We start from the raw sequence: 56019 nt of genomic DNA on the forward strand, positions 1-56019 counted from the left end.
CAAGCGCCTGATCGACCGCTACAACCAGAAACGCAACGACGCGGTCGAATCCATCGACGAAGCGCTGCTGGCCGGCCTGCGCCACGTCGTCTGCGTACCCGATGCGCGGCTCTCCAGCGAAACGGCCGGCGCCATGATCGACCGCCTGTCGATCCTCGCGCTGAAGATCCACCACATGCGCGCGCAGACGCAGCGCGTCGATGCGGACGACGCCCACATCCGCGCGTGCACCGCCAAGCTCGACCGCCTGCTCGCGCAGCGCCAGGACCTGATGGCCTGCCTCGACCTGCTGCTCACGGAAGCGCGGGCCGGACGGGCCTATTTCAAGCTGTATCGTCAATTCAAGATGTACAACGATCCCGCGCTGAACCCGTACCTCAACGGCCAGGTGCAGGGGGATGGAAGGGCGGCGCCGTGAACGAGACGATCGACGTCGTGATCCCGACCCGCAACCGCCCCGCGGCGCTCGCGGTCACGTTGACGGCGCTCGGTGCGCAGACCTGGCCGGCCTTGCGCATCGTGCTTGCCGACCAGTCAGATGGCGACGGCGTCTGCACGCATGGCGAAGTGCAGGCGGTATTGCGCTACCTGCGCGTTACCGGGCGCAGTGTCGACACGTTCCGGCGCCCGCGCCGCCGCGGCATGGCCGAACAGCGCGCCTTCCTGCTGGCCCAGGTGCGCTCGCCGTGCTGCCTGTTCGTCGACGACGACGTGATCCTCGAACCGGACCTCGTCGCCCGTCTGCACGCCGTCCTGCGGGAAGAGGAATGCGGCCTCGTCGGCAGTGCGCTGCATGGATTGAGCTACCTGGGCCAGTTGCGGCCGATGCAGGAAGCGATCGAATTCTGGGACGGTCCCGTGATGCCGGAAACCGTGCGGCCCGGCAGCCCGGCGTGGGCGCGTCATCACCTGCACAGCGCGGCGAACCTCTTTCACGTGCAGACCCGCCTGGCGGACGAGACCGGAGCGACGCGACGCTACAAGATCGCCTGGGTCGGCGGCTGCGTGATGTTCGATACGGCCAAGCTGCGCGCGGTGGGCGGCTTCGACTTCTGGCGCGACCTGCCGGCCCAGCATTGCGGAGAAGATGTACTGGCCCAGCAGCGTGTGATGGCGCTGTACGGCGGCTGCGCGATATTTCCGTCTGGCGCGTATCACATGGAACTGCCGACGACCATCACGGCACGGGCCATCGATGCGCCGTATGTGTTGCCGCTCAGTGAGCCACACGATGAGCCACACGATGAGCCACACGATGAGCCACACGATGAGCCACACGATGAGCCGCACGACGAGCCGCACGATGCGACCGGCGAGTGACCGTCTCGATGACATGCGTGTAGACGACATGCGTGTAGACGACATGCGTATAGACGACATGCGTGTAGACGACATGCGTGTCCACGATGTGCGTGTCCACGATGTGCGTGTCCACGACATGCGTGTCCACGATGTGCGCAAGATCGTCGTGCTGCGGCCGGGCGCAGTGGGCGACTTCGTGTTCGCGCTGCCGGCCCTGCACGCGTTAAAGCAGGCGTATCCCGGGGCCGAACTGGTCCTGGCGGGAAAAGCCTGGCATCGTGCGTTCCTGCACGGGAGGCCGGGGCCGGTCGACCGGGTTGTCGAGGTGCCGCCCGTGCAAGGCGTCGGCGCACACGAGACTTCGAAAGACGAGGTCGAGCGCTTCGTCGACGCGCTGCGCGCCGAGCGTTTCGATCTCGCACTGCAGATGCATGGCGGAGGGCGTCATTCGAATCCATTCCTGTTGCGCTTCGGTGCACGGCTGACGGCGGGGGCCTGCGCGCCGGGTGTGCCCTTGCTCGATCGCTGGGTGCCGTTTCGCCAGCCCAGCCCGCGCAGGCTGGCCTTGCTCGAGATCGCGGGCCTGGCCGGCGCGGAGATCCAGTGGCCGCTTGACGCGCAACCGGAACTCGCGCTCACGGAAGCCGACCGGCACGAGGCCGCGGCGATCATGCCCGGGCTGGCCGGTAAGCGGCTCATCGTGCTGCAGCCGGGGTCGACCGATCCGCGGCGCTGCTGGCCGGCGCCATCGTTCGCGGCGCTGGGCGACCGGCTCGCGCAGGACGGGGCCTGTGTCGCCGTCAACGGTTCGCCGGACGAAGTGGATCTTGTGCACGAGGTCGTGGCGCGCATGCACGCGCCGGCCGTCGCACTCGCAGGCCGGCTGAGCCTGGGCGGGCTGTGCGGCCTGCTGGCGCGCGCCGCGCTGCTCGTGTCGAACGACACCGGCCCGCTGCACCTGGGCCTGGCGCTCCGTGTGCCGAGTGTCGGCATCTTCTGGCTGACGAATTTGATCGACGGAATGCCGTTGCGGCCCTCGACCCTGCATGCGGCCATGTCGGTGCGGACACGCTGCCCTGTTTGCGATCAGGACAATCTGCGAGCGCGCTGTCCGCACGATGTGAGCTTCGTCGCCGATGTCGGCATCGACGAGGTGGAGGCGCTGGCCCATGCGGCATTGGCTCATCAATAGTCACCAGTAAGGCCACATGCCGACACTGCGCTGGCGGCTCGGCGCCGTGCCGGCCAGCAATGCGCGTGCATGTTGCAGCACCACCTGGGCGCGCTCCGCACCGGGATCCCAGATGCAGCGGTGCGTGTGGCGGTCGAGCGGCGCCCAGCGGGCAATGTCGGCCTTGCTGAACACGACGACGCTTTTGAGCCTGAGGCCGGCCGCGATGTGGGACACGCCCGTGTCGTTGCAGAGCAAGAGCCTGGCATCACGCATCAGGACGGACATCGCACCGATCGAGATGGGCGCGGCGGCGTCGAGCGGCGGGTGGTGCATGCGGGACGCCACGTCGGCCGTCAGGTCCGCTTCCTCGGCCGATCCCGTCAACACCACCTTGAGGCCGAACTCGGCGGCGAGGCGGTCGCCGACCTCCGCAAACAAGGCCGCCGGCCAGCATTTGTCCCGCTTGCGCGCGCCCGGGTGGATGCACACGTAGGCGCCGGGCGTGAGTGCGGTGCCGAGGCCGCTTGCGCGCCACTCGTCTTCGTCGTCGTGCGACAGCGGAAATTCCAGGTGGACGCCGGTCGATGGTGCGCCCAGCTGCTCCATCAGCGACAGGAGGCGCTCCGGCTCCGCCCCGATTTCCGGATAGGGAAACAGGACGGTGCGGTCGCGGACGACGGGCGCGCCACGGCAGAACCCGGCCATCGCCTGCGCGCCGAAGCCGCTGACGATGTCGTTGCTCACGTCGCCACTGCCGTGCAACTGGAGCGCCAGCGCGAACTGGCGGGTGCAGAGACTGTTGTAGAAACGCGCGAGCGCCTCCTGCCGTACCGGTTGCTCGGGCAGCAAAGGGTGGCCGGGAAAGGCGATGAATTCATCGACGTACGCACTGAACCGGTCTGCGAATTGCTGCGCCCACGGCAAACCCACCAGCGCGATGTGGGCACGGGGCACGGCGGCGCGCAGCGCGCGCAGCGCGGGCACCGCGCACAGCATGTCACCCAGGTGAAGGGCGCGGAATACGATGACCGAAGGCGGATCGAGGCGCTGCAGCAGTGGTCGACGGTACATTGTTGCTCCTTTGTCGCCTGAGTTGCCGCGCTACCTTTGCAACAGGCCATCAAGGACATTGCGCGTGACGCGCTCCAATTGGCGATCCCGGCCGGCGTCGAGGACTTGCGCCCAGTCGGTGGTTCCGGCAGAAAACACGGTGCCGTTGCGTGTGAACAGGCCCATGGCGGCCGTGTGGATGCCTTCGCCGGCCGCGTGGCGTGCACGTGCCGGCAATTCCTGCCAGTCGGGGCCCAGGCGCGCCGCCGCCAGCAATGCATAGCCGTCCGGCGTACCGTCCCCGTCCGCCCAGACGGACAGCAATGCGCCATGGTCGGCATCGAAGACGTCGAGCGGAACGCCGTCGCATTCATAGCCCGCCAGCGGCGGCCAGCTATGCCGTCCGAGCGCGTCGCCGCGCGCCAGGCCGGTCTCCGTGAAGATCCAGTGATCGGGCTGCTGGACACGATAGCCGCCGGACCTGCGCGGACCATCCCACGAGCCGCCGCCATGCCGGTAGCTGGCGCCGCTCAAGCTGTCTTCGGGACGCGCCGCGCCGCGGGGTGACCACCACTGGTCGCGGGCGCCATGCGGGCCGCCCTGGTGGCAGACGATGGCCGTCCCGTCAGCGACGACGTGGATGCGCCACCAGCACACATTGCCGGCGAAGAAAGCGAGATTGCCGCCGCGGGCGACGAAGTCCTCGACGGCATCGCGTGTCGTCGTGCTCCAGTATTCGTCATGGCCGGCCGCGACCAGGAGGCGGTAGCCCGCGAGCAGCGCCGGGTCGGCGTGGATGTCGAGGTCCGTGCAGAAGTCGGCGCGGTAGCCATTGCGTGCCAGCCAGCGGATGAAGCGCGCGTCCCAGTGGGCGAAGGTCTGGCGGGGCGATGCGGTGTCGTAATGGTCGGCGGCGCACCATACGGGCCCGCCGATGCCGCCGCCGGGACGGCGCAGCGAGACGCGCGCGCCCGGCGGCTCGATCGAACGCGGCGGGTGGACGTAGAAGCAGCCGCCGCCGCTGGCGTTATAGGCGTGGTACGTGGCCAGCGGCAGTTTGTAGAGCAGACCGCCGGGCATGCCGCGTTCTCCAGGCCGTGCCAGCACGACGAACAGGGCGGCCCCGTGGCCGCGGGCGAGGTCGAACGTGGTCTTGCGTCCTTCTTCTTCGAGGTCGGCGATGACCACGGCCGAGGGCCAGTCCGGGGGGATCGGAAAGGGATAGGCCGGCCAGTTCCAGTCCGCGTCCGGCGCGGCATCGGCCGCCCATGCGCCGGGCAGCCAGTCGCTGCGCAGCATCTCGACCGGTCCGTCGCTCCAGCGGTAGAACGTGACGCGGAAACGGCGGCTGTCGGTCGACACGTGCAGCTGCAGCGTGGCGCCGGGCAGCACGCTGGCCCGTCCTGGATACGCACGGATCATGCGGGCAGCTCCGGTTCGATCCGTTTGGTCACGAGAAAGGGCGGTATCGCGAGGGCGTGCAGCGGCATGCGGCGGAACGAGGCAAGCGCTTCCTCCGGCGTTTCCACGATCGGTTCGTCCTTGCCGTTGAACGACGTGTTCAGCAGGACCGGCACGCCCGTGCGCGCATCGAAGCCCGTCAGCAGGCGGCGCAGCAGCGGGTCATCGTCCGGGCCGACGGTCTGCAGGCGCGCGCTGCCGTCCACGTGGGTGATGGCCGGTACCTGTGCGATCCTGTCCGGCCGGACCGGTGCGGCGAACTGCATGAAGGGCGAGGGACGCGGCAGGTCGAAGTATTCCCCGGCCCGTTCGGCGAGCACGACGGGTGCCAGCGGACGGAACCACTCGCGCTGCTTGACGCGCGCATTGATCCAGTCTCGGACTTCGGCCTGGCGCGGATCGGCCAGGATGCTGCGGTGGCCCAGGGCGCGCGGTCCGAATTCGCTGCCTTCCTGGTACAGGGCGAGGACGCGGCCCCGGCACAGCAGGTCGAGCATGTGGCTGCACATGGCGTCGGTGTCCGCGAGGTGGACGATGTGCAGATCGTCCCGGTCTGCCAGGGCGGCTTCGATGTCGTGGTGCCGCGGCAGGGGCCCGAGGTAGTCGTGGGTCCAGCGGTAGGCGCAGCCGGCGCCGGCCAGTTCCGCGAGGCCGTACAGCGCACAGCCCAGCGCGGTGCCCGCATCGCCCGGCGCGGGCGGAATGAAGACCTGCTTGAACGGCGTTTCGCGCAGCAGGCGTTCGTTGGCCGAACAGTTCAGCGCCGTGCCGCCGGCGAAGCACAGGTTGTCCAGCCCGGTCTCCGCATGCAGCCAGCGGGCCACGGCCACGATGGCATCCTCGAACGCACGCTGGCCCGCCGCCGCCAGGTTGGCGCAGTCGGCGAAGGCGACGCCCGGCTGGCCGTAGCGGAATCGTTCGTGGTCGCGCAGGATGTCGCGCCAGGCCGGCGGCAACGTCACCTGCCCGCCTTCGACGGCCAGTGGCGGCAGGCCCAGTGCATGCGGCCGGCCGTGCGGGGCGAGCCCCATCACCTTGCCTTCGTTGCCTTCGCCGGGGAAGATGGCTTGCGTCAGCAGGAAATAAAACATGCCGAGTCCGACGAGGCGCATGTGGTCCCGGTCCCACAGGTGCTTGCCGATGCAGTGCACGCGTTCGCGGTCGGCGCGGTAGAACGAGGCGACTTCGCGCCAGTCGCCCGGCACGTACGCCGCGCCGCTCCAGTGGTCGGTCAGGTCCGCGACGGGGCTGCCCTGGCCGTCGATGACCATGGCGGCGGCCTCGCGGAACGGCGACGGGTGGAACACGCTGTACAGGTGCGCCAGGTGGTGCGAGATGCGCACATGCCGGCAGTCGGGGGCAAGGCGCAGCGTCGCGCCCAGTTCCGCGTCGTACCGGGCCTGGTGGCGCGCTTCGTCGTCGCACGAGAAGCATTCGACCACGATGTCGATGGGCCGCTCCGGCCATGGCAGGCGCGGTCCGTAACGGTCGCGCACGTCGCCCGGCCGGCCCCAATGGTGCTTGTGCCGCGTGAGCCGCTCCTTCTGGATCGCCCACACCAGCCGCGAGCCCTGCATCAGGCAGGCACTGGCGTCCTGGGTCCGGTTAATACCGAGCACGACGGGAACATCGGTCATCGTTACCTCCGCGTTGGGTTGCGCTGCGGTCCTGCTGAGGCTTGGAGCACGATGAGCTGGATTAGTTCATCCATTCGCGCGGTCGTTGGATGTCGATGGCGGCCTGAACGGTACGGCGAAAGACGGTATCATCGACGGCAGTGCCCTTGATGACGGATTCCTCATGCTCCAGACGCCCGCCTCGTTCACGCCCCTGATGGCTCCGCAGCAGGATGCCGCACCGCTGTCCTTCGTCTTCCATGGCGGGCGGCTGCTCGTGCGCGAGGCCGACCTCGGCCTGCCCGACGAGGCCGCGCTACGCAGCCTCGCGCTCGACCCGCCGCGCCTGCAGCCGGTGGGCCTGCTGGATGACCGTTATTGCCAGACCGCCTGGGTCGACGACGAAGCACTGGCACCGCCCGGCTACGCCTGGCGCGGGCTGCGTTCGCTGTTCGGCGAGTTCGACGAAGGCCACCTCGGCGTGGCCGCGCGCGCCTGCCAGATCGCCGAATGGGCACGCACGCACCGCTTCTGCGGCGCCTGCGGCAGCGGCACCGTGCTGGCGGCGGGCGAGCGCTGCTTCAAGTGCGTGAACTGCGGCCATATGGCCTATCCGCGCATTTCGCCGGCGATGATGGTCCTGATCCGCAATGGTGACAAGGTGCTGCTGGCGCTGCACACGCAGTCCGCCGTCAAACGCTTCGTGCCGCTGGCCGGCTTCCTGGAAGCGGGCGAGACGATCGAGGAAGCCGTGCACCGCGAAGTGTTCGAGGAAGTGGGCCTGCGCGTGCACAACCTGCGCTATTTCGGCAGCCAGTCGTGGCCGTTCCCGCACTCGCTGATGATCGCGTTCACGGCCGATTACCTGGACGGCGAGATCCGTACCGATCCCAACGAGATCAGCGAGGCGCGCTGGTTCGGACCGGGCGACGAGTGGCCGGAGCGCGTGCCGCACGTGTCGATCTCGAGCGTGCTGGTCGACAGCCACCGTCCGCCCGGCCGCTGACGGCCGGCCCGCTTACGGTACGGGCGTAGCTGCGACCTTGCCCTCCACGCGCAGCGCCAGCGGCGTCTCTTCCGGCCGCGCGCCCGTGCTGCGCATGCGGACGACGCGCTGCATCAGGTCGAACCAGAAGGGGGCGCCGAACAGCGCGGTCGACGCCGTGACGATCCAGCCGGCGACCTGCAGCGCGAAATCGGCATTGGCTACCGGAGGGAACCGCGTCCAGCCGATCGGCAGCGCCATCATGGCGTCGAACACGGCCGGGTCGAGCGCGCCGGGCGCGTCATGGAGATGGGCCGCAAGGGCCGGCTGCTGCCACAACGTGCGGAACAGGTGGATGCTGTCGATGTTGAACAGGATCGCCAGCAGCAGCGCCAGCAGCAGGGAAATCAGCATCTGGCGCCGTTTATAGGCGCCGGACATGCGCGCCATCGCGTTGTCGAACCAGCCGGCCAGCATGTCCTGGAATTGCTGCAGGTCGCGCGCCCGCCCGTACAGCCCGCGCATCACCTGCCGGACCTGCGCATCGGGAATCGTCTCGATGGCGTTGCCGAGCTGGGCGAAGTCGCCCGGCACTTTCCACAGGCTGTCCACCAGCGCAATCGCAAAATGCGCCGGTTCGATGTACGATGGCCGCGTACGCATGTCCCGTTCGCTCGGCTGCGTGCCGTCCGCATGCGGGTTGACGAGCGGATGCTGGTAGACGGCACGCGCCAGCCCGTCGAAGCGGGAGTCGTTGAGCATGCTCTTGACGCCCGCCAGCAGGGTGTTGGCACGCAGCCGGAACGCCGCGGCCAGCGCTTCCTGCAAGGTGCTGACGATCAGGGCGACCGTGCCGTAACAAAATGTCAGGCCGATCGCGACTTCCAGGACGGTGCTCCCAAGCATGGCTGTTCTCCGCGCAGTGACAAGGACGTCGACTACGCTAGCGCATCCGCCACAGTCCGGCTTTCGGTTTGCGCAAGGAAGCCGCCGTCATCTGTGGATCCGCTTCATTTTCTATATACTCTCGGCAATCGAAAATTTTAGGGTTAACCATGTCTGACAAAGAAGTCTTCACCGAGAACGACTGGCGCCGCCTGCTGGTAAGCCTTGGCGAAGATCCCAACCGCTCCGGCCTGCACGAGACGCCCGCGCGTGTCGCCAAGGCCTGGAAACACTGGACTTCCGGCTACGACCAGGATCCGGTCGAGATCCTCAAGGCGTTCGAAGACGGCGCCGAGGAATACAACGAATTGATCGTCGTGCGCGGCATTCCGGTCTACAGCCATTGCGAACACCACCTGGCGCCGTTCTTCGGCAAGGCGACGGTGGGCTATCTGCCGAACGGCAAGATCGTCGGGCTGTCGAAGCTGACGCGCCTCGTCGACGTGTTCTCCAAGCGCCTGCAGGTGCAGGAACGCTTGACGGTCCAGATCGCCAACACGCTGATGGAAGTGCTGGAACCGAAGGCCGTGGGCGTGGTCATCAAGTGCCGCCACATGTGCATGGAAAGCCGCGGCATCCGCACGCCGGGCGAGGAAACCATCACGTCGACCCTCCTGGGCGAACTGCAGCCGAACCTGGCGCTGCGCACCGAGTTCCTGGCGCTGGCCCGCGACTGACGGCCTGCCCGACCCCGCACGCATGGCGCCGCAAAAAAAAGGCGCCATGATTCCGAACACGCTGCTAGACTGTATTTACTGGGCGCCGTGTTCGAATCCGTCGCGACAATGCGCTACGCCCCGTCGATGACCGGGAACCTGTTCCGGATCATGTGTCTCCAAGTGAATTTGAGGCGATCGACATGGCCAGGCAAACCTTTCCAAGCGATGTACCGCGTGAACAGTTCGAGACCGTGCGTGAAATGCTGGAAGCGGCCCGCCGCAAGACCCGGCCGCGCAAGCACGATCTGTACGATGTGTTCTGCGCCGTCCTGTACTTCCTCCACACCGGCAGCGCCTGGCGCAGCATGCCGCCCGAGTTTCCGCCCTGGCGCACCGTGCACGAATATTTCACGCAATGGACGATGCTGCGTGACGGCGACCGCACCCTGCTCGAGCAGGCGCTCGACCGGCTGGGGCGCACGGCCGAAATCGCGCGGCTGCGCCAGCTGACCGGGCAGCACTGATCCGGGCTGGGGGCGGATGACCGGCTGGTCGCCGGCGGGTGTGAGCGCTATCCAGCGAGGCGGGACTAGCGCGTGGCCGCCACCGAGCCTTCCGCCGGCTCGAACACGAGCTTCTTTTTCGCATCCATGTGGAACACGCCGATCGGCTGGGCCTGCACATTGTCCGACGGTTCCGGCAACTGGCTGCAGGTACGGGTTTCCAGTTGCCACATCGCGTCGCCCGCGCGCAGCAAAAAGGTCTCGTCGCCCGTGGAGAACAGCTCGACGTTCAGGTCGGCCAGTGGCGTCTTGCCGAGGTCGAACTGGCGCTGACAGTCCGGCAGGCGCGATGCGATCACCCGCAGGCCCACCTGTTTGCTCCAGAAATAATCCTGTGTGACAACCACGGTCAGGGCGTGGTCGTTGCTGTCGATCGTGTAGCTGGCCGATTCGTTGACGCAGCCGGCCAGCAGCAAGAGCGGTGTCAACAGGAGCAAGGTGGAGCGCATGGTCATTTCCGGGTTGCTGATGCTTCTGTGCATCACTGCGCGAGTATAGAGCGCTTCAAACACTTGCCGCAACGGCACGCTTCTCGCGCGCTCCGCGATTTTTTGATTTCGGAGATGATGAATCAGGCAATCCATCTTCGAAAGCGAGCAAAGTCATGCCAGACGATGACCAGAGTCTATCGGAGCAGCGTGCGCAGGGCGCGACGTTGGTCCATGCGCCGCCGCAACCGCTCACCTTGCGGATCAATGGCGCCGAGCACAACCTGACGATCGAGCCCCGCGTGACCCTGCTGGACGCACTGCGCGACGTGCTGGGCCTGACCGGCACCAAGAAGGGCTGCGACCGCGGCCAGTGCGGGGCCTGCACGGTCCTCGTGGACGGCCAGCGCATCAACGCCTGCCTCACGCTGGCGATGATGCATGACGGCCGCGAGATCACGACCGTGGAGGGGCTCGCCCAGAGCGGGCAGCCGCATCCGATGCAGCAGGCGTTCATGGATTGCGACGGCTTCCAGTGCGGCTATTGCACGCCGGGACAGGTGTGTTCGGCGGTGGCGCTGCTGGATGAAGTGAAGGCAAGGCAGGCCAGCATGCTGACCGAAGGCGACCAGCTGGCGCCGGGGGCGCTGTCCGAAGACGAGATCCGCGAGCGCATGAGCGGCAACCTGTGCCGCTGCGGCGCCTATCCCAACATCGTCAAGGCCATCCACAGCGTGGTCTTGCGCCAGGCGTAGGGGGACGTGCATGCAATCGATCTTCTACGACCGTGCCAGGGATGTGAATCACGCGCTCGAGCTCGCGCGCCAGCCGGGTGCGAAATACATCGGCGGCGGCACCAACCTGCTCGACCTGTACAAGAGCGGCATCGAGAAACCCGTCCGCCTGATCGACGTGAGCCGGCTGGCGCTGGCCGGCATCGACGAGCTGCCGGGCGGCGGCCTGCGCATCGGTGCCATGGCCAGCAACACGGCGGCCGCGAACCATCCGCTCGTGCGCCAGCGCTACCGCCTGCTGTCGGAGGCGCTGCTGAACGGCGCGTCGCCCCAACTGCGCAACATGGCGACCGTGGGCGGCAACCTGCTGCAGCGCACGCGCTGTTATTACTTCACCGATCCCGCTTTCTCCCACTGTAACAAGCGCGATCCCGGCTCGGGCTGCGACGCCATCGACGGCCACAACCGCATCCACGCGATCCTGGGCGCGAGCCCGCACTGCATCGCGACCAATCCGTCCGACATGAGCGTTGCCCTTGTCGCGCTCGACGCGGTCATCCACCTGCAGGGGCCGGACGGCGCGCGGCAGGTGCCCGTCGCCGAGTTCCACCGGCTGCCGGAAGACCGCCCGCAGGACGACACGGTGATCCGCCCTGGCGAACTGATCACGGCGGTGGAATTGCCGCCGACGCCGTTTTCCCGGCATGCGCACTACCTGAAGGTACGCGACCGGGCCAGCTATGCGTTCGCGCTCGTGTCGGTGGCGGCGGCCGTCGACGTGGACGGCGACATCATTCGCGACCTGCGCATCGTGCTGGGCGGCGTGGCCCATAAACCCTGGCGGGCGCTGGGTGCGGAACAGAGATTGCGCGGCCAGTCGCTGGGCGCGCTCACGGACGACGTGCTGGGCAAGGTCGGGGCGGACGCCGTCGCCGGCGCGCAACCGCATGCGCACAACGCGTTCAAGGTCGAACTGGCGCGGCGCGCGGTCGCGCGGGCGCTGCGGATCGCGACGGGCAGTCAGGCCACGGGCGAGATGGGAGGCATGGCATGACGATCACGGGCGCACCCATCAATCGCGTCGACGCGTGGGCCAAAGTCAGCGGCGCGGCGCGCTATTCGGCCGAGCATCCGGTCGACAACGTGGCCCATGCGGTCCTCGTCACGAGCACGATTCCCAGCGGACGCGTGCTCTCCATCGACGACAGCGTGGCCCGCGAGGTGCCGGGCGTGCTGCTCGTGCTGACCCCGGCGAACGCCATGCGGCTTCCTCCCAACATGAAGGACGGCAAGCTCCAGCCGCCGATCGGGCGCAGGCTGACCCTGCTGCAGGAAGACGACGTCTACTACAACAACCAGCCGATCGCCGTCGTCGTGGCCGACACGTTCGAGCGCGCACGCGAGGCGGGCGCCCGGCTGCGCATCGAGTACGAACGCAAGCCGGCCGTGCTCGACTTCGAGCAGGCCAAGGCGTCCGTGCATCCGCCGGAAAAAGTGTTGACGGAAGAGACCGACACGAAGCGCGGCGATTTGCAGGCGGGGCTGCTGGCCGGCAGCGCGCGGATAGCCGTCACCTACACGACGCCCATCGAAAACCACAATCCGCTCGAAACGCATGCGACGATCGCGCAGTGGGACGGCGACCGCCTCACCTTGTACGACTCGACGCAATACATGAAGGGCGTGCAGCGCATCGTCGCCAGCATCTTCGACATCCCGCCGGAGAACGTCACGGCGATCTGTCCGTACGTGGGCGGCGGCTTCGGCTCGAAGGGTTCCGTGTGGTCGCACGTGGTGCTCGCCGCGATGGCCGCGAAGCAGTTGGGGCGTCCCGTGAAACTGTCGCTGGACCGCAACCAGATGTTCGGCCCGGTCGGCACCCGCCCGAACACCGAGCAGCGCATGCGCATGGCGGCGCTGTCGGACGGCCGCATGACGGCATCCAGCCACGATACGATCGCCTACACGTCGATGATCGAGGACTGGATCGAGCCGTGCGGCCTCGTCACGCGCATGATGTACGAAAGCCCGAACCAGGAAACGTCGCACCGGCTGGCACGGATGAATCTCGGCACGCCCACGTTCATGCGCGCGCCAGGGGAAGCGACGGGCTCGTACGCCCAGGATTGCGCGATCGACGAGCTGGCTTACGAGCTGCACATGGACCCGCTCGACCTGCGCCTGAAAAACTACACGGAGCGCGATCCCGGCAAGGACTTGCCGTTTTCCAGTAAATCGCTGCGCCAATGCTACGAGATCGGCGCGGAGCGCTTCGGCTGGCGCGACCGCAACCCGCAGCCGCGCTCGATGCGGCAGGGGAACAAGCTCGTCGGATGGGGCATGGCGACGGCGAGTTATCCGACGAACCGTTCGGCGGCGGAATGCTCCGCGACCTTGACGCCGGACGGCACCGCGCTGTTCCGCTCCGGTACGCAGGACCTCGGCACCGGCACCTACACCGTGATGACGCAGGTAGCGGCGGATGCGCTCGGCGTGCCCGTCGACCGCGTGCGCTTCGAGCTGGGCAATTCGCAGATGCCCGAAGCGCCCGTCTCGGGCGGATCGACGACGGTCGCCAGCGTGGCGCCGGCCGTGCAGGCGGCGGGGAAGGCGTTGCGCCTGAAGCTGCTCGGCATTGCTGCGGCCGATGAACGCTCGCCGTTGTTCGGCGCGACGGCCGACCAGGTAGGCGTGGATTCGACGTCGGATGGTGGCGAGCTCTATCTGCTGGCCGATCCGGCGCGGCGTGTAGCGATGCAGGCCATCGCCGCACGCCACGGCGGTCCCGTGGAGGTGACGGCGAAGGCCGAGCCCGGCGACGAGAAGCAAAAGTATTCAATGCACGCGTTCGGCGCCGTGTTCGTCGAGGTGACGGTGGACGAGGACCTGGGCGAGATCCGCGTGCCGCGCGTCGTGGGCGTCTATGGCGTCGGCAAGCTGATGAACGAAAAGACGGGCTACAGCCAGCTGATGGGCGGCATCGTCTGGGGGATCGGCCTGGCGCTGTTCGAAGAGACGCTGATCGACAAGCGCGCAGGCCGCGCGGTGAACGGCAACCTGGCCGAGTACCACGTCCCGACGAATGCCGACATCCGGGCGATCGACGTGCAGATCGTCGACGAGGACGACCCGCACGTGAACCCGCTGGGCGCCAAGGGCATCGGCGAGATCGGCATCACGGGCGTGGGCGCCGCCATCGCGAATGCCGTGTTCCACGCGACGGGCAAGCGGGTGCGGGATCTGCCGATCACGCTCGATAAATTGTTGTGAACGCCAGGCGCGTCACTCCTTGTGATGCGCCTGCGCGACATGCTCGCCGCCATGCTGCGCGTGCGTGTTTTCCCATCCGCCGCCCAGCGCCAGGAACAGCTGCACCTGATCCGCCGCCAGCTGCGCGTCGGATGCCGCGAGGACGCTCTCGGCGCTGGCCAGCGTGCGGTCCGCGTCGAGCTGGGACAGGAAGTCCGTGCGGCCGAACTGGTACAGCCTGGCCGACTGGCGCGACGCCAGCGCGCTCTGGTCGCGTGCGGCGCGCAGGGCGGCGTTGCGGTCGAGCTCGCGGGCGTAGACGGTCAGCGCGCTTTCCGTCTCGCGCAGTGCGTTCAGCACGACCGAGTCGAAACGGGCCAGCGCACCGGCCGTGCTGGCCTTGGCCTGCGCGATGTGCGAGCGGGCGGAGCTGGTCGCCGGCAGGCTCCACGAGATCAGCGGGCCGAGGCTGAACTTCCACGTGTTCGCATCGTTGAACTGGTTCATCATGCCGATCATGCCGACCGACGCGCCCAGGTTGATGTTCGGGTACAGCTCGGCCGTCGCGACGCCGATGCGCGCGGTGGCGCCGGCCAGCTGGCGCTCGGCCTGGCGCACGTCGGGGCGGCGGCGCAGCAGGGCGGCACCGTCGCCAACGGGGATCGTCGCGGCCACGCGTGGCGGCGTCGAACATTGCGCGACCTCGGCCGGGAACTGGCTCGGCACTTCACCTGTCAAAACAGCCAGACGGTACAGCGCCGTGCGGCGGCGCGCTTCCAGCGGCGGCAGGTTGGCGCGCAGCTGGTCGAGCTGGGCTTGTGCACGGGTGGTGTCGATGGCGATGCCGCGGCCGCGCTTGACGCGTTCGGCCGTGAGATTCACGAACTTCCGCTGCAGATCGACGGAATCCTGCGCCACTTTCAGCTGGTAGCCGGCCGAACACGCTTCCGCATAGGCGCGGGTCGTGTCGGCCGCGACGATCACGTGCGTGAGGTCGCTGGCCGCCTGCGCGGCTTCGACGTCCGCTTCCGACGCTTCGACGGCGCGGCGGATGCGGCCCCACAGGTCGAGCGTGTAGCCGATCTTGACGTCGGCGTCGTACAGGCCGTCGGTAGGCAGTTGTTCCGGGATGCCCAGCTGGGCGCCGGCGATCCGGCCGTATTGCGGGGCGGCGCTCATCTCGACTTCGGGGCGCTTCTTTTCCTCGACCTCTTCCAGCACGCCATGCGCGCGTTGCAGGTTGGCGGCGGCCACGCGCAGGTCGGCATTGTTGGCGAAGGCCTTGGCGACCAGCTTGTCGAGCAGCGGGTCCTGGTACAGGCGCCACCAGTCGGCCGGGAGCGGTTCGGATTTGAAGGACTGCTCGGCCGCGCCCATGAACGGGGCGTTGGCCGCGTCGCGCTTGATCACGGCCTCTTTCGGCACGTGGTAGTCGGGGCCCACCGTCGTGCAGGCGGCGAGCGCGGCCGCCAGCAGCGACAGCGTGAAGACTTTCTTGACGGAGGATCGGTAGCGGTTCATGACGATTTATGCGTGGTAGTCGCGGCGGGAACGGCAGCCACTGCCTTGGCCGCAGGCTTGGCCAAAGGTTTGGCCAAAGCCGGCAACACCTTCACCGTCGCCGTCTGCCCGGCGACGAGGCGCACGGTGGCCGGCACCTGGTCGATGGCGATCCGCACCGGCACGCGCTGCGCGAGGCGGACCCAGTTGAAGGTCGGGTTCACGTTCGGCAGCATGTTGGCGCCGGTGCTGCGGTCGCGGTCGGTGATGCCTTCGGCGAAGCTCTCCACGTGGCCGCGGATCGGCTGGCGCGTGCCCATCACCGTCACGTCGACCTGGTCGCCGAGCTGGATGCCGGGCAGCTTGGTCTCTTCGAAATAGCCTTCGACGTAGAACGAGCCGCTGTCGACGACGGCCATCACCGGATGCCCCGCCGTGGCGTACGCGCCTTCGCGCAGGTCGAGGTTCGTCACGATGCCGTTCACGCTGGACACGACGCGCGTGCGTTCGAGGTTCAGCTTGGCGGTGTCGCGGTTGACGATGGCCTGGGCCAGCGTGGCGCGGGCCTGGTCGGTGCGGGTCTGCCCTTGTTCCCGGGTTTCCTGCGACACGAGGTCGTCGAGCTGGGTGTTACGCTGGTTCTCGCGCAGCGCCTGGGCCAGCGCGGCCTGGGCTGCCGTCACCTGGGCTTCGCTCTGGCGCAAGGCGAGTTCGAAACGGGCGCGGTCGATGTCGAACAGTGCCTCGCCGGCCTTCACCTGCTGGTTGTCGTGCACGTAGACCTTGGTCACCTGGCCCGTCACGTCGGGCGCGACCTGCACGACATAGGCTTTCACGCGGCCGTCGCGCGTCCAGGGCTCGACCTCGTAATGGCGCCATAGCTGCCAGCCCGCGTAGACCGCGCCCGCGGTCACCGCCGCCGTGATTGTTACCCGGCCAATTGTCGACAAAATAGTTTTCATAGCCATCTCAGGACCAGTTGCGTGTGTAATACGTCAGTGCGCCGAGCACGATGACGAACAGGGAAAAATCGAACAGGGCCGGGTGCCAGACGACGCGATAAAAGCCCGTCTTCGCCAGGACCAGGTTGATGAGCCGCGAGACCACCAGTGCCGCCAGCGTGAGCAGCAGGAGCGGAGGAACGTAGAGGCCGTAGATGCTGACTTCGCCGATCATCGGATCTCCTTTCAGATTGCAGTTGCAAGCGACGGCTGATATGCCGCCGCCTTGGGAAACAGGTCGCGCCGCATGCCGGTGAGGGCAGCGAGCGCCTCGCGCTGGGCCGCGTCGCGTTCGCCGGCGCAGATGGCGCGCAGGGCGTTGTCGAGCGTGTCCAGCAGGCTGCGTTCGCAGCCGGCGTCGACCCTGGGGCGCAGCGCGAAATGGCGCGACAGCTGCTTCATCAGCGGGCCAACGGCCGCTTCGCCGCGGCCCAGCCGGGCGCGCACGCTTTGCAACAGGGTCATGTTCAGGCCGATGCGCAGGTCGCGCAGGGCGTCGACGGCCTGCAGGTCCTGGTCCTTGCCGGCCAATGCCAGGCGCGGGGTCAGCTGCCCCACGCGGTCGACCATCCTGGCCGAGAATTCCGGCAGCGACGGCACGCGCTCGCCTTTGCCCATGCGCGACAGTTCGCTCCAACCGGCCTTGAGCAGGCGGCGCGCCGTCCAGCCGGCGCCCACGCGGCGGAACACGCTCGTCGTGACGGCGGCCGCGATGTAGCCGACCACCTGCGCCAGCGTGCTGTTCACGAAGGACACCATGTCGGCGTTGTGCGTGTCGACCATGGCCAGCGTGCCACAGATCGCGAACAGGAAGGGCATCGCGCGCCCGAACGTCGAGGGACGCGCGAGGAAGACGCCCAGCGCGAGGAAGGTCGGGGCGCACGCGAGCACGAGCGACTCGAAGTTGTGCACGGCCGGCAGGATGCCCAGCAGGTACAGGGCCGACAGCGGGATCGCGTAGATCGAGTACCACATGAAGGTCTTGATGAACGGGACCGGGTCGTCCTGCGTGGAGAAGAAACAGCACAGCACGGCCGTCATCATCGGGGCGGCGGGGCCGGCCGGCCAGCCGGTCAGGATCCAGAACGCGCAGCAGGCCAGCACGGCGACCGCGGCGGCGAAGGCGGACAGCGCGGCCATGCCGCGGTCCAGGTGCAGCGCGCTCACCGGCACGCCCGGCAGGTGGCGTACGGCCTCGGGCAGGCGCCCGTGCACGCCCGCGTCGATGTGCTGGCGCAGCGCGCGCGTCTCGACGCAGATCTCGATCAGGCGCCGCAGGCGCGCGGCCAGGTTCACTTCGATCATGCCGGTCCAGCCCAGCGTCTCGTCGACCTTCGGTTCAAGGGCGTCGATGCGCTGGCGCAGCGCGGCGCCCTGCGCATCGATGGCCACGTCCTTCGGGCTCCCGGTGAGGGCGACGACGTCGCGCAGCAGCGCGTGCCACCGTTCCGATACCTCGGTGGCGCCCAGGTCGCGCAACGCCGTCAGGCGGTCTTCGACGCCGGAGACGATCGGCACGAACGCGGCCAGGCGTTCCTGCAGCGCATTCACCGCCTTCTCCGTCCAGCGCAGGTGCGATGTGTCGAACGGCAGGTGCGTGGTCATCAGGCGCATTTCCGTGATGTCGCCCGCGAGCTTGCGCCGGTCGCCGGCACTGCGGGCGTCGCCGGCCGGATTCAGTGCGTCGCGGATCCAGTGCTGGGCGTCGCGCACGGCATTGTCCAGGCGCGCCACCAGCATCGGACCGAACGGCTGCGGCAGCACGAGGCTGTGCACGACGGTAGCGCACGTGATGCCGAGCAGGATCTCCTCCACGCGCGCGAGGGCGATGTCGAAGATGGCGGCCGGCTCATTGACGGCGGGGAAGGCGATGAGGCCGGCCGTATACCCGCCCAGCATCAGCATGTACGAGCGCGGCGTGCGGTCGAGCAGCGACACATACAAGCAGCCGGCGATCCACAGCGCCAGCGCCAGCGACAGCAGTTCGGGCGAGTTGATCAGCCGCGGCACGAGGAACGTGACGACGATGGCGCCCAGCACCGTGCCGCCCGCGCGATACAGCCCCTTGGAGCGGACGGGGCCGGCGAACGGCGCGGCGCAGATATAGGCCGTCATCATGGCCCAAAACGGTCGCGGCAGTCCGATGCGCATCGATACATAGACCGAGAGCATCGCTGCCGCGAATGACTTGACGGAGAACAGGATCTCCGACCGGGTTGGCATGTTCACGCACCCTGGATGGTGGCGATGGCCGTCGGCAGGCCGGACAGGACGCGCAGCGTGGCCTCGACATCGGCCGCATCGAACTGCCCGAACAGCTTGCGGCGGAAGGGCGTCAGCGCCTGGTCCATCTGGTGGGCGGTCTTGAGGCCCTCGTCGGTCAGGCGCAGGATCTTGGCGCGGCGGTCCTGCGGATCTTCATGGCGCTCGACGAGGCCCGATCCGATCAGGTGGTCGACGACGCGCACGAGCGACGACGCTTCCAGGCTCAGCGTCTCGGCCAGGATGCCCGGCCGCACGCCGTTCTCGCCGAAGCGGTGGATGACCAGCACCGGCAGCCCGGTCGCCTGGGACAGGCCGAAGTCGGATGCGACCTTGTCGGCAGCGGCACGGTAGGCGCGCGACGCGTGGGTCAGCGCGGCGGTGAGACTGCTCAGGGTCTGGTCGGTGAGTCGCATGTTGATCCTCGTAAATACTTTTCTTGTTCACTGTTGATATGCGAAAGTTTAGCATGCGAACTATTTACATGCAACGTAGCTTGGGCACGCTGTGCCCAAGCGTAACGTTTGCGTGATGCCTGCCTTCGCGCGGCACGAGGTGCCCGGCCTGCTTGCTTATGGAGACGGTGCGATCCGGCATAACGCCGCCGGTGTCACGAATTCAGTGGCGCACGCCTCCGCGCGCAGCGCTTCGATCGTGGCAATGCCCCAGTGGACGGCGCCGAACGCCACGCCGGCTTTTTGCGCCGCCTCCGCATCCGTCGCCTGGTCGCCGATGTAGATGGCATCCGCCGGCGCCACGCCGCAGGCCTTGAGCACGGCCCGGATGCGGCTTGCCTTGCCGAACACGGACATGCCGCATTCGAAGCGCCGGATCAGCGCCGCCAGCTCGGGTCCCAGCACCGCGCGCACGTTGTGCTCGGCATTCGACGAGACGACGGCGAGCACCACGCCCCGGTCGTGCAGGTGGCGCAGCGCGTCCGCGATGCCGTCGAACAAAGGAATCGCGTGGGCGCTGGCGCGCATCATCGCGATGAAGGTCTTCGACGCGAGCGGCAGCTTCCAGGCCGGCATGCCGACGTGGTCCATCATCTGGCGCACGTGGAGGTGGCGCAGTTCGTCCGCGCGCGCGACGTCGATACGGCGAAAGCCGTGCTGGTCGGCGATCGTGTTGAAGACGGTGAGGACGAAGGGAAACGAGTCGGCGAGCGTGCCGTCGAAATCGAACATGGCGAGGCGATAGGTCATGCGCACATGGTACACGCCGCGTGCTTCCGCTCCGGATGCATCGTTTTTGCACAGCCGCCTGATCGCAAGCGCACATCGTTTGCGCTTGCACATCGGTCTGCCTCATCTAAGCTGATCCGGGTCAAACCTATAGAACAATCGGAGACAGCATGACCATCCAGATCAGGGCAAGGCAGCTTGCCGGCATCCTCATTGGTTTTCTCGGCACGAGCGCCTTCGCGGCGGTCGTCGCTTTACCGAAGTACAACGTCAGCGTGAACGACGTGTCGGTCTCCGGTTTTTCGTCCGGCGCCCACATGGCGGCGCAGATGCATTTCGCGTATTCGAAAACGGTGAAAAAGGGCGCAGGCATCATCGCCGGCGGGCCCGTCTACTGCTCGCAGGGGAACGTCGCGATCTCGGTCGGTCCGTGCATGGCGAATACCGGCTCGCGCAATCTGCCGTATTTGATGTCGGTGGTGAATACGTGGTCGGGCAATGGCTATATCGACCCGACCAGCAATATGGCCGCATCGAAGGTCTATCTGCTGTCGGGGACGATCGATTCCACGGTCCGCCAACCCGTGATGGACGACCTCAGGACGATGTACGGTTCGTATCTCCCGGCCGCCAATATCTATTACAAGAACAATCTCGCGGCCGAGCATTCGGTCCCGACGGATTTCTTCGGCAACGGCTGCGCCATCAACGGCAGCCCGTACGTCGACAACTGCAACTTCGATACCGCGGGCGAGATCCTGAAATGGATTTATGGGCCACTGAATCCGAAGAACACGGGTGTGCTGTCCGGCAGCTTCATCAACTTCGACCAGTCCGTTTTCTGGGGCAATTTCAATCCGAATTTTTATAGCATGGCCAACAGCGGCTACGCCTACGTGCCGGCCAGCTGTGCCGCGGGTCAATCCTGCCGGCTGCACGTGGCATTCCACGGCTGCCTGCAAAGCGCGTCCGTCGTCGGCACGGCGTTTTACCAGAATGCCGGCTATAACCGCTGGGCCGATACGAACAACATGATCGTGCTGTATCCGCAAACGATCGTTACCGCGAACAATCCCGGCGGATGCTGGGACTGGTGGGGCTACGAGGACGTGAATTTCCCGGCCAAGAGCGGCGGGCAAATGGTCGCCATCAAGACCATGATCGACAAGATCGTCAGCGGCAACGCGGCGGCGCCGTTCGCGTGCAGTCACTGGTATGCCAGCAATGTGTCGCACGTGTCGGCCGGCCGGGCGTACATCGGGGCGGATGGGCAGGTGTATGCGAAGAATTCGAACCAGTATCTGGGGTATTACATGGTCGCCGCATATACGGATGTGAGGCAGACGTCGGCGGGGTATTACGCGTATGGCAGTTGTTCTTGAAACAGTTTAGTTACCATGAATGGCTGAAATCGCGCGCAAAACGTTATTTAAGCCATTATTTTTACGATTAATTTGCATCTTAATGTAACAGGCTTTACGAGGTGTAAAGCGTGGTCCCGCACAATTCAGCTCGGCTATGATGGCCGCCCGCTCAGCTGTTTCCGCAACATTGTTGCTTAATTAATGCTGAGCAACACTGAAATGGCTGGGCTCACACATGAAAGATCCGGGAGTGTCTGGACCGAACGCGACGGTCCAAAAACAGTTTGGTTTGATCAACCTTTTGAAAGCCGGTGCGGCGCAACTGATCGTCCTGCACCACCTGGCGTTCTACGGCCCGATGGCCGACGCCGCGCGGCCGCTGATGCCGCCGATTATCGACTGGCTCGACCAGTACGGCCGCATCGCCGTCCAGGCCTTCCTCGTCATCAGCGGGTTCCTCGTCGCGAAATCGCTGTCGCCGTCCGGCATGCCGGGCATCGGCAATCCGCTGGGCACGATCTGGCGCCGCTACATCAAGCTGGCGCCGCCGTTCATCGTGGCCATGTTCCTGGCGATCGGCGCGTCCGCGCTCGCGCGCACGTGGATGGTCCACGATTCGATCTCGGCCCCGCCGAACATGTCCCAGCTGGCCGCGCACGTCCTGCTGCTGCACAGCGTGCTGGGCTATGAATCGCTGTCCGCCGGCGCCTGGTATGTCGCCATCGATTTCCAGCTGTATGCGCTGATCACTTGCCTGCTGTGGTTGGGCGGACGCATCGCCGGCAACCGCTTCATGCCCTGGCTGATGCCCCTGCTGGTCACGCTGGGCGTGAGCATCTCGCTGCTGTACTTTAACCGCGACGCCGATTTCGACGTGTGGGCGCCTTACTTTTTCGGCAGCTACGGCCTGGGCATCCTCGCGTGGTGGGCGAGCGACCCGCGCCGGCCGTTCATGGCGACGTTCTCCCTGCTGTTGATGATGGTCGTGCCGGCCGTGCTGGCGCTGGAACTGGATTTCCGGATCCGCATCGCGGTGGCGTCCGTCGTGGCCTCCTTCCTGTGCCTGTACGGCCGCACGCGGCTGGGCACGTATGCGAGCTCGGGATGGTCGCTCATCAATTACCTGGGCAAGATCTCATATTCGATTTTTCTCGTCCACTTTCCGGTTTGCCTGGTCGTGAATGCGGCGTTCACGCGCTTCGTTCCGGATGATGCTTATCTGCAAGGCGCAGGCGTCGTGTGGGCGTGGGCGGCCAGCGTGGCGTCCGGGGCGGTGTTTTATCATTGGGTCGAAGCGCCGCTGGGCCGCTTCCTGGCCGGGCTGGCGAAGCCGGTGACGGTGCCGACGTTCGGCACCAAGCCCGTGAGATTGCGGGGCTGACGCCGAAGTCAGCGCACGATTGCTGACTTTTATTTGTGTTCAAGCTACGCTGTCACTACGGAATGAAGGTGACACGATGAACACGCAAATCCTGGCACTCGATATTGCAGGTAACCCATTCGACTGGATTGCGCCCGAGGACGCCATCCTGTACTACGCACTCGGCAAAGTGGCCTGGGAACTGGGCGGCCGCGAATTCGTTTTCCGCGGCGGCTATTCCAAGTCGGGCGTGCAGTCGAAAATCGCGGTCAAGCCGATCATTGCCATCGCCGGCAGCGAAATCATGACGCGCATGTTCAGGACCGGCCTGCCGCTGACGCACCAGAACGATCTACTGTTCAAGCGCGACCGCTACACCTGCGCCTATTGCGGCAACCGCTTCGCGCACAAGGAACTGTCGCGCGACCATATCCTGCCGAGGTCGCGCGGCGGCCAGGACACGTGGATGAATTGCGTGACCGCCTGCAAGCGCTGCAACCAGGAGAAGGGCAATCTGCTGGTGGAGCAATTCCGGCCGCTGATCTACGTGCCGTATGTTCCCTGCCGCGCGGAGCATTACCTGCTGAGCGGCCGGAATATCCTCGCCGATCAGCATGATTATCTGGCGGCGCAACTGCCCAAGCACAGCCGGTTGTTGAATTGACGGTGCTGTATTGATTGTTTGATATGCAATTTCGAGGTGCCGCAGCATCGCACCTCATCGCCTCGATCAATCCACTTGTGCCAGCGCATCGTTGAGCGCCGGCCAGGCGATGTCCCAGGAAATCCGTTCCTGCTCCAGCCGTACCGCGGAGCCCAGCACGTGTTGCTTGAGTATGTGGTACAGGGCCTGCTCCACGGGATCGAGATGCGGCAGTTCATGCGCGGCGTGCTGCGTTGGTTCACTGGCCCACAATGCGCGGTGGGCCAACAAGGTGGATTCGTTCATGAACAGCGAGCGAACCGCAGGCAGCTGTGCGCGTAATAGGCTCAGGATGGCAAAGCCGTGGGTGTCGATGTCGCCCCAGTAAAAGCTGTGCGCGCCACGTACCCAAGACACCCTCGCCAGCAGGTCGACGCCATAACCCAGCGCCATGAACAGCACCGTGCCGGGGAGGTCCCCGAATGCGAGTCCCGTCTGCAGGTTCTCGACGATGACGACATGCCGCGGTGCGAGGTCCAACTGGTCCAGCTCGTTGACGGGTACGGTGAGATCGCCGAGTCCACCCACGCGAGCACGCAGCGCAGGGTCGAGCACGCGCATGCGCAGTCGGACCGGCGGGCGGCGGAGACCGCACAGGGCGTGAAAGTCGCCGGGTATATCGGCGCGGTTTGTTATGTGACACAACATGTCCGCGAGTACGCCTTTGCGTGCCTCGATCCACTTCGTGTCGAGGCCGGCAATGGGTAACTGGCGCAAGTACAGGCCGGAGTCGGGATGCCGTTCCAGCCAGTCCAATGTGGCGATCAACCGTTCGAAATCGGGGTCGTCATAATCGGCAAGTACGTCGAAAAATCGGCCCAGGCGTCCCGTCAACACGGGCCAGCGCCGGACCATCCCGGCCTGCCGACCTCGAGCCCGGTCCCAGCGTTCCACCTCGTCGAGCCATGCGGCCACGTCACGAACGCCGCCGAGACGCAGCGATTCGGGCACGCGCTGCGTACCCAGCGTGCGCCACTGGCGTTCGGTCCACTGCAACATGCCCGCGCCCCGCCACGTCTGCCACGCACGCACCCAGGCAAGGGCCGCGTCCAGGCGAGTCTTTGCCGCTTGCTCCGTGGGCACGCCGAGAGGAATCGTCAGCGGCCAGTCTTCGCCGGTATCCGGAGCGTTGAACCATTCGCGATGACGGTTGTCGAAGCGACGCCGCAGCAGGGCGTGCACTTCATTCGGCAGTTTCAAGCGTGTCCCCTTCGGGCAGGCGGTCGGCCAGTTTCAGGCGCTGGCGTTCATCGTCGTATTCGATCAGAAGTACGCTCGATACCTTGCGTTCGCGAATATCGACAAAACACGCGCCGCCGATGAAAGGTTCCAGCGTCATCACGGATTTGAGCGGCGTGGCGACGATCATCTGGAAACCGAAGTTGGCAAAGATGTTCATGGCAAGGGCGGTGAACTCATTGTCCGCCTTGTCGAATGCCTCATCCAGCACGACAGGCGCGTAGCGTGGAATACCCGTATCGTTGCCGCCGAGCTGGTAGCGCAGGGCCGCGGCCAGCACAGTCGTCGCCAGCTTTTGGCGCTGACCGCCGGACAGGCCGGCCCCGCTTTGGTGCACCTGCACTTCCTGGCCTTCCTCGTCAAACTCGCGGCCGATGAATTCGACGTGCTGGCGCACGTCGAGGACGGCTTCGCGCCAGCGGCGATGTTCCGATTCCTGGCTGGCCAGCCGGTTCACCAGGCGGCGCAAGTCCATGAAGCGGGCCTCGGCGAACTCGCGGTCGTCGATCCACGCATGCTTGAGCGCAGCCGTAATGTCCTGCTTGAACTGCTGCACTTCGGGCAACTGTCGATCCTTCGGCTGAATATGCAGGTAGGTGCGCTGGTGCTCGCTGCTGTTGAAGGGCACTTGCCGCAGACTGTCATTGACCAGTTCCATGCGCGCCAGGATCGCCTTGCGCGCGTCGTTCAGGTAGCTGGACAAGGCGGCCAGATTCTGGTGGCTCTGGTTCTGGAGCAGGTCGAAAAAGCGCTGTTCGTGCGCGGGCAAACCGTCCGATTCGAGGCGGACGAGCTTGCGGAAGAAATCAGGTGCCGCCGCCAGGCGTGCATCGAGCCCGTCCGCATCCGCGCGCCAGCGGTTGATGAAGATGGCGAACTGGGCCTCGACGAATTTTTCGCCTTGCGCGAGATCGGCGTCGACCGCACGGATGTCGTCGTGCAGCCCTTTGCCGACGGCCCGGTCGGCGCTGTCCACGTCCTTCAACCGTAACGTTCCGTTCCAGGCCGCATACCGTTGCGCCAAGCCCGCTTGCTGGTGCGGCGTCAGCGCCACGATGGACGGGTCCTCCCGCAGTGCGGACAACTGCTCTTCCTGTTCCGCACACAGTTTTTGGCGCGACCGTTGTTCGACGAGTTCATCGTTCAGCGCATTGCGCGCCTCCCGCACCAAGTCTTCCTGCTGGCGCAGGCGCTCGTCCATGCGCTGCAAGTCGGTGTTCCCCTTCTGCAACGCGTCGAGCTGGCGCTGGATGGCGGCGATGCGGTCGGCCAGCGGCAACACGTCGATTTCCTGCCATTGCAGGTTGACCAGGGTCTGGCATTGCAACAGGCGCGCGGCGCGCGCCTGGCGCTGTTCGCGCAATGCCCGCAATTGGGTGTCGAGCCGGGCTTCGCGTTCTCGCAGTTGCCGGGCCTCCTCCTCGTATAGAGCAAGCTTGGTGCGGTTGTCGAAACCGAGCACCCAGTACTGGCGGGCCTCGACGCTGGTGCGATCGTCCTTTTCGTGGCGTGACCGGTTGTGCTTGATTTGGCCTTCGCGCGTGAGCGCGCGCTCGCGTGCGGCACGGAACGCCCGCAGTGTATCGACGCAGTCGTAGTCGAAGCGTTGCCGCAATTCGTTCTGCAGCCAGCCGGAAAATCCATTTTCCTTGACGTTCAGCTTCAGCACCAGCGATTGCGTTTGCAGCGGCCGCGCCGGTTGGTCGCCACGCACCGTGCGGTAATAGACCAGCTTGCGTCCGAGGTCGGTGTCGTTGACGTAGGCGGACACGGCGGCGTACTGGTCTTCCTGCACGAGGATCGACAGCGCAAACCCGTGCAGCACACGTTCGATCGCACCGCGCCACGCATGTTCTTCCGGCTTGACCTCGACCAGTTCGCCCACGAATGGCAGCGCCGCTTCTGCGACCCCGATGGCCTCCGCGATCTGGCGTCGCAGTTCCAGCATTGGTGCCGGAATGTTCGACGGCTGGCGTCGCAGCGAGGCGAGTTCATGGTCGACGACGACGCGCCGCGCCCGGACCTCCGTCGCCTCGCGGTCCAATGTCAGCAGGGCTTGCTGCTGCAGGTCATCGTTTTGCCATTCATCGATTTCCCGGCGCGCCATGCCGAGCAGTTCGGCAAAACCCTGTGGGTCCGGCCGCAAATCCCAGCCGAGCGCCTTGCAGGCATCGACCGCTTGCGATCGCTTGCGCATGCGCTCCTTGCGCTGGACTCCCAAGGTCTCGATTTCACTTCTGAAAAATTCGATCTGCTCGCCACCCGCTTCCCGTCGTTGGCGTTCGAGGTCGCGCAACGCGGCGCTGCGATTGTCGAGCACGTTCTGGTGACGCTGGACGTTGCCGGCCAGGCCCTCCAGTTCGATCCTGAGCGCAGCAATGTGCTCGGCCAGCAAGGTCATGCGCAGCCGCTCGCGATAGCTGTGCATGCCCGCCAGCAGTTCTTGCAGGCCATTGCGCTCAAGCGCGAGTGCTTCCATTTTCTGGTGCCGGCTGCGCGCCGGCGCGAGTACCTGTACTTGTTCGCGCGCGGTCACCACGGCTTGGTGCGCGGCATCCAGTTCGCCGAACTCACTGACGAGGCGATCCGCAACCTCGAACGTTTCCGGCTTGTCCAGCATGAAGTCGCGCAGGAAGGCATTCAGGTCGCCGACATTCTTGGCCGATTGCGTCTTGTGCAGCAGGCGCAAGGCCATCTCGCTGTCGATGCCGAGCAGGCGGCAGAAGCGCTCGCAATATGGCCGGAATTCGTCGCGCGCGAACGCATCCGGCAGCGCCTGTTTCAGCTTGCGCACATCGAAATTCGTGCTGCCGAAATCCTGCAGTTCGCGCATGTCGAAGAGGCGCTCGAGGACGAGAAAATAGGATTTCACGTCGCGGTTGCTGTTCGCATTGCCGCGCACCCAGAATAATTGGACCAGCGCCACCTGCTGCCCCGCTTCGTTTTCATACTGCAAAGCCAGGGCCGACCAGGTCGTACCGGCGCGCAGGTAACGCACTGCGGATTCACCGGAAGCGGCATCTGTTTGCGCGGTCCAGGCGCCGCGCACATAGCTGACCAGGTTGCGGTCGCGGCCAGCGCGGCTGGCTTCGCGTGCGGCGGCATTGAAATCGATCCAGCGCGGCGGTACCAGCAGGGCGGACAACGCATCGAGCAGAGTCGACTTGCCGGCGCCGGAACGGCCGACGATCAGGAAGCCGCGCTTGCTGACCGGGATGTCGTGCAGACCGCTGAACGTGCCCCAGTTGAAGACCTGCAGGCGGGTCATGCGGAATTGTTCGCCGGTGTCCGGCATCGGCATGTTCATGGTCACTCGTCCTCGTCGTCGTCCAGCGGTTGGCGTGCCAGCGTCGGCAATTCGCCGGCCGCCATGCGGTCATACAGCGCGGTCAGGGCGATGATTTCCTCGGCCGAGAACAGCAGCTTGAGGGTCGGCGCGATCTCGAAACGGTCTTCGCTGGCACGCAGCTTCTGCAGGATATTGTGCTTCTTGAGTTTCTCGACCGACGCGTTGACCCGCTTGCTGAAACCTGCCCGGTCCGTGCTGGCGGCACGCTCGTAGGGCATCAGGTTCTCCACCATCTCGTCGCGCGCGATCACGGCGCGCTCACCGTGGGACTCGGCCTGGGTCAGGCGTTGGCGCAGGAACAGCAGCAGGACCGAGTCGACGAAAGTCAGTTGCGCGCGCCGCAGCAGGATGGGAATGTCCAGCTCCTCGGCGGCCACCTGGGACGTGAATGCGACCTGCACATCCCGGTCCAGCACGAGCTCAAGGAACAGTTCGGCCAGGCGGCGCCGGATGACTTGTTCATCGCGCAGCAGGACGGGCCAGAGCCGAGGATGCCGCCGTCCCTCCAGCGACGGACCGGACAGCAGCTGCACCAATACGCGCCGCGTGTCGAGCGGCAGCTCGCCCGTGTCGTTGACGAATAACACGTCGGCAGGCTGTTCTTCATGACCGGTTGCTTGGGTCATCGTGTTTTCATGTGCCGGCCCGGACGTCACTGAGCTTCTCCTTTAAGAAATAGATGAGCGGAATGCGGGCTTGGCGGGCGACACCATCGCCACCGATCCATGCGACGGTTTCGCCGCTTTCCCCCACGATGCCATGCCGCGCGCCTAATGCGAGCAGGCCGAGCACACTGCCAAGGCCTTGGCTGGCCGGAAACTCGCGCAAGACTTCGCCGATGGACGCTTGCGAACGTATGTCCAGCACGTTGCTCACGTTTTCCCGTAGCGAACGGAAATCGATTTCCGATTGAGCGACAAGGTCGCCGATCATCGAAAGGTCGAGTAGCGCGGTATCGCCGTCCGTCATGCGGTCGGGCAGCGCCTGCAGCGCAGGATCATGCAGCACCCATTGCGACAGCGAAGACAGCCTGCTGCTGGTGAGCGGGAGCGTGTATTGCAGTGCCTCGGTTGCCTTGACTTCATCCTTCAGCGCGAGCGCCGCTCGTTGGGCCTTGCGCAACAACTGGTTCAGACGGCGCTGTTCGATGAATTCACGGCTTTGCACAAAATTCTTCAGGCTGCGCGCAAATGACTGCAGCACGTCGTGAACCATGCCGCCCTGGTCCAACAAAGTTCGTGTCAGCCGCAGCAGGAACCGGCGTTCATCGGGATCAAGAGCCGCGACGTAATCGCGTGACATCAACTGGTCCAGCGCGTCGTCCAGCGACGCGGACTGGACAGGATCGGTGAGCAGGCGCCAGAACGCGGAAAACGTGCGTCCGGCTTCGCTCTCCGAAATGACATCGATGCCGGCGAACAGCGCGTCGAGTACGTCGCCACGGCTGCCATCGTTGTCCATGATCCGCTCGCGCAGATGCCGGTTCAGCTGCTCGAACTGGTCGCGCACCCGGCGAAAATCGCCGGCGAGATTGTCGGCCAGCGCGATGATCTCGCGCGTGCGTTCCAATGCCGCGCTTTCGGACAGCACCTGGAACGTGCCGCGCTCGACGTCCGCGATCTCGCATGCGATCCGTTCCTGCTCTGCGCGCAGGCGTGCGATGCGCCGTCCCTTGTCGTTATCGGTATCGTCGGCCAGCTTGGCCAGCGCCCCGATGACCAGACCGAGACGGCTTTCGGTTGCCGCATTGTGCGGCCTGGTCAAACTGGCGACATAGCGGATCGCCTCGACGGTCGAGGTGGCGAGTTCGTACTCTTCTTCTTTGGACCCCGCCGGAAAGCGCCGTTCCAGATAGCCTTCGGCAAGCCAGCGCGCCACGTACGACTGCGCCGTTTGCGGCCAGTCCTCGCCACGGTTGCGTAATTGCTCGAGGTCGCGCTCGATGCGCTCGTGCAGGATCGACGCAGGCAGGCTGCGGTCGGCGTCGTACAAGTGGGTTTGCAGTAGTGCGAGCACAGTCGGCCCCGTGTCGGCCGCCAGCAGGCGCCACAATGGCTGGGTGCGCAGTTGGCGGTAGAGGGCGAGGGGCTTGTCGGCTTTCATTGCGCAGGAATCGTGATTATGTGATTGTAGCGCAGGCCATCAGCGGATTTTCGAGACATTTTTCCGAGACAGATGGTCGGCTCGACTGATCCAGTCAAGGTTTGTCGAGTACGGAACGATGGGTTAGGATATATCTATTTACCGAATGTACTAAGGTTCCAAGTGCAAGATTTATATGTGTTCGACTTTCTCCGTACCGTCTCCGAGCAGTTGAAGAACAAACTGGAAACGTTATCGGCCTCGCTGTTGGATGATGCCGCGCTCAGTCGATTGCACGAATTCCAGGCAGAGGTCCGCTCTGCGCAAGGGGTCTACATGCTGATTTATGACGGTCAGCCTCGTTATATCGGTAAGGCAAATAACGTCAAAGATCGGCTCGCGCAGCATCTTACGAAATTACGCGGTCGTCGTCATATTGATCTCGATAAGCTTGCATATAAGGTCTTGATACTCGATCACAGTATGAGTACCGCTGCCAATGAGGATATCTTGATTGGATTATTCAAGGCACAATATTCAGACATGTGGAACGGTGCGGGATTCGGTCCCAAAGATCCCGGGAAAGAGCGAGACACGACCAAGCCTGGAAAATTCGATCAACAGCACCCGATTATCGATGACTACCCGGTTGCGATTGACTTGGATCTTGAGGGTGGCATTCAACTTGGAAGCCTTCTCGCAACGATGAAGCTCCAATTGCCGTATGTCTTCCGATACGATGTTCCTGCGAGCGTGCAGCAGAGCACTATTCACCTGCAATCCGTCAATCACGTGGCACATGACTTACTCCAAGCCATTGTTACTCATCTTGGCGATGGCTGGCGGGGTGCGATCATCAGCTATGGTATGGTGCTTTATAAAACGGGAAAAAGTTATCCGTACGGGATCGAAATCGATCCGTTATTGGATTAAGCAGCAAGATCAAGCGTTTGTTGCTCGGCGGCTTTCAAGTAGTCACATACGCGTTCGGCCATGACAGAAGCCAGTCGAACCGGCACGGCGTTACCTAATTGACGCATGGTTTCAGTCCAAGAACCTTGGAAAATGAAATTGTCCGGGAACGTTTGAATGCGCGCGGATTCGCGGACGGTGAAATATCGCACTGTGCCATCTGGTCGGCGCAACATATTCTCTCCACCGGGCACACCGTGGTCACCGGCTTTTAGGGCTTTGGCAGGTTCGTCCAACGGACTGCCTGTGTGGCCGGGGTAAATCCGTGCGCCGGGTTGAAACTTATGCGCTTGAACCCGCGATGCTCGTGGATTCGTTTCCGGGTCAGGAAGATCGGAAATCGCATCGCGCACCGTTAACCATGGCGAAAACCGACTTCCGGTCTGACTCTTTTTGATTGCATCGAGAATACGCTCAATCCCGACTGGTCGCATCGGTTGATCACGTTTGGCCACCTGATGGCGTTGCCAGTAATCCCCAGAATCCCATTGTGTTAACAACAGAGCATGCTGGCTATGGGTTTCTTCTGGAAATTCGAAATCGATCCCGAGATCGGCGCGGAATCCGACAATAAACACGCGCATGCGTTTCTGTGGAACACCATAGTTCGCCGCGTTCACCAATTTCCATTTAACTCGATATTCACTCGGTGCGCCCGACGCTTTATGCTGACGGAGTCTATCCAGGTGTAGCAACCATTCTTCCGTGGCGTCCGCACTCAACGACGGAAATTCCAATTGTAGAAGAATGTAATCGAAATAATCCTTGAAGGCGGTTCGAGTCAAGCCTTGAACATTTTCGAAAACGAAAGCGCGTGGATTTGTCTCGCGTACGGCCCTGACCGCTTGGGGAAACATGTCACGGACATCCAGAAAGCCGCCATGTTTGCCTCCGAGCGAGAATGGTTGGCAAGGCGGCCCACCAGTGACCAAGTCGATATTGTTGAAATTCGCATAATCGAATTTCCGCACATCTCCTTCCGTTACGTCTGGCCAATGAGCTACCGGGTCAACATTTTCTTTTTTGTTTAAACGGATTGTATTGCAGGCGTGCGTGTTCCACTCCACTACCGCTTCGTGTATCACATTGTGACCGGAAAACCCGAGAGCCAATCCTCCGGCGCCAGCAAATAATTCAATCGAGTTAATCGTCATAATTTATTGTGAAAATCGCAAGTAAAAATCGCTGCAACCGGCTCTGAAATTGACACAAATATAAGATATCGGTGCCGTTGGAGATGGTAAGTTGGGTACATTTTACTGTACATGTGTACAGCAGTCCAAGTTGAAGGTGTCGTGTAGTACCCACTGACCTTTAAAAATCGTGGTCTTCCCCCAACTAGAAGACTAGCGTCCGTTGAGCTGCAACAATATTAACGGAAGCGCTTTATGATAGCGAGCTTCTCTGGGGAGGGAAGATGGTTGACACCGTCAGTGTCGCCAGGCGTAGCGAAATCATGTCACGGGTTCGAAACAAGGATACTCGCCCGGAACTGTACGTGCGACGCCTGATCCATAACGCCGGGTTCCGTTACCGATTACATGTATCCAAACTTCCGGGCCGCCCGGATTTGGTATTTCCTGGGCGCAGAAAAGTAATTTTCGTTCATGGGTGTTTTTGGCATTCACACGATGGGTGTCACAACGCCCGGATTCCCAAATCGCGCGCGGATTTCTGGATGTCCAAGCTCGAGTCAAATAAAGAGCGGGACGAGCGTAACATGCGCGCGCTCATGGATGAGGGTTGGAAGGTGCTGGTAATCTGGGAATGCGAGCTACGCGATCCTGCACTACTCGACAGGATTAAGGATTTTTTAGAGCAGGGCGCCGATTGAACAGAGAAGGAGGCAGGGGACCTCCTTCTCGTCACGCTTACGAAGTGTCGCTACTCGTAACGTCCGAATGCTGCTGCCTTTCTTTGCCCCAATTTTAAACGTCGATATTCCCCGCCTGCAGTGCATTCGACTCAATAAAGTGCCGCCGCGGCTCCACGTCATCTCCCATCAGCGTCGTAAAGATCTGATCGGCAGCAATGGCGTCCTCGATCTGCACCTTGAGCAGGCGACGCACCGTCGGATCCATGGTCGTCTCCCACAGCTGCTCGGGATTCATCTCGCCCAGGCCCTTGTAACGCTGCTTGGACACGCCACGCTCCGCTTCCTCGCGCAGCCATTCCATGGCCTGCTGGAAGTCGCGCACGGCGAATTCCTTCATCTTCTCGCCTTCGCCGCGGCGGATGATGGCGCCTTCGCCCATCAGGCCCTGGAACGTCTCGGCCGAGTTTTCCAGCGTCTTGTAGTCGGCGCCGGCGACGAAGTCGGCGTCGATCGACGTCACTTGCACGTTGCCGTAGTGGATGCGTTCGATGCGCAGGCTGTGCTTGTCCGACAGTTCGTCCGAACGCACGCCCACCTTCACGCTCGTGTCGTGGATCGCGTCGGCCAGCGCCTGCGCCGATTTCTCGGCCGCTTCCTGGGTCGACAGGTCCAGCTTCACGCCGGTCATGATGGCGGACAGGGCGGCGCGGTCGATCACGCGCGACAGGCGCATCATGATCGCGTTCGCCTTGTTGTACTTGTCGACCAGGTCGCCCAGCGCGCCGTCGGTGATCGTCTCCGCGCCTTCCTTCGGCATCAGGGCGGCACCGTTCAGGGCGAAGCGCATCATGTAGCTCGCTTCCTCGACGTCGTCCTTCAGGTAGCGCTCGTCGCGGCCGGCTTTCACCTTGTACAGCGGCGGCTGCGCGATGTAGATGTGGCCGCGCTCGACCAGCTGCGGCATCTGGCGGTAGAACAAGGTCAGCAGCAGGGTGCGGATGTGGGCACCGTCGACGTCCGCGTCGGTCATGATGATGATGCGGTGGTAACGCAACTTGTCGACGTTGAACTCGTCCGGGCCGATCGACGTGCCGAGCGTCGCGATCAGCGTCGTGATCTGTTCCGACGACAGCATCTTTTCGAAGCGCGCCTTTTCCACGTTCAGCACCTTGCCGCGCAGCGGCAGGATGGCCTGGAACTTACGGTCGCGCCCCTGCTTGGCGGAACCGCCTGCGGAGTCACCCTCGACGATGTACAGCTCGGCCAGCGCCGGGTCGCGCTCCTGGCAGTCGGCCAGTTTCGACGACAGGCCCAGGCCGTCCATCACACCCTTGCGGCGGGTGAGGTCGCGGGCCTTGCGGGCCGCTTCGCGCGCGCGCGCCGCTTCCACGATCTTGCCGCAGATGATCTTGGCGTCGTTCGGCTTTTCCATCAGGAAGTCGGTGAGCGTCTTCGCCACGATCTCTTCGACCGGGCCGCGCACTTCCGACGACACGAGCTTGTCCTTCGTTTGCGACGAGAACTTCGGCTCAGGCACTTTCACCGACAGCACGCAGGTGAGACCCTCGCGCATGTCGTCGCCCGAGATTTCGACCTTGGCCTTCTTGGCGAAGTCGTTCTCGTCGATGTATTTGTTGATCACGCGCGTCATCGCCGCGCGCAGGCCCGTCAGGTGGGTGCCGCCGTCGCGCTGCGGGATGTTGTTCGTGAAGCAGAGCACTTGCTCGTTGTACGCGTCGTTCCACTGCATCGATACGTCGACCGAGACATTGGTGCCGTTTTCCGACATACGGTCGCCCGTCGCCTGGAACACGGTCGGGTGCAGGACGGTCTTGGACTTGTTGATGTACTCGACGAAGCCGCGGGTGCCGCCTTCGAAGGCAAACACTTCTTCCTTGCCGGTGCGCTGGTCGGTCAGCTTGATGTTGACGCCGTTGTTCAGGAACGAGAGTTCGCGGATACGCTTGCTCAGGATCTCATAATGGAACTCGACGTGCGAGAAGATTTCCTCGTCGGCCCAGAAATGGACTTCCGTGCCGCGCTTGTCGGTTTCGCCGATAACCTTGATCGGCGAGACTTCCACGCCGTCGCGGATTTCGATTTCGCGGTTCAGCGGAACGCCGCGCTCGAATTCCATCTGGTGCACTTTGCCGTTCTGGCGCACGGTCACGCGCAGCAGTTTCGACAGTGCGTTCACGCAGGACACACCCACGCCGTGCAGGCCGCCGGAGACTTTATAGGCGTTCTGGTTGAATTTGCCGCCGGCGTGCAGTTCCGTCAGGGCGATCTCGGTCGCCGAGCGTTTCGGCTCGTGCTTGTCGTCCATCTTGATGCCGGTCGGGATGCCGCGGCCGTTGTCGGTGATCGAGACCGAATTGTCGGAATGGATCGTGACGTGGATTTCGGAGCAGTAGCCGGCCAGGGCCTCGTCGATCGAGTTATCGAGCACCTCGAACACCAGGTGATGCAGGCCGGTGCCATCCGACGTGTCGCCGATGTACATGCCCGGACGCTTGCGTACCGCTTCCAGGCCTTCCAGAATCTGGATCGACGAGGCGCCGTACTCTTCCGCCTTGGCAGGGGAGGATTCCAAAACTGCTTGAGTGTTCTCGGACATGACTGCTTTCTCAAATAACGTGTGAATCAGACGGCGGGCTTTCGGGACCGGCTGTCTTGTGTCGTCGGATTATGGCGGGACGCTTGCGCTACGACTTCGGTAGTTCAGCTTGGATTCCCGCCTTCGCGGGAATGACGGTTTTGAGGTACGCGGCCTTAAAACCGTCGCCCCTGCGCAGGCAGGGGCCCAATCACCACTTGAGTCCCCGCACAACAGGACGAATATATGGGCGCTTCGCCCTAATTAAATACGCATCGGCATGACGACATACTTGAAGTCGCCATTCTCCGGAATCGACATCAGCGCCGACGAATTCGAATCGCCCAGCGAGATATTCACCTGGTCGCACTTCAGGTTGTTCAGCACGTCCAGCAGGTACGTGACGTTGAAGCCGATGTCGATCGTGTCGCCGCCGTAGTCGATTTCCAGTTCTTCCACCGCTTCTTCCTGGTCGGCGTTGGTCGAGCTGATCTTCATCGAACCCGGAGAGATCATGCAGCGCACGCCCTTGAACTTGTCGCTCGTCATGATCGCGGCACGCTGCAGCGAGCGCAGCAGTTCATCGCGGCTGATCGTGAAGTCGTTCTTGTAACCCTTCGGGATCACGCGGGTGTAATCCGGGAACTTGCCTTCGACCAGTTTCGAGACGAGCTCGATATCGGCGAACGTCAGCTTGACCTGCGAAGCCGCGATGTCCAGGCGGACTTCGTCGTCGCTTTCTTCCAGCAGGCGCTGCAGTTCCAGGATGGTCTTGCGCGGGATGATCACTTCCTGGCGCTCGAACGTCTGCTCGGCCGTCACCTGGGAAAATGCCAGGCGGTGGCCATCGGTGGCGACGGCGATCACGTTGTTACCGTCCAGCACCAGCAGCAGGCCGTTCAGGTAGTAGCGGATGTCTTGCTGGGCCATCGCGAAGTGCACCATGTTGAACAGGTGTTTCAGCGTTTTCTGCGGCAGCGTGACGGTCGCGTTGTAGCTGTCGGCCACGGACACGGTCGGGAATTCCTCGGCCGCCAGGGTCTGCAGCGCAAAGCGCGACTTGCCGCTCTGGACGGTCAGGCGCTTGTTCAACAGAGTCATCGTGACGTCGCCCGATTCCGGCAGGGCGCGCAGGATGTCCAGCAGCTTGCGTGCCGCGACGGTCGTGCCCGTCTCTTCAGGACCCGAACCGATGTTGGCCAGGGTCGTGATCTGCACCTCGGTGTCGGTCGACAGGAACGAGACGCTTTCGCCAGTCTTGCGGATGAGGATATTGGCCAGAATCGGCATGGTGTGCCGACGCTCGACAATACCACTCACGATCTGCAGTGGCCGGAGAAGCGTGTCTCGGGTGGATTTGACCAGTTGCATAAATATCCTCGGTTATGGGTAGGGTAAAAATGTTGTTCGCGCAATATTTTGCCAGAAATCATCGGGGGCACAGCCTTTTCCCCCGCGTTCACGCATCAGCCTTTCAGGGTCTGTTCCAGCACGTGCAATTCGTGGTTGCACTCGGCGTTCTTGGTACGGTCCTGGGCGATCTTGCGGACCGCGTGCAGCACCGTCGTATGGTCGCGGCCGCCAAACAGTTCGCCGATTTCCGGCAGACTCTTCTGCGTCAGCTCTTTCGCCAGGTACATCGCGATCTGGCGCGGACGCGCGATGTTGGCCGGGCGGCGCTTCGAATACATGTCCGCGACCTTGATGTTGAAGAAATCGGCCACGGTCTTCTGGATGTTTTCCACGGAGATCTGGCGGTTCTGCACGGACAACAGGTCCTTCAGCGCTTCCTTCACGACGTCGATCGTGATGTCCTTGCCGTGGAAACGCGAGTACGCGAGGATCTTCCTCAACGCGCCTTCCAGTTCGCGCACGTTCGAGCGCAGGTGTTTCGCGACGAAGAAGGCGACGTCGTCGTTCAGCATCACGCCTTCCGATTCCGCCTTCTTCATCAGGATCGCCACACGCATTTCCAGTTCCGGCGGTTCGATCGCGACCGTCAGGCCCGAGTCGAAGCGCGAGATCAGGCGATCGTCCATGCCCGTGATCTCTTTCGGATAGGTATCCGACGTGATGATGATCTGCTTTTTCGCCGCGATCAGCGCCTCGAACGCATAGAAGAATTCTTCCTGCGTACGGCTCTTGCCACCGAAGAATTGAATATCGTCGATGAGCAGCATGTCCAGCGAGTGATAGTAATGCTTGAAGTCGTCGAAGCCTTTGCGCTGGTACGCGGTCACGACGTCGCGCACATACTGTTCCGCGTGGATATAGCGGATGCGCGCGCCCGGCTGGTCGGCCATCACCTGGTTGCCGATCGCGTGGATCAAGTGGGTCTTACCGAGGCCCACGCCGCCGTAGAAGAACAGCGGGTTGTACGAGACGCCCGGGTTGTTGGCGACCTGGATCGCGGCGGCGCGCGCCAGCTGGTTCGCCTTACCGGTCACGAAGTTCTCGAACGTGAGGTCCGGGTTGACGCGGCTCTGCTCGCGGCGCGGATTGTTCGCGATGACATTGTCCGGCGTGACGACGGGCATCTCCGGCACGGTCTTGTCGGCGGCGGCGTTGATGCCCAGCGCGCCGCTGCTGGACGGCATCGGGGCAGGGGCCGACGACACCGCTTTTTTCGGCATGCTGTTCTTCGGGTCGAGCACGAACTGCACGTCGACCGGCCGCTGATAATGCTCGGACGCCAGCGCGGTGATGCGGTTGGCGAACTGCGACTTCACCCAGTCGAGCTTGAATCGATTGGGCGCCGCAATGCGCAGCTTGCCGTCCTCGTAGTCAAGGGCGACGAGTGGTTTGATCCACGCGGTATATTGCTGCGGTGTCAGCTCGAGCTCCAACTGGTTGGAACAGGTCTGCCAAAAGTTATCCATACATCGACTAAGTTAAGCGTAACACTCTATTTTACCTGTGTTCTCGCAAGTTATCCACAGGCGATACAGGAATTTTCCACCGAAACGGGAGCGCCTGACGTGCATGTGCAACCGTTTGCGGCGCACAATAACGCGGCCTTGACACAACTGGTGCCTTGACAGTTGAACTCAAAATGCTGAATAATTCAGGGTTCCCCGCCCGTACGCTTTGTTTGGGCACCTCGCAAACCTACTGCGCGTTGCATTTCCGGCCTGCGATGCTCGCTGTACTTTCGTACAGCTGCGCTTCTCTGCCAGAACTGCTGCCGCTCGCGACGGTTTTCGAGATGCCCTTTTAAGTGCACACAGGCGACAAGCTTTGCTGTGGCGTGACGCTGGCTTAACAACTGCGAAATGTCATTGGCGCAATGCTGGCAACAGGGAGCTTCGAAGAACCGTCGCGAGCGGCAGCAGTTTTGAACGAGAAGCGCAGCTGTACGTGAGTACAGCGAGCATCGCAGTTCAAAAATGCAACGTGCAGCAGGTTATTCGACGCTATCCGTGAGCTCAGCCCCGATTTTGCATCTATTTTGCTTTAAGCGAGACCACCATGAAACGTACTTACCAACCTTCCGTCGTCCGTCGCAAGCGCACGCACGGCTTCCGCGCACGTATGGCTACCCGTGGTGGCCGCCTTGTCCTGAACGCTCGCCGCGCCAAGGGCCGCAAGCGCCTGGCTGTCTAAGCCCGGAAAGCCGCATCGACCACGCCTACGACCTATGTCAGGCGAAGGTTCGCACGACTTTGCGCGCGTTCGGCGTATCGTAAAAACGGATGAGTTTTCATCCGTTTTTCGTTTGCGCCCTGCACAAAAAACCGCGCATTTCGTGCTCTATACCCGACCGAATGCCCTGCCTCATGCGCGGCTGGGCGTCGTCGCGGCCAAGCGTTTTGCGCCGCGCGCGGTCACGCGCAACACCATCAAGCGCATCACGCGCGAACTGTTCCGGACCACGCAGCTGCCGGCGCTCGACTGCATCGTGCGCTTGTCGCGTCCGGTCAACGGCAAGGACGGTCCGGCGACGACGTCCGCGTTGAAGGCGCAGTTGCGCGTGGAACTGGCACGCCTGTTCGCGTCGCAAATGCCGCGTCCGCGCAATGCCCAGGCCGCTCCACAGGCGGCAAGCGTTGCGCCTTCAGGCTCGCAACCGGGACTATCATGAACCGGTTGCTCGTCTGGCTGTTGCGCGGTTACCAGTTGCTGGTGTCTCCGATGCTCGGACAGAACTGCCGTTTCTTTCCGACCTGTTCCAATTACGCGATCGAGGCCGTCAAGATCCACGGCGCCGCGCGCGGCGGCTGGCTGGCCCTGCGCCGCGTCTGCCGCTGCCATCCGTGGAACGACGGCGGCGTCGACCTGGTACCGCGTCCCGGGGAGCAGCATTCCTCACCAACCGCTTGCGGTTGCAAGCATTCCTGAATAAGACCAATGGAAATCAATAAACGTACCATCCTGTGGATCGTGTTCGCCGTCGCGCTGGTCGTCCTGTGGAACGACTGGATGGTGGCCAACGGCAAGCAGTCGATGTTCTCGGCACAGCCGCCGGCCAAGGTCGCGCAGGCACCGAACCCGGCCAAGCCGAACGACTTGCCCAATGACGTAACCTCAGCGGCGACGCCGACCCCGGCCGGCACCGTCCCGGGCACGCCCGCGGCACCCGCGCCCGTGCAGGCCCAGGTCATCACCGTCACCACCGACGTCTATAAAGTCGACATCGACACGGCTGGCGGCGTGATCCGTCGCCTGGAATTGCTGAAGTACCGCGACAAGGTCGACCCGAACAAGAACCAGGTGCTGTTCCAGGCCAACGGTCCGCGCGTCTACCTCGCGCAGACGGGCCTGACCGGCGCCAGCGCGGCCGGCGTCCTGCCGAACCACAACACCCCGTTCACGGTCCGTCCGGGCCCGCGCACGCTGGACAGCAACAACCAGGTGCAGGTCGTGCTGGACGCGGAGCAGGGCGGCGTGCGCCTGACCAAGACCTTCACGTTCAAGCGCAACGACTACGTGATCGACGTGCGCCACGACGTGACGAACCTGACCCAGGCACCGGTCACGCCGTCGCTGTACTTCCAGCTCGAGCACGACGGCATGAAGCCGGAAGGCGACACCTATTTCAACAGCAGCTACACGGGCCCCACGCTGTGGACGCCGGAAGAGCACTACCAGAAGCTGACGTTCGAGAAGGTCGGCAAGGGTTCGGCCGACCACGCCAAGCAGTCGAAGGATGGCTGGATCGCGATCTCGCAGCACTTCTTCGTCTCGGCGTTCATCCCGCCGGCGAACACGCAGCGCGACATCTACACGAAGTCGCTGGGTAACAACCTGTTCGCCATCGGCGCCGTCGAGCCGCTGGGCACCGTGGCACCGGGCGCGACCGTCTCGAACACCGCGCGCCTGTACTCGGGTCCGCAGGTGCAGTCGCTGCTGGAAAAAGTGACCCCGGGCCTGGACCTGGTGCGCGACTACGCGTGGGCCGCGATCATCGCCAAGCCGATCTTCGCCACGATGAACTGGCTGCACTCGATGATCGGCAACTGGGGCTGGACCATCATCGCCTTCACCATCCTGATCAAGCTGCTGTTCTTCCCGCTGTCGGCCGCCGGCTACCGCAGCATGGCCAAGATGAAGACGGTGACGCCGAAGATGCAGGCGATCCGCGAGCGCCATAAAAACGATCCGGTCAAGATGCAGCAGGCCACGATGGAGCTGTACAAGGCCGAGAAGATCAACCCGCTGGGCGGCTGCCTGCCGATCCTGGTGCAGATGCCGGTGTTCCTGGCGCTGTACTGGGTGCTGCAGGCCGCGGTCGAGATGCGCGGCGCACCGTGGGTGGGCTGGATCCACGACCTGACGGCACCGGACCCGTACTTCATCCTGCCGATCCTGTACGCGATCTCGATGTTCATCACGCAGAAGCTGAACCCGCAGCCGGCCGATCCGGTGCAGGCCAAGATGATGATGTTCATGCCGCTGGCGTTCTCGGTCATCTTCCTGTTCTTCCCGTCCGGCCTCGTGCTGTACTGGGTCGTGAACAACCTGATCTCGATGGCGCAGCAGTACGTCATCACCAAGAAGTTCGCGCCGGCCAAGTAATACCGGCCCGGTGATCGAAAAGCCCGTGTCCGCACGGGCTTTTTTATTCGCACTACAATCCGACCATGAAACTCGATACCTCTCCCATCGCCGCCATCGCCACCGCCCCCGGCCGCGGCGGCATCGGCGTGGTGCGCGCCTCCGGCAAGGACTTGTCCGCCCTTGTGGCCGCGCTGTTCCCCGGCACGAAGCTCGCGCCCCGCCACGCCACCTATGTACCGTTCAAGGACGCCGCGGGCACCGTCATCGACGAAGGCCTCGCGCTGTACTTCAAGGCGCCGCATTCGTACACGGGCGAGGACGTGCTGGAACTGCAGGGCCACGGCGGCCCCGTCGTGCTGCGCATGCTGCTCGCGCGCGTGCTGGAGGCGGGCCGCGACGTGGACCTGCGCCTCGCCGAGCCGGGCGAATTCACGCGCCGCGCCTTCCTGAACGACAAGCTCGACCTCGCGCAGGCGGAGGCCGTCGCCGACCTCATCGACGCGTCCACCGAGGCCGCCGCGAAATCGGCGTCGCAATCGCTGTCCGGCGCGTTCTCGAAGGTCGTGCACGAACTGGTCGAGAAGACGATCAACCTGCGCATGCTCGTCGAAGCCACGCTCGACTTCCCGGAAGAGGAGATCGACTTCCTCGAGAAATCCAATGCGCGCGGCCAGCTGAAAGGCATCGTCGATGCGCTGGAAGCCGTGTTCCGCCAGGCCGCGCAGGGCGCGCTGCTGCGCGAGGGGTTGAACGTGGTGCTGGTCGGCCAGCCGAACGTGGGTAAATCGTCGCTGCTGAACGCGCTGGCCGGATCGGACGTCGCCATCGTCACGCCGATCGCGGGCACGACGCGCGATAAAGTCAGCGAGACAATCCAGGTCGAGGGCATCCCGCTGAACATCGTCGACACGGCCGGCATCCGCGCCATCGACGAGGGCATCGACGTCGTCGAGCGCATCGGCATCGAGCGCACGTGGGGCGAGGTCGGCAAGGCGGACGTGATCCTGCACCTGCTCGACGCGAGCCTCGGCCCGGCCAAGGCCGACGAGGACATCGTCGCCGCGTTCCCGGCCGGCGTGCCCGTCGTGCGCATCTGGAACAAGATCGACCTGTCCGGCCACCAGCCGTCCGTGGACCAGGGCGCGGATGCGGTCAACATCTACCTGTCCGCGCACGAAAAGATCGGCATCGACCTGCTGCGCGCGGAACTGCTGCGCATCGCCGGCTGGCAGCAGACGGGCGAATCGCTGTACCTCGCGCGCGAACGCCACCTCGTCGCGCTGCGCCAGGCGCGCGAGCACCTGCGGTATGCCGCCGAGCATGCGGCGCAGGATGACCAGTCGCTCGACCTGTTCGCGGAGGAGCTGCGGCTCGCGCAGGATCAGCTGTCCAGCATTACGGGGCAGTTCACGCCGGATGATCTGCTTGGGGTGATCTTCAGTCGCTTCTGTATCGGTAAATAAACCCGCTCCGGCCTAATGCCGGTCAATTAAGCGCATGCAATCCGCAAACGTGTGGTGGGCACGGGGTGCCCACTCTACGGGTTCTGCTTAACTGAACGGCATTACCCGCTCCGGCGGGTTTTTTTACGACCATCGTGTGTGATTGTGTGTGCAAATTCGGCAACAAAAGCTTGCTAACATAGCGTCCGCCGCAGCTGCTGAAAGAACCCGCTTGCCCATTCCCACCCTCCCGCCCGAACCGCCCGCCGGCGCCATCGCCTGGCTGTGGAGAGATGCGCCCGTCCCCGCGTTCTCGCGCACTACTGTCGCCGTGGTCGACCGCCACATCTGGCTCACCGGCGACAAGGTGCTCGTGCGGCCGGGCGCACGTCCGCGCGCGCTGGCGCGCGGGACGCGCGTGATCCCCGTCGTGCACGTCGAGATCGACCCGCTGCATCCGCCATCGGGTTTGCAGGCCGCACGCGCTACCGTGCTCGCCGCCATGCACAGCGCCGCACGCGCGTCGACGTCGGGCTGGGTGCAGCTGGACCTGGAGGCGCGGCCGTCGCAGCGCGCCGACTACCGCGACCTCGTGCACCGCATCCGTGACGCGCTGCCGGGCGATATGCGGCTGAGCGTCACGGCCCTCGGCTGGTGGTGCCGCGCCCCGGCCTGGCTGGACGGGCTGGAGGCGGACGAAGTGGTGCCGATGTTCTTCCGCATGGGCCGCGACAACGAGGCGCTGCGCGGCATCGTGGCGACGCGGCCCGACGTGCTGCATCCGCTGTGCCGCGCGGGCAGCGCCGGCTTTTCGCGCCAGGAAGCGTTCCCGCCCGCGGTGGCGGCGCGCTACCGGCGCACGTTCTGGTTCGACGAAAAAGGATGGAGAGATTCCCGATGAAATACCGGCTTGCCTGTGCCGCCATCGCCGCCGTCGCGGCGAACGCGTTCGCCAGCGGCGACTATGGTCCCAGCTACACGATGTTCAAGGCTTACACGAAGCCGGACATTCCCAACGCGCGCTTCCAGGCCGGCGACCTGGGCGTGCTGCAGCCGGGCATGCGCCGCGTCTACCTGTACACGGCCTGGCGCGCGATCATGCTCGGCGCGCCGGTCGCGCAGAAGCCGGGCACCGAGAAAGGCCTGGACCGGGCCGACGGCAGCGCGTTCGGCTACGGGTGGGACCACGTCGACGGTGAGGACACGTCCGCAGACCTGGTCGGGCGCGCCGCCAAGGTATTGAACATCAAGAACGATGATCCGGCGGCGCGCATGATCGTAGCCTGTCCGGCGGCCGCCAATGCCTACGCGGCCGCGACCCTGCGCCAGCTGGAGGCGCGGCCCGACGCCACCCGCACGCGGGTCGAGGCGTGGCTGCGCGCGCAATACCAGGTCGGCGAATCCTGCCAGCGCGCGGAGGATGCGCGTTACGCGTATCGCACCGAGAAACTGCCCGAGATCGTCGCGCCGCAGCCGCTGCCCGCGACGGAGCCGGGCTACTGGCGCCAGCTGCGCGACTACCAGCGCGCCGCGTGGCAGTTCCACGGCGCCCACTATGCCGAGAGCACCGCGCTGTTCGACCAGATCGGCGCGACGGCCGGCCATCCGATGCGGGGTCTCGGCGCATATCTGGCCTTGCGCTCGGAAGTCCGGCGCGCCGTCGCCGCCGTGCCGCAGACGCCGCGCAATGAACGCGAGCTCCAGGCGCAGCGCCTCGACAAGCGCGGCGCCGCCATCGTGACCGACGCATCGCTGCAGCCCATGCACGAACCGGCCCGCGCGCTGCTGCGGTCCATGCGCGCGCGGCTGACGCCCGAAGCCCGGCTCGACGAATTGAACCGCTACCTGGGCGATCCCGCGCACGACCCGTTTGCGCTCGACCGCCTCGGCGACTGGTCCGTCCTGATGGACGACGCGAAGCCGGAGCCCCTGCGCGGACAGTACGCCTTCGTCGACTGGATCGCAACGCTGCAAGACTGCGACGGCAGCCGCGATGGATCGTGCGCCGTCCCGGCACGCCATGCGCTGGAGCGCTGGCAGCAGGGGACGAAGCCGCGCGGGCATACCGACCCGTGGCTGGTCGCCGCGCTGATGCTGTCCGAGGCGCTGACGCCCGCGCTGGAGCAGGCCGCGCTGGCCGTCGACGCTTCCGATCCTGCTTACCTCACCGTGCGCTACCACCTGGCGAGGCTGTACCGCCTGGCGGGCAAGCGCGATGCCGCGCGCGCCGTCGCGGACGCCGCGCTGAAGGGCAAGCTGTCGCCGGGCACGCGCAACCTGTTCCGCGAAGAGCGCTTCGCCGTCGCGACGTCGGTGCGGGACGCCGGCGCGTACCTGCTGCGCGCGAACGTCGACATGGCGAGCCCCGACGCCGCACCGGCCGAGGACATGCTCAACGACGATGCCATCGCGTGGTTCAAGCGCGGCCTGGCCGCCGCCGACATGCTCGAGCTGGCGCGCGTGGAGTCGCTGCCGCAGCCGCTGCGCGCGCGCATCGCGGGCGCGGCCTGGATCCGCGCGGCGCTGCTCGACCAGCCGGAAACCGGCCGCGCCGCCGCCGACCTGCTGGCCAGGCTGGTGCCGGCCACGGGCGACATGGCGACGCGCTACGCCCGTGCCGCCACGCCCGCCGAGCGCCGCCACGTGGCGCTGGTCGCGTCGGTCGCATTCGGCCTGTCCGCGGACCTCGACATGACGGCCCCGCCCGTGACGCGGATCGAGGCCGGCGATGCGACGGCGTCCGCCTGGTGCAGCTTCAAGCCGGACCGCCTGGGCGAGCCGACGAGCTTCGTGTGGCGCCTGCCCGCGACGCCCGAACTGGGCGACTCGGCGGCGCGCCGCGCGGAACTCGGCAAGCTGGAACAACTGAAAACGGCCACCGGCACGTTCGGCGACGACGTGCTGCAATGGGCCGACACGCATCCGGCCGACCCGGAGCTGCCCTGGCTGCTGCACGTGACCGTGCTGTCGACGCGCGGCGGCTGCCTCGACAAGGATGCGTCGGCCCTGTCGCGCAAGGCGCACGCGCTGCTGTACAAGCGCTGGCCGAAGAGCGAATGGGCGCGCGCAACGCCGTACTTCTATTGATGTGCTAGGCTTCGCCCCATCCATGGACGAGTGAGGCGATGATGACGGCGATGACGAGACGGACGTTCGGCAAGGCGGCGCTGGCGCTGGCGGGCGGTGGCCTGCTGGCATCGTGCGCGACGGTGATCGGACCGCGCCGCGTCGAACTGTCGCAATCCCGCCTGCAGGCCGGCCTGGAGCGCCGCTTCCCGCTGCGCAATCGCATGCTCGAGCTGTTCGACGTGCAGCTGACCCGGCCGCGCCTCGCGATCATGCCGGAGACGGACCGCGTGGGCTTGTCCCTGGACGTGTCCGTGTCGCCCCCGTTCCTGCGCCAGTCGTGGAACGGCAGCCTGGCCATGTCCGGCCACCTGGTGCTGGACAATGTGCGCAATGCCGTCGTCCTGTCCGCCACGCACGTCGACAGCTTCGACGTCGAAGGCATGGAGGGCGACCGCGCGCGCGACCTGGGCCGCGCCGCCGATCTGCTCTTGAATCAACTGATGCGCGACATGCCGGTCTACACCTTCCGCCCCGAAGACCTGCGCTACGCCGGCGTGCAATTCATTCCCACCCGCCTCGAGACGGCGCCGGGCGCCCTGTTCGTCACGCTGGAACCGGCGCGCTGACGGCATCCGGCGCGCCCGTCGTAAATCCGGCACGGCGGCTCGCACGATTGAACGGCCCGGCGCACGCATTGCCATTGCTGCTATTATTTCGGGCAGTTGGATGGTCCGGCATCGGTGACGATGACGTCGGGGCACCGTGACTGTTGTTTCTTGAAAACTCGTGGGCAACAGGCGTTGCACAGGTAGCCCATTCGGCGCACACTGGTTTGAAAGACCACGTACCGCAGAAGCGGGCACAAGCGCGCTTGCGCTTTCTCATGCACACGATGTTCCACTAAAGTAATCTCAGCGTTACTGACGTGCTGCCGGTAAGGGGGAAACCTTGGAAACGATACAGGAAAGTGTTCCGGACAAGAGCGTGCCTGTCGATCCGGCCGTCGCGGCGCCCATGAGTGCGGCGCCGGTGCCCGCCCGTCTGAGCCTGCCACCCAAGGGCGCGTGCTGGTACTGCGACAAACCGCTCGACAGCGTGCGCCGTTTTTGCGGCAAATCCTGCGCCGATTCCTTCGACGAAGAAGCGGAATACAACCGCTGAACCGCGGGCTGCGCGTCAGCCGCCCGCCCGTTCGCGCAGCAGCGCCAGGGCGCCGTCGAAGTCGAAGCCTTCGACCAGGTCCGCCACCTGGCGATAACATCCTTCCCCGAGTTGTGCGGCCAGCGCGCCGGCGCCTTCGCGCACGAGGTCGACCGCATCGCCATTGCCTTCGTCGAGCAGCGCCATCAGGCGGTCGACGATAGCGTGATCCATCTCCGCCGGCCGCTGCGCCGGCGCCGCGGGACGGCGTTCCGGCAAGGTGAGCGCCAGCGCATCCAGTTCGCGCAACACCCGTTCCAGCTCATCCTGCAGGCGCGCGAGGCTGCCGTGGACGTCGCCCGCACCCCCGCGCAACAGGCCTTCCACGATGTCGGCCTGGCGCCGCAGCGGCACCGCCTCGATCATGCCGGCGGCCCCTTTCAGCGTGTGGACGAGGCGCAGCGCCAGCGCGGTGTCGCCCTGGTCGTGCGCGGTGCGGATGCCGGCCGCGGCCTGGCGGTATTCGTTGCGGAAGCGCGCGAGCACGCGTCCGAACAGGGCCCCGTCGCCCATCAGGCGCGCGATGCCGCCCGCGTGGTTCACGGCGGGGGCATCGTGTGCGTCTGGCGGGAAACGGTGGTCGGGACTGTCCATGCGTTTTATTTTGTCGTGAATGACCAGGTGCGGCTGACCGGGACACCGTCGATGGCGCCCGAGAAGCTGACATCATACGTGGTCGCGGACGCCAGCTGGGCCAGAGGCACGATCGCCGCCGCCGACTTTGTGGTTGTATTCGAATCCTTGCCCAAGGCCAGCAGACGCGTCTCCAGGTCGCTACTGGTCCCGTGGGCGCGCATCGTGAAACTCTGGACCGTCAGTGTGCGATCGAGGTTCGTGTGCACGCTGACCGGGTAGCCGACGACGCTGCGGTCGGGGACCGGATCCGGTTCCTCGTAATCGCTGTTGAAATTGTTCGGGACCTGGGTCTGGCCATTGAACGGCCACGTGACGATCGTGCCCGCGGCGATGCCGGTCCCGTAGCCGTTGTTGGCGACGAAGTCGGCGGTGAAGTAGCTGTAATTGGCGGACGTCGTCGCCGCACCCGCGCCGATTTCCTTGAACACGGGTTCGAAGATCACGAAGCGGTGGTAGATCGCCGTGATCAGTTCCTCGGCCATGTAGAAGCCGGAACCGTTCGAAGTGGCCGAAATGACTTCGCCGATCGCATTCGGCGACCCGAACACGTAGCCGGCATTCTGCAGGCGGTCCTGCAGGCGCGCGCCCGTGTAGCCGGTCTTGCCGGCCGTCTGGTCGTGCGTCACCACGTTGTTGATGCGCTGGTAATCGGAATGGCCCTGGGCCGCGGTGTCGATGACGGCGTTGCGCGCCAGCGCCGGCATGCCGATCTGGCTGCGGCGGTAGTTGATCCAGTTCAGGCCGTCGGTGGCGATGTTGTTCGTCGCCGTGGGCGCCGAGGCGTCCTGTCCCGAGAATCCGGTGGAGGGAGTCGCGTTCGGGGCGCCGGCACTGCTCCCGCCGCCGCCTCCGCCGCAGGCGACGAGCGCCCACGCCGCGGTACAGGCGAGGGCGATCTGCCGCACGCGAAGCATATTGTTCATCATATATCACTCCCGGCGTCGGTCCTGATGGGGTAAAGGAGCCTCCATTCTAGGCGAAATCGGGGCCCGGTGACGATCGTAAGGACAATCGCGGCCCCGGCATAAGCCCATGTAAAATAAGCCATTCTCTCGCTTTTAACGAATCTCAGTGAACCCAACCCGCCAGCAGCGCCTCGCGCGCGCCAAGTTTGCCCTGCCCAGTTTCGTGACCCTGCTGTCGATCGCCTGCGGATTCGGCAGCATCGTGATCTCGGTCGACAACGCCCCTGTGGGCGATCCGTCCGACTATCGCCTGGCCGCGATCCTGCTGGTGCTGGCGGGCGTGTTCGACGCGCTCGACGGCTTCGTCGCCCGTGCCACCAACACCCAGTCCGCGTTCGGCGTGCAGCTGGATTCCATCGCCGACGTGATGAATTTCGGCTGCGCGCCAGGGCTGCTGCTGTACTGCTACGGCTTCGCCCAGATGGGCGCCGCGCACCCGACCCTCGTGCGCATGGGCGGCCTGGCGTGCTTCGTGTTCGTGGCCTGCGGCGCGCTGCGCCTGGCGCGCTTCAACGTGATGGTCGGGAAGACGGACCCACGCTACTTCGTCGGCATGCCGATCACCGCGGGCGCGGCGTGCGTCGCCTCGGTGGTGGTCGCATGGCCGGACCCGGTGGCCGACATGGCCGGTGCCTTCCTCGTCATGCTGCTGATGGTGGCCGTCGGCACGCTGATGGTGTCGACGATCCGCTTCCCCAGCTCCAAGCAGCCGAAATCGAAGGCGGCGCTCGTCGCGCTCATCGTCTGTATCGCGCTGCTGGCGCTGTTGCGCACGCGCTTCTTCGCGCTGTTCTTCGTGTTTTATATCAGCGCGACGCTGCTGCTGAACATCGCGTGGACGGGCGGGTGGACGAAGATTGCGCCGCCGAAGGTGTACGACGACGAGTGAGTCGGTAGGTTGGGCATCCTGTGCCCACGCGGAAGTTCGCGCACCGAACACGTTACGCGTGGGCTCGGGGAGCCCGCCTTACGCAAACTTGTCGAACATGGCGGCCAGGCGCGCCGCCGCCGCTTTCGCTTCCTCGACGTCGCCCGCATTGCCCGTATGGGTGACGATGCTGGCGGTGAGGAGCTGCACGAACGACCGGTCCAGCGCCTTGCGCGCGGCGGCCATCTGCTGGGCCACGGCGTCGCAGTCGGACGGCGCGTCGGCCAGCGCGATCAGCTTCTGCACGCCGCGCAGTTGGCCTTCCACGCGCGCGAGGCGGTTCAGCAGGTCCTTCTTCTGCTGCGCCGTCAGCGCGCGGCCTTCCACGATCTTGAGGGGTTCGCCCATGGCGGCGTAGACTCCTACGCGACCTCGTGGCCGCGCGCGGCGCGCAGGATCGTGAACCAGTCGGCGCGCGACAGCTGGAACGTGGTGCCGGCGACGGCGACCGCGATCGCCTCCGCGCGGCCGCTGCCCGTCAGCGGGATGGGACGCGACGGCAGTTGCAGGATCCACGCGAACACCACGCTGGCGAACGGCTGGTGCAGGCGGTCGGCGATCTCCTTGATCACGAGGCGCAGGTTTTCCGCGTTCGCGTCGTTCGACGTGAACAGGCGGCCGCCGGCCAGTGGCGACCAGATCATCGGCGCCACGCCTTTATCCTGCAGGCCGTCGAAGGTCTCGTCGAACATCGGCGCCACGTGCAGCGGCGAGAATTCGACCTGGTTCGTCGACAGTTCGATGCGGCGGTTCAGCGCCTCGAACTGGTGGCGGCTGAAGTTCGAGACGCCGAAGTGCAGCACTTTGCCGTCCTGCTTCAGGCGCGAGAATGCGTCCGCGATCTCGTCGAAGTCCATCAGCGGGTCGGGGCGGTGGATCAGCAGCAGGTCGAGGCGGTCCGTGTGCAGCTGGCGCAGCGATTCCTCGGCGGACGCGACGATGTGCGCGGCGCTCGTGTCGTAGTGCTGGATGGTGTGCTGCGGGCGTTTATTGGACAGCAGCTTGATGCCGCACTTGCTGATCAGCTGCATGCGGTCGCGCAGCGACGGCTGGGCGCGCAGGGCTTCGCCGAACAGGCCTTCGACGCCGTAGTTGCCGTAGATGTCCGCATGGTCGAACGACGTGACGCCCAGCGCGATGCACTGCTCGATGAAGGCGATGCGCTGCTCCACCGTCATGTCCCAGTCGCCCATGCGCCACATGCCGGCGACGATGCGGGACAGTTCGAGGTCACCGTTCTTGCGGGGGGCGATGCGCGGGCAGGACAGGTCGCGGGGGAGGGCTGGGTTCATTGCGTTTTTTCCAGGTTGACGGATCACGTCATTATAAAACGTCGTTCCCGCGGAAGCGGGAACCCATGCTGAGGTGATCGAGGACGCTCAGTATGGGTTCCCGCCTGCGCGGGAACGACGGTGTTTACAGGCAGGTGATTACTTCATCCACAGACGCATCGAGTCCCACGCCCGGCCAAAGATCGACGCTTCCTGCACCTCTTCCAGCGCCACGACCGGCAGCGCCAGCAGCGGCTTGCCGTCGACGTTCATCTTCAGCGTGCCGACGCGGCTGTTCAGGGCCAGCGGCGCGACCAGCGGGTCCTTGCGTTCCAGGACCGGCTTCATCTTCTGCGCCACGCCCTTCGGCACGGTCACCCACACGTCGTTCGGGAAGCCGATCTTGACGTTCGACTTGGAGCCCTTCCAGATTTCCGGGGTCAGGATGGCCTGGCCTTTCGAATACAGCTTGACGGTGTCGAAGTTCTGGAAGCCCCAGTTCAGCAGCTTCTGGCTTTCGGCCGTGCGGTTGCCGTCCGACGTGGCACCGGACAGCACCGAGATCAGGCGGCGCTCGCCCGCCGGGCCGTTCGGGCGGTGGGCCGACGCGATCATCGAGAAGCCCGACGCTTCCGTGTGGCCCGTCTTCATGCCGTCCACGGTCGGGTCCAGCCACAGCAGGCGGTTGCGGTTCTGCTGCTTGATGCGGTTGTATGTGAATTCCTTGACCGAGTCGATCTTGTAGAACTCGGGGAAATCCTTGATGACGCGCGCAGCCAGGATCGACAGGTCGCGCGCGGTGGAGTAGTTGTCCGGCGACGGCAGGCCGTGCGGGTTGGCGAACCTGGTGTTCTTCATGCCCATGCGCTCGGCGTCGCGGTTCATCAGGGTGACGAACGTCGCTTCGTCGCCGGCGACGGCTTCGGCCAGCGCCACGGCCGCGTCATTGCCCGACTGGACCATCAGGCCGTACAGCAGGTCGCTGATCTTCACCGGGGTGGCGGGGTCGATGAACATCTTCGAGCTGCTGCCGTCGACCTTCCAGGCGCGGACCGACACGTTGACCATCTGGTCCAGCGTGACTTTCTTGTCGCGCACGGCTTCGAACACGACGTAGGCCGTCATGACCTTGGTGAGCGACGCCGGCTCGATGCGGGTATCCGGATCCTGCGAGGCGATGATCTGGCCGCTGGTCGCGTCCAGCAGCAGCCACGAACGGGCGGCGATTTGCGGGGCCGGCACCTGCTGCGCTTGGGCGGCCGACATCAAAAGGGCACTGGCGGCGAGGGCCGCGATTAACTTTTTCATGGAAGACAATTCAGAGAATAACGTGGATTGTGATGCGATAGACAATGCTCGAAAGCATTGCCTTGAAAGAAGATCGCATCATTATAGGCCAGCGTTCGCCTCAAATGTCACGTCTCCACAATTGCGCGACAAGATTTTTAATGTGGACGAGCTTGCGGTGGAAGAAGTGGTCGGCGCCGGGGATCACGGTCACGGGGATGTCGAGCGGGCGCGCCCAGTCGAACACGTGCGCGAGCGGTATCGTATCGTCAAGTTCGCCGTGGATCAGGATCGTGTCGGCCGGGACTTCCGGCATCGGCCACTTGCCGGCGGCCGTACCGACCAGCGCCAGGCGCTCGGCCGGGCGGCCCTGCTGGATCAGGCGCTGTTGCAGTTGTGCCTGCACGAAGGTGCCGAACGAGAAGCCGGACAGCGCGTACGGCAGGCCCGGATACTGTTCGATCATGTGGTCGAGCATGATTTCCATGTCGTCCACTTCGCCGCGGCCTTCGTCGTGCACGCCTTCCGACTCGCCCACGCCGCGGAAGTTGAAGCGGGCCGTCACGTAGCCGAGGCCGACGAAGGCGCGGGCCAGCGTCTGCGCCACTTTATTGTCCATCGTGCCGCCGTACAGCGGGTGCGGGTGCGCCACGAGGGCGATGCCGACGGGCGTGCCTTCCGGTTCGTCCAGCACACACTCCATCTTGCCGGCGGGGCCGGTCAGGTAAAACTTCTGGGAATTCTTGTTCATTGCTTGTTCAGGCGTACTTCGTCAGATCTTGAGGCGTTCGACGACCTCTCCCTTGACGAGGTGGCGGTCGATGATTTCGTCGATGTCGGAGTTGTCCACGTAGGTGTACCAGGTGCCTTGCGGGTAAATGACCACGACGGGGCCTTCCTCGCAGCGGTCCAGGCACCCGGCCTTGTTGATGCGCACCTGGCCCGGGCCGTTCAGGCCCAGTTCCTTGACGCGCTTCTTGGCGTGCTGCTGCGCCGCTTCCGCGCCGCTCTTGCCGCAGCTGGGGCGGCAGTCCTTGCCTTCGCGTTCGTTCAGGCAGAAGAACACATGGTGTTGATAAAAGGGTTTGTCGTCGTTCATGTCGGTTCCGGATGGCGTGTATCTTTCATATGATACGCCGTTATCAAGAGCGATTCAGCCGGTGCGACGGCAGCAGCAGGAACCACAATGCGATGATGGGCCAGGCCATGTCGAGGAACTGGGCCGCCCCGTTGAAATTCAGGAATTTACCCTGCTGCCAGGCCTGCAGGGTGGAGACGAAATACGGGTTGGCGGGAATCGTGTTGACGACGATGAGCGACAGTACGAGCGTCACGACGGCCAGCCGGCGCTGCGCGACCTGGGGCGCGAACGCAAGGCCCGTCAGCATGATCAGTCCGATCAGGAAGCCGCCTTCGGCGCCCGGCGTGACCCACACGAACGCATTGTCGGGCGCGAAGAACAGGGAACTGGCGAGCGTCTTGACGACGATGCCGACGCCGACCAGCGCCAGCATCAGCGACAGCCGCGGCGCGCCGCGGCGCGTGAGGCATAGCAGGGTGAGGGCGGCGCCCGTCATGCCGCACGCGGTGATGATGGTTTCAGAGAGCCAGTATTGTTCCACGCTCATCGGCACGTCGCCGCGCAGCATGGTCACGAGGTCGATGTCCGTATCGAGCCAGTCGGACAGCCATTCCGACAGCAGCGGCAGGATCTGGCCGTTGCCGAACAGGTAGTTCTGCGGATAGACCTGGGCCAGCGGCCACAGCGCGACGAGCACGAGGCCCTGGCTCGCATGCGCCGCGAACCAGCGCTGCCGCAGCAGATACAAACGGCTGCGGTCGAGGAGCATCGGGGCGAACCACGCGCCGATCACCGCCCCGGCCAGGCAGCCGCCCGCATTGGTCAGCAGGTCGAGGCTCGACGGCACGCGGCTGGGCAGGTAGTTCTGCACGACCTCCATCGTGCCCGAGACGAGCAGGCCGACGACGGCCGCGATGGCGACCGCCCACAGGCCGCGCACGCGCGGATGCAACGCGAGCGCGATCAGGATCCCGAACGGCATGTAGCCGACGATGTTGACCATGACGTCGAAGCCGGTCCACCAGCGCGGCATCTGCAGGACGAGGAAGGCGAACGGCGACAGGCCGCTGCTGCGCCAGCCGGAGAACGGGAACCAGCTGGCGTAGATGATCAGCAGCAGATAGGCCAGCAGCGCCGCGCGCGCCACCGGAGAGGCGCGCGGGCCGGCAGCGTCTTCCGTCTCGGTCATCGTCGGTTGAGATTCAATGTGCCCAGCCACGCCACGATGTCGGCCGCGACGGCATCGGTGCTGGCCGCGAGGGCGCGCGCGCCGCCGGCCGCATCGGCGCTGGGCGCGGCGACGGCCTGGCGGAAGCTCTTCTGGTCGACGAGCGTATGGCCCTGGAACACGGAGGCGCGCACGGCGACGACGCCGGTGCTCTGGCTCACGCCGCCGAAGTCGTGGATGAATTCATCGACATCGATGCGCAGCAGCGGGATGCCGGCGGCCGCATCCGTCTCCGACAGCACGCGCGCACCCGCCTGCGCGAGCCGCGTCTTGAAGCGCTGCGTCAGCAGCTGCAGCGGATTCGCCGTCCAGCGGCTGTTCGCATAGGTGCGGGCCTGCAGCGGGTCGGCATAGCTCAGGCGGTAGAACATGCGCTCGCTGTCCAGGGCACTCGAGCCGGTGACGTCGGTGACGACCACCGCGCCGAGCATGCCCTGTGCCTGCGCTTGCGCGGCCGTGGCGGGGCCGAAGTCGAATTGCGTGGTGGGCTGGCCCTTCTGCGAGGCACAGGCGGACAGGGTCAGGGCCAGGGCGGCAGCGAGAATGATGCGGGTCGGATGCATGGTCGCTGGGTTCCTCATTTGGTCGGGGGGACGAAGCCGGGTTCGCCCGGGCCGGGTTCGGCGGCCGGTGCGCCGAACAGGATGCTTTGCGGGCGGTCGCCCAGGTTCGTCACGGTGCGGCGCACGGCGCGCAGCGAGGTCTTCGCCTCGTCGGCCATGTCGACGACGTGCGGCAAGGTTTGCAGCTCGAGGTCGGATGTCACGCCGCCCAGCGAATCGATGGCCGCGCCGGCGCGCTCGACCGGGCCGCCCGGGGCCTGCAGGCTCGTCGCGAGGCGGTCGTAGTTATGTGCGGCGGCAGTGACGCTGGTGGAAAGCTCCTGTACGGAGCCCATCGTGCGGTCGAGTTTATCCGCCAGCGCGGGCAGGCGCGCCAGCGTGGGCTGCAGCTGGCCCGGGATCTCGGCATACGCGGCGGCGGCCTTGTTGATGCTGTCGAAGGCGCCCGTGAGCTTGTCCTGGTTTTCTTTACTGAGCACGTTGTTCAGGCTGTCCGTGATGCGCTCCGTTTTTTCCAGGATCGCGAGGCCGCGCTTTTCCAGTTGGTCGAGCAGGCCGGGACGCAGCGGGATGCGCGCCACGTGGCCCTTGTCGCTCTGCAGCAGCGGGGAGCCGGTGCGGTCGTCGTCGAGCTGGATGAAGGCGATGCCCGTCACGCCCTGGTAGCCGAGCGAGGCGAACGTCGTCTGCGTGACGGGCGCGCCTTCCTCGATCGAGAGCTTGATGAGGATCTGGCCCGTCACGCGCGGGTCGAACAC

General features: G+C 64.9%; 52 protein-coding genes and 1 pseudogene (2 of these 53 running past the window's edge). 24 read left to right on the forward strand and 29 right to left on the reverse strand.

What is annotated here, in order from left to right; translation table 11 throughout:
* The 3 genes in view from ACEN98_RS02820 to ACEN98_RS02830 are tightly spaced (each overlapping or abutting the next) and all read left to right on the forward strand, a layout consistent with a single transcriptional unit that may run on beyond the window.
* Positions 1 to 418 carry the 3' portion of a DUF4254 domain-containing protein gene (locus ACEN98_RS02820; RefSeq protein ID WP_413381272.1) on the forward strand. The gene continues 206 nt to the left of window position 1, outside the view, so 418 of the gene's 624 nt are visible here — the last part of the coding sequence; its start codon lies off the left edge, out of view; its stop codon occupies positions 416 to 418.
* Positions 415 to 1320 carry a glycosyltransferase family A protein gene (locus tag ACEN98_RS02825; protein ID WP_413381274.1) on the forward strand — a complete coding sequence of 302 codons (906 nt, stop codon included), beginning with the start codon at positions 415 to 417 and terminating at the stop codon, positions 1318 to 1320. Before ACEN98_RS02820 ends, ACEN98_RS02825 begins: the two co-directional genes overlap by 4 nt.
* Positions 1244 to 2494, forward strand: a complete 1251-nt coding sequence (locus tag ACEN98_RS02830) for a glycosyltransferase family 9 protein (RefSeq protein ID WP_413381276.1) — start codon at positions 1244 to 1246, stop codon at positions 2492 to 2494. The genes ACEN98_RS02825 and ACEN98_RS02830 overlap by 77 nt, the downstream gene beginning before the upstream one ends.
* Here ACEN98_RS02830 and ACEN98_RS02835 read toward each other — a convergent pair whose 3' ends face one another.
* From ACEN98_RS02835 to ACEN98_RS02845, 3 genes are read right to left on the reverse strand one after another with little or no spacing between them, the layout of a single operon-like run.
* Entirely contained in the window at positions 2495 to 3547 is a 1053-nt protein-coding gene (locus ACEN98_RS02835) for a glycosyltransferase family 9 protein (protein WP_413381278.1), read from the reverse strand. It lies immediately after the preceding gene.
* Between the two features lie 30 nt (positions 3548 to 3577).
* A complete protein-coding gene (locus tag ACEN98_RS02840; protein WP_413381280.1) occupies positions 3578 to 4948 on the reverse strand; it encodes a N,N-dimethylformamidase beta subunit family domain-containing protein in 1371 nt (456 codons plus the stop codon).
* Complete coding sequence (locus tag ACEN98_RS02845; RefSeq protein ID WP_413381282.1) at positions 4945 to 6624, reverse strand: carbamoyltransferase; 1680 nt, start codon at positions 6622 to 6624, stop codon at positions 4945 to 4947. The genes ACEN98_RS02840 and ACEN98_RS02845 overlap by 4 nt, the downstream gene beginning before the upstream one ends.
* Positions 6625 to 6787: 163 nt before the next feature.
* Between ACEN98_RS02845 and nudC the strand changes: the two genes are divergently transcribed.
* On the forward strand, positions 6788 to 7609 hold the full coding sequence (gene nudC, locus ACEN98_RS02850; RefSeq protein WP_413381284.1) for an NAD(+) diphosphatase: 822 nt from the start codon (positions 6788 to 6790) through the stop codon (positions 7607 to 7609).
* Between the two features lie 12 nt (positions 7610 to 7621).
* On the opposite strand, the gene ACEN98_RS02855 is transcribed toward nudC, so the two are convergent.
* Positions 7622 to 8494, reverse strand: a complete 873-nt coding sequence (locus tag ACEN98_RS02855) for a hypothetical protein (RefSeq protein WP_413381286.1) — start codon at positions 8492 to 8494, stop codon at positions 7622 to 7624.
* A gap of 149 nt (positions 8495 to 8643) precedes the next feature.
* Between ACEN98_RS02855 and folE the strand changes: the two genes are divergently transcribed.
* Both folE and ACEN98_RS02865 read left to right on the forward strand, forming a co-directional pair.
* Positions 8644 to 9210 (forward strand): GTP cyclohydrolase I FolE, encoded by a 567-nt coding sequence (folE, locus tag ACEN98_RS02860; RefSeq protein WP_160410791.1) that lies wholly within the window; start codon positions 8644 to 8646, stop codon positions 9208 to 9210.
* 182 nt (positions 9211 to 9392) lie between these two features.
* A pseudogene (locus tag ACEN98_RS02865) lies at positions 9393 to 9668 on the forward strand (transposase); the annotation flags it as partial.
* Between the two features lie 113 nt (positions 9669 to 9781).
* On the opposite strand, the gene ACEN98_RS02870 reads toward ACEN98_RS02865, so the two are convergent.
* Positions 9782 to 10204 (reverse strand): hypothetical protein, encoded by a 423-nt coding sequence (locus ACEN98_RS02870; RefSeq protein WP_413381289.1) that lies wholly within the window; start codon positions 10202 to 10204, stop codon positions 9782 to 9784.
* Between the two features lie 35 nt (positions 10205 to 10239).
* Between ACEN98_RS02870 and ACEN98_RS02875 the strand changes: the two genes are divergently transcribed.
* Genes ACEN98_RS02875 through ACEN98_RS02885 form a run of 3 tightly spaced genes read left to right on the forward strand, consistent with a single transcriptional unit; the run spans position 10240 to position 14187 of the window.
* The gene (locus tag ACEN98_RS02875) at positions 10240 to 10938 is read left to right on the forward strand and encodes a (2Fe-2S)-binding protein (protein ID WP_413385942.1); all 699 of its coding nucleotides are present in this window, start codon (positions 10240 to 10242) and stop codon (positions 10936 to 10938) included.
* 10 nt (positions 10939 to 10948) lie between these two features.
* Positions 10949 to 11971, forward strand: coding sequence for an FAD binding domain-containing protein (locus tag ACEN98_RS02880; RefSeq protein ID WP_413381291.1), 1023 nt, complete (start codon positions 10949 to 10951; stop codon positions 11969 to 11971).
* A complete protein-coding gene (locus ACEN98_RS02885; protein ID WP_413381293.1) occupies positions 11968 to 14187 on the forward strand; it encodes a xanthine dehydrogenase family protein molybdopterin-binding subunit in 2220 nt (739 codons plus the stop codon). Before ACEN98_RS02880 ends, ACEN98_RS02885 begins: the two co-directional genes overlap by 4 nt.
* A gap of 12 nt (positions 14188 to 14199) precedes the next feature.
* On the opposite strand, the gene ACEN98_RS02890 is transcribed toward ACEN98_RS02885, so the two are convergent.
* The 6 genes from ACEN98_RS02890 to ACEN98_RS02915 form a co-directional block, all read right to left on the reverse strand.
* Positions 14200 to 15687, reverse strand: a complete 1488-nt coding sequence (locus ACEN98_RS02890) for an efflux transporter outer membrane subunit (RefSeq protein ID WP_413381295.1) — start codon at positions 15685 to 15687, stop codon at positions 14200 to 14202.
* Positions 15684 to 16628, reverse strand: a complete 945-nt coding sequence (locus ACEN98_RS02895) for an efflux RND transporter periplasmic adaptor subunit (RefSeq protein WP_413381297.1) — start codon at positions 16626 to 16628, stop codon at positions 15684 to 15686. Before ACEN98_RS02895 ends, ACEN98_RS02890 begins: the two co-directional genes overlap by 4 nt.
* A 7-nt stretch (positions 16629 to 16635) precedes the next feature.
* Complete coding sequence (locus ACEN98_RS02900; protein ID WP_025511664.1) at positions 16636 to 16842, reverse strand: DUF1656 domain-containing protein; 207 nt, start codon at positions 16840 to 16842, stop codon at positions 16636 to 16638.
* 11 nt (positions 16843 to 16853) lie between these two features.
* The gene (locus ACEN98_RS02905) at positions 16854 to 18890 is read right to left on the reverse strand and encodes an FUSC family protein (protein ID WP_413381299.1); all 2037 of its coding nucleotides are present in this window, start codon (positions 18888 to 18890) and stop codon (positions 16854 to 16856) included.
* 2 nt (positions 18891 to 18892) lie between these two features.
* Positions 18893 to 19345 (reverse strand): MarR family winged helix-turn-helix transcriptional regulator, encoded by a 453-nt coding sequence (locus tag ACEN98_RS02910; protein ID WP_413381301.1) that lies wholly within the window; start codon positions 19343 to 19345, stop codon positions 18893 to 18895.
* Between the two features lie 156 nt (positions 19346 to 19501).
* Positions 19502 to 20134: an HAD hydrolase-like protein gene (locus ACEN98_RS02915; RefSeq protein WP_413381303.1), complete on the reverse strand. Its 633-nt coding sequence runs from the start codon at positions 20132 to 20134 to the stop codon at positions 19502 to 19504.
* Positions 20135 to 20283: 149 nt separating this feature from the next.
* Here ACEN98_RS02915 and ACEN98_RS02920 point away from each other — a divergent pair, with 149 nt between their 5' ends.
* The 3 genes from ACEN98_RS02920 (at position 20284) to ACEN98_RS02930 (ending at position 23501) form a co-directional block, all read left to right on the forward strand.
* The gene (locus ACEN98_RS02920; RefSeq protein WP_413381305.1) at positions 20284 to 21495 is read left to right on the forward strand and encodes a PHA-depolymerase-like protein; all 1212 of its coding nucleotides are present in this window, start codon (positions 20284 to 20286) and stop codon (positions 21493 to 21495) included.
* Positions 21496 to 21766: 271 nt separating this feature from the next.
* Entirely contained in the window at positions 21767 to 22858 is a 1092-nt protein-coding gene (locus ACEN98_RS02925) for an acyltransferase family protein (protein ID WP_413381308.1), read from the forward strand.
* A gap of 76 nt (positions 22859 to 22934) precedes the next feature.
* Positions 22935 to 23501 carry an HNH endonuclease gene (locus tag ACEN98_RS02930; protein ID WP_413338535.1) on the forward strand — a complete coding sequence of 189 codons (567 nt, stop codon included), beginning with the start codon at positions 22935 to 22937 and terminating at the stop codon, positions 23499 to 23501.
* 66 nt (positions 23502 to 23567) lie between these two features.
* Here ACEN98_RS02930 and ACEN98_RS02935 read toward each other — a convergent pair whose 3' ends face one another.
* The 4 genes from ACEN98_RS02935 to ACEN98_RS02950 are packed head-to-tail and all read right to left on the reverse strand — an operon-like array spanning position 23568 to position 30231.
* The gene (locus ACEN98_RS02935) at positions 23568 to 24740 is read right to left on the reverse strand and encodes a Wadjet anti-phage system protein JetD domain-containing protein (RefSeq protein ID WP_413381310.1); all 1173 of its coding nucleotides are present in this window, start codon (positions 24738 to 24740) and stop codon (positions 23568 to 23570) included.
* Positions 24724 to 28086, reverse strand: a complete 3363-nt coding sequence (locus tag ACEN98_RS02940; RefSeq protein ID WP_413381312.1) for an ATP-binding protein — start codon at positions 28084 to 28086, stop codon at positions 24724 to 24726. Before ACEN98_RS02940 ends, ACEN98_RS02935 begins: the two co-directional genes overlap by 17 nt.
* Before the next feature lie 2 nt (positions 28087 to 28088).
* Positions 28089 to 28754 carry a DUF4194 domain-containing protein gene (locus ACEN98_RS02945; RefSeq protein WP_413381314.1) on the reverse strand — a complete coding sequence of 222 codons (666 nt, stop codon included), beginning with the start codon at positions 28752 to 28754 and terminating at the stop codon, positions 28089 to 28091.
* Positions 28755 to 28761: 7 nt separating this feature from the next.
* The gene (locus ACEN98_RS02950; protein ID WP_413381316.1) at positions 28762 to 30231 is read right to left on the reverse strand and encodes a DUF3375 domain-containing protein; all 1470 of its coding nucleotides are present in this window, start codon (positions 30229 to 30231) and stop codon (positions 28762 to 28764) included.
* 177 nt (positions 30232 to 30408) lie between these two features.
* Here ACEN98_RS02950 and ACEN98_RS02955 point away from each other — a divergent pair, with 177 nt between their 5' ends.
* A complete protein-coding gene (locus ACEN98_RS02955; protein ID WP_413381318.1) occupies positions 30409 to 31143 on the forward strand; it encodes an Eco29kI family restriction endonuclease in 735 nt (244 codons plus the stop codon).
* Here the strand turns inward: ACEN98_RS02955 and ACEN98_RS02960 are convergent.
* Entirely contained in the window at positions 31140 to 32336 is a 1197-nt protein-coding gene (locus ACEN98_RS02960) for a DNA cytosine methyltransferase (protein ID WP_413338529.1), read from the reverse strand. The genes ACEN98_RS02955 and ACEN98_RS02960 overlap by 4 nt on opposite strands.
* A 263-nt stretch (positions 32337 to 32599) precedes the next feature.
* On the opposite strand from ACEN98_RS02960, the gene ACEN98_RS02965 reads away from it, so the two are divergent.
* The gene (locus tag ACEN98_RS02965; RefSeq protein WP_413381320.1) at positions 32600 to 33016 is read left to right on the forward strand and encodes a very short patch repair endonuclease; all 417 of its coding nucleotides are present in this window, start codon (positions 32600 to 32602) and stop codon (positions 33014 to 33016) included.
* A gap of 94 nt (positions 33017 to 33110) precedes the next feature.
* Here the strand turns inward: ACEN98_RS02965 and gyrB are convergent, their stop codons facing one another.
* The 3 genes from gyrB to dnaA form a co-directional block, all read right to left on the reverse strand.
* Entirely contained in the window at positions 33111 to 35615 is a 2505-nt protein-coding gene (gyrB, locus tag ACEN98_RS02970) for a DNA topoisomerase (ATP-hydrolyzing) subunit B (protein WP_413338526.1), read from the reverse strand.
* A gap of 243 nt (positions 35616 to 35858) precedes the next feature.
* Complete coding sequence (gene dnaN / locus ACEN98_RS02975) at positions 35859 to 36965, reverse strand: DNA polymerase III subunit beta (RefSeq protein WP_413338524.1); 1107 nt, start codon at positions 36963 to 36965, stop codon at positions 35859 to 35861.
* A gap of 95 nt (positions 36966 to 37060) precedes the next feature.
* Positions 37061 to 38473 (reverse strand): chromosomal replication initiator protein DnaA, encoded by a 1413-nt coding sequence (gene dnaA, locus ACEN98_RS02980; protein WP_371763268.1) that lies wholly within the window; start codon positions 38471 to 38473, stop codon positions 37061 to 37063.
* 589 nt (positions 38474 to 39062) lie between these two features.
* On the opposite strand from dnaA, the gene rpmH reads away from it, so the two are divergent.
* From rpmH to ACEN98_RS03025, 9 genes are all read left to right on the forward strand, one after another.
* On the forward strand, positions 39063 to 39197 hold the full coding sequence (rpmH, locus tag ACEN98_RS02985) for a 50S ribosomal protein L34 (protein ID WP_075796440.1): 135 nt from the start codon (positions 39063 to 39065) through the stop codon (positions 39195 to 39197).
* Between the two features lie 34 nt (positions 39198 to 39231).
* On the forward strand, positions 39232 to 39675 hold the full coding sequence (gene rnpA, locus ACEN98_RS02990) for a ribonuclease P protein component (RefSeq protein WP_413338521.1): 444 nt from the start codon (positions 39232 to 39234) through the stop codon (positions 39673 to 39675).
* Positions 39672 to 39932 (forward strand): membrane protein insertion efficiency factor YidD, encoded by a 261-nt coding sequence (yidD, locus tag ACEN98_RS02995; RefSeq protein WP_056126914.1) that lies wholly within the window; start codon positions 39672 to 39674, stop codon positions 39930 to 39932. The genes rnpA and yidD overlap by 4 nt, the downstream gene beginning before the upstream one ends.
* Positions 39933 to 39941: 9 nt before the next feature.
* A complete protein-coding gene (yidC, locus tag ACEN98_RS03000; RefSeq protein WP_413381322.1) occupies positions 39942 to 41609 on the forward strand; it encodes a membrane protein insertase YidC in 1668 nt (555 codons plus the stop codon).
* A 65-nt stretch (positions 41610 to 41674) separates the two neighbouring features.
* A complete protein-coding gene (gene mnmE / locus ACEN98_RS03005; protein ID WP_413381324.1) occupies positions 41675 to 43054 on the forward strand; it encodes a tRNA uridine-5-carboxymethylaminomethyl(34) synthesis GTPase MnmE in 1380 nt (459 codons plus the stop codon).
* Between the two features lie 211 nt (positions 43055 to 43265).
* Positions 43266 to 43934, forward strand: coding sequence for a hypothetical protein (locus ACEN98_RS03010; protein ID WP_413381326.1), 669 nt, complete (start codon positions 43266 to 43268; stop codon positions 43932 to 43934).
* Complete coding sequence (locus ACEN98_RS03015) at positions 43931 to 46120, forward strand: hypothetical protein (protein ID WP_413381328.1); 2190 nt, start codon at positions 43931 to 43933, stop codon at positions 46118 to 46120. The genes ACEN98_RS03010 and ACEN98_RS03015 overlap by 4 nt, the downstream gene beginning before the upstream one ends.
* Positions 46121 to 46170: 50 nt before the next feature.
* Positions 46171 to 46728 carry a DUF1439 domain-containing protein gene (locus tag ACEN98_RS03020; protein WP_413381330.1) on the forward strand — a complete coding sequence of 186 codons (558 nt, stop codon included), beginning with the start codon at positions 46171 to 46173 and terminating at the stop codon, positions 46726 to 46728.
* A gap of 358 nt (positions 46729 to 47086) precedes the next feature.
* Positions 47087 to 47263: a hypothetical protein gene (locus ACEN98_RS03025; protein ID WP_229412256.1), complete on the forward strand. Its 177-nt coding sequence runs from the start codon at positions 47087 to 47089 to the stop codon at positions 47261 to 47263.
* A 15-nt stretch (positions 47264 to 47278) separates the two neighbouring features.
* On the opposite strand, the gene ACEN98_RS03030 is transcribed toward ACEN98_RS03025, so the two are convergent.
* The gene (locus ACEN98_RS03030; protein WP_413381332.1) at positions 47279 to 47896 is read right to left on the reverse strand and encodes an Hpt domain-containing protein; all 618 of its coding nucleotides are present in this window, start codon (positions 47894 to 47896) and stop codon (positions 47279 to 47281) included.
* A gap of 5 nt (positions 47897 to 47901) precedes the next feature.
* A complete protein-coding gene (locus ACEN98_RS03035; protein ID WP_413381334.1) occupies positions 47902 to 48864 on the reverse strand; it encodes a CAP domain-containing protein in 963 nt (320 codons plus the stop codon).
* Between the two features lie 145 nt (positions 48865 to 49009).
* On the opposite strand from ACEN98_RS03035, the gene pssA reads away from it, so the two are divergent.
* Complete coding sequence (gene pssA / locus ACEN98_RS03040; RefSeq protein ID WP_413381336.1) at positions 49010 to 49792, forward strand: CDP-diacylglycerol--serine O-phosphatidyltransferase; 783 nt, start codon at positions 49010 to 49012, stop codon at positions 49790 to 49792.
* Between the two features lie 78 nt (positions 49793 to 49870).
* Here pssA and ACEN98_RS03045 read toward each other — a convergent pair whose 3' ends face one another.
* The 8 genes from ACEN98_RS03045 to ACEN98_RS03080 form a co-directional block, all read right to left on the reverse strand.
* Positions 49871 to 50179, reverse strand: coding sequence for a metal-sensitive transcriptional regulator (locus ACEN98_RS03045; RefSeq protein ID WP_413341907.1), 309 nt, complete (start codon positions 50177 to 50179; stop codon positions 49871 to 49873).
* Between the two features lie 14 nt (positions 50180 to 50193).
* Positions 50194 to 51123 (reverse strand): aldo/keto reductase, encoded by a 930-nt coding sequence (locus tag ACEN98_RS03050; protein WP_413341905.1) that lies wholly within the window; start codon positions 51121 to 51123, stop codon positions 50194 to 50196.
* Between the two features lie 138 nt (positions 51124 to 51261).
* Positions 51262 to 52410, reverse strand: coding sequence for a D-alanyl-D-alanine carboxypeptidase family protein (locus tag ACEN98_RS03055; RefSeq protein WP_056126937.1), 1149 nt, complete (start codon positions 52408 to 52410; stop codon positions 51262 to 51264).
* A 100-nt stretch (positions 52411 to 52510) separates the two neighbouring features.
* Entirely contained in the window at positions 52511 to 53140 is a 630-nt protein-coding gene (locus ACEN98_RS03060) for an alpha/beta hydrolase (protein WP_160410777.1), read from the reverse strand.
* Between the two features lie 21 nt (positions 53141 to 53161).
* The gene (locus ACEN98_RS03065; RefSeq protein WP_105380024.1) at positions 53162 to 53488 is read right to left on the reverse strand and encodes a (2Fe-2S) ferredoxin domain-containing protein; all 327 of its coding nucleotides are present in this window, start codon (positions 53486 to 53488) and stop codon (positions 53162 to 53164) included.
* Positions 53489 to 53531: 43 nt separating this feature from the next.
* On the reverse strand, positions 53532 to 54659 hold the full coding sequence (locus ACEN98_RS03070; RefSeq protein WP_413381338.1) for a VanZ family protein: 1128 nt from the start codon (positions 54657 to 54659) through the stop codon (positions 53532 to 53534).
* Complete coding sequence (locus tag ACEN98_RS03075) at positions 54656 to 55261, reverse strand: ABC-type transport auxiliary lipoprotein family protein (protein ID WP_413381340.1); 606 nt, start codon at positions 55259 to 55261, stop codon at positions 54656 to 54658. The genes ACEN98_RS03070 and ACEN98_RS03075 overlap by 4 nt, the downstream gene beginning before the upstream one ends.
* A 14-nt stretch (positions 55262 to 55275) precedes the next feature.
* Positions 55276 to 56019, reverse strand: the 3' portion of a protein-coding gene (locus tag ACEN98_RS03080; protein WP_413343607.1) for an MlaD family protein. It continues 204 nt past the right edge of the window; only the last 744 of its 948 coding nucleotides appear in the window; the start codon falls outside the window, past its right edge; it ends in the stop codon at positions 55276 to 55278.

The sequence above is a fragment of the Massilia sp. CT11-137 genome (assembly GCF_047302885.1).
Lineage (GTDB): Bacteria > Pseudomonadota > Gammaproteobacteria > Burkholderiales > Burkholderiaceae_D > Telluria > Telluria orientalis.

What these genes read in the sequence shown, in the direction of transcription:
- ACEN98_RS02830 (WP_413381276.1), top strand. Translation starts at nt 1,244, where the DNA reads ATGAGCCACACGATGAGCCACACGATGAGCCACACGATGAGCCGCACG.
- ACEN98_RS02835 (WP_413381278.1), bottom strand. Translation starts at nt 3,547, where the DNA reads ATGTACCGTCGACCACTGCTGCAGCGCCTCGATCCGCCTTCGGTCATC.
- ACEN98_RS02840 (WP_413381280.1), bottom strand. Translation starts at nt 4,948, where the DNA reads ATGATCCGTGCGTATCCAGGACGGGCCAGCGTGCTGCCCGGCGCCACG.
- ACEN98_RS02845 (WP_413381282.1), bottom strand. Translation starts at nt 6,624, where the DNA reads ATGACCGATGTTCCCGTCGTGCTCGGTATTAACCGGACCCAGGACGCC.
- nudC (WP_413381284.1), top strand. Translation starts at nt 6,788, where the DNA reads ATGCTCCAGACGCCCGCCTCGTTCACGCCCCTGATGGCTCCGCAGCAG.
- ACEN98_RS02855 (WP_413381286.1), bottom strand. Translation starts at nt 8,494, where the DNA reads ATGCTTGGGAGCACCGTCCTGGAAGTCGCGATCGGCCTGACATTTTGT.
- folE (WP_160410791.1), top strand. Translation starts at nt 8,644, where the DNA reads ATGTCTGACAAAGAAGTCTTCACCGAGAACGACTGGCGCCGCCTGCTG.
- ACEN98_RS02870 (WP_413381289.1), bottom strand. Translation starts at nt 10,204, where the DNA reads ATGCGCTCCACCTTGCTCCTGTTGACACCGCTCTTGCTGCTGGCCGGC.
- ACEN98_RS02880 (WP_413381291.1), top strand. Translation starts at nt 10,949, where the DNA reads ATGCAATCGATCTTCTACGACCGTGCCAGGGATGTGAATCACGCGCTC.
- ACEN98_RS02885 (WP_413381293.1), top strand. Translation starts at nt 11,968, where the DNA reads ATGACGATCACGGGCGCACCCATCAATCGCGTCGACGCGTGGGCCAAA.
- ACEN98_RS02890 (WP_413381295.1), bottom strand. Translation starts at nt 15,687, where the DNA reads ATGAACCGCTACCGATCCTCCGTCAAGAAAGTCTTCACGCTGTCGCTG.
- ACEN98_RS02895 (WP_413381297.1), bottom strand. Translation starts at nt 16,628, where the DNA reads ATGAAAACTATTTTGTCGACAATTGGCCGGGTAACAATCACGGCGGCG.
- ACEN98_RS02900 (WP_025511664.1), bottom strand. Translation starts at nt 16,842, where the DNA reads ATGATCGGCGAAGTCAGCATCTACGGCCTCTACGTTCCTCCGCTCCTG.
- ACEN98_RS02905 (WP_413381299.1), bottom strand. Translation starts at nt 18,890, where the DNA reads ATGCCAACCCGGTCGGAGATCCTGTTCTCCGTCAAGTCATTCGCGGCA.
- ACEN98_RS02910 (WP_413381301.1), bottom strand. Translation starts at nt 19,345, where the DNA reads ATGCGACTCACCGACCAGACCCTGAGCAGTCTCACCGCCGCGCTGACC.
- ACEN98_RS02915 (WP_413381303.1), bottom strand. Translation starts at nt 20,134, where the DNA reads ATGACCTATCGCCTCGCCATGTTCGATTTCGACGGCACGCTCGCCGAC.
- ACEN98_RS02920 (WP_413381305.1), top strand. Translation starts at nt 20,284, where the DNA reads ATGACCATCCAGATCAGGGCAAGGCAGCTTGCCGGCATCCTCATTGGT.
- ACEN98_RS02930 (WP_413338535.1), top strand. Translation starts at nt 22,935, where the DNA reads ATGAACACGCAAATCCTGGCACTCGATATTGCAGGTAACCCATTCGAC.
- ACEN98_RS02940 (WP_413381312.1), bottom strand. Translation starts at nt 28,086, where the DNA reads ATGAACATGCCGATGCCGGACACCGGCGAACAATTCCGCATGACCCGC.
- ACEN98_RS02945 (WP_413381314.1), bottom strand. Translation starts at nt 28,754, where the DNA reads ATGACCCAAGCAACCGGTCATGAAGAACAGCCTGCCGACGTGTTATTC.
- ACEN98_RS02950 (WP_413381316.1), bottom strand. Translation starts at nt 30,231, where the DNA reads ATGAAAGCCGACAAGCCCCTCGCCCTCTACCGCCAACTGCGCACCCAG.
- ACEN98_RS02960 (WP_413338529.1), bottom strand. Translation starts at nt 32,336, where the DNA reads ATGACGATTAACTCGATTGAATTATTTGCTGGCGCCGGAGGATTGGCT.
- ACEN98_RS02965 (WP_413381320.1), top strand. Translation starts at nt 32,600, where the DNA reads ATGGTTGACACCGTCAGTGTCGCCAGGCGTAGCGAAATCATGTCACGG.
- gyrB (WP_413338526.1), bottom strand. Translation starts at nt 35,615, where the DNA reads ATGTCCGAGAACACTCAAGCAGTTTTGGAATCCTCCCCTGCCAAGGCG.
- dnaN (WP_413338524.1), bottom strand. Translation starts at nt 36,965, where the DNA reads ATGCAACTGGTCAAATCCACCCGAGACACGCTTCTCCGGCCACTGCAG.
- dnaA (WP_371763268.1), bottom strand. Translation starts at nt 38,473, where the DNA reads ATGGATAACTTTTGGCAGACCTGTTCCAACCAGTTGGAGCTCGAGCTG.
- rpmH (WP_075796440.1), top strand. Translation starts at nt 39,063, where the DNA reads ATGAAACGTACTTACCAACCTTCCGTCGTCCGTCGCAAGCGCACGCAC.
- rnpA (WP_413338521.1), top strand. Translation starts at nt 39,232, where the DNA reads ATGTCAGGCGAAGGTTCGCACGACTTTGCGCGCGTTCGGCGTATCGTA.
- yidD (WP_056126914.1), top strand. Translation starts at nt 39,672, where the DNA reads ATGAACCGGTTGCTCGTCTGGCTGTTGCGCGGTTACCAGTTGCTGGTG.
- yidC (WP_413381322.1), top strand. Translation starts at nt 39,942, where the DNA reads ATGGAAATCAATAAACGTACCATCCTGTGGATCGTGTTCGCCGTCGCG.
- mnmE (WP_413381324.1), top strand. Translation starts at nt 41,675, where the DNA reads ATGAAACTCGATACCTCTCCCATCGCCGCCATCGCCACCGCCCCCGGC.
- ACEN98_RS03015 (WP_413381328.1), top strand. Translation starts at nt 43,931, where the DNA reads ATGAAATACCGGCTTGCCTGTGCCGCCATCGCCGCCGTCGCGGCGAAC.
- ACEN98_RS03020 (WP_413381330.1), top strand. Translation starts at nt 46,171, where the DNA reads ATGACGAGACGGACGTTCGGCAAGGCGGCGCTGGCGCTGGCGGGCGGT.
- ACEN98_RS03030 (WP_413381332.1), bottom strand. Translation starts at nt 47,896, where the DNA reads ATGGACAGTCCCGACCACCGTTTCCCGCCAGACGCACACGATGCCCCC.
- ACEN98_RS03035 (WP_413381334.1), bottom strand. Translation starts at nt 48,864, where the DNA reads ATGATGAACAATATGCTTCGCGTGCGGCAGATCGCCCTCGCCTGTACC.
- ACEN98_RS03045 (WP_413341907.1), bottom strand. Translation starts at nt 50,179, where the DNA reads ATGGGCGAACCCCTCAAGATCGTGGAAGGCCGCGCGCTGACGGCGCAG.
- ACEN98_RS03050 (WP_413341905.1), bottom strand. Translation starts at nt 51,123, where the DNA reads ATGAACCCAGCCCTCCCCCGCGACCTGTCCTGCCCGCGCATCGCCCCC.
- ACEN98_RS03055 (WP_056126937.1), bottom strand. Translation starts at nt 52,410, where the DNA reads ATGAAAAAGTTAATCGCGGCCCTCGCCGCCAGTGCCCTTTTGATGTCG.
- ACEN98_RS03060 (WP_160410777.1), bottom strand. Translation starts at nt 53,140, where the DNA reads ATGAACAAGAATTCCCAGAAGTTTTACCTGACCGGCCCCGCCGGCAAG.
- ACEN98_RS03065 (WP_105380024.1), bottom strand. Translation starts at nt 53,488, where the DNA reads ATGAACGACGACAAACCCTTTTATCAACACCATGTGTTCTTCTGCCTG.
- ACEN98_RS03070 (WP_413381338.1), bottom strand. Translation starts at nt 54,659, where the DNA reads ATGACCGAGACGGAAGACGCTGCCGGCCCGCGCGCCTCTCCGGTGGCG.
- ACEN98_RS03075 (WP_413381340.1), bottom strand. Translation starts at nt 55,261, where the DNA reads ATGCATCCGACCCGCATCATTCTCGCTGCCGCCCTGGCCCTGACCCTG.